This is a genomic window from Paenibacillus sp. PAMC 26794 (assembly GCF_000316035.1).
Classification (GTDB): domain Bacteria; phylum Bacillota; class Bacilli; order Paenibacillales; family Paenibacillaceae; genus Paenibacillus.
On record NZ_ANHX01000004.1, the window covers coordinates 1 to 57,671 of the forward strand.

Genomic DNA, 57,671 nt, shown 5'->3' on the forward strand with positions numbered 1-57,671 from the left:
AGGTACAACCGGGGCTACGGGTGCAACAGGCACAGCAGGGACAACCGGAGTAACGGGAGCAACAGGCACAACAGGTGCAACCGGAGTAACGGGAGCGACAGGCGCATCAGGTACAACCGGGGCTACGGGTGCAACAGGTTCTGGAACAATTATTCCTTATGCATCAGGACTTCCAGTTGCGTTGACTACAGTTTTGGGTGGACTTTTGAATACTTCCAGTTTAGTTGGTTTTGGCAACAGTGCTACCGGAGTAAGTGTTACCGGAGGAGTTATTGATCTCACAGGCGCTGCAGGCACATTGCTTAACTTTGCTTTCTCGGCATCGCGTGCTGGAACGATTACTTCACTGGCCGCTTATTTCAGCACGACAGCCGGACTTAGCTTGGTTGGATCTACAGTAACCCTAACTGCACAATTATTCCGTTCCACTACACCTGATAACTCCTTTACAGCTGTACCGGGTGCATTGGTAACCTTGGCTCCTCCACTGACCGGCATTTTGGCACTGGGCACAATATCCAGCGGATTGACTACAGGACTGAGTATTCCGGTTGCCGCAGGTGACCGCCTGCTTATGGTGTTCTCAGCATCAGTAACAGCTGGAATTGATGTGGCTACAACCGTAGCCGGATATGCAAGCGGCGGCCTTACCATCACTTAACGGAAATTTGGCTATATAACAAGTTTAAAGACAGGGACCCTTGCCAACATGGTGAGAGGTCCCTGTTTATGTGTGTGCACAACTAGTAGAGCATAGCGATATTGGATGAGATCCAAAGTTTCGTCTGGTACACAGGTGTGTATTCTGTCCATGCTACTTCACATGCAGCAATGCTATATATAAGTAGCGTTTTTGTTTTCAAACTCTCTTCAAATGAAAGATAAGAACTATACAAAAACATAAAAAGACGAGGATTGCTCCTCGCCTCGTACATACCGTGGTCTACTAAATTTCACTCCGTTTTGGTTAGGCTGTCTACGACAAATTTAAGTTGGGCTTCCAACGAAATTGGGTCACTAAACACGAAGCCACAGCTTTCCTCTCGATAAACGTGATTGTTCTGGACAGCAGGGAGGTTATCCCAAATAGGACCTTCAAAAACGGAATCCCCACTCTCATCACCAGTTCCTACAGGCTTAAGGCCAAGAGCTAGCAAATGACCGGTAAAGGCTCCTGCAACCATTACGACCCTTTGAGGTTTTTTGGGGATTTGTACTTCACCGTTTCCTTTATAGTCTTCCAAAGGCTACAATCAACGCAAGAACTATAAAAAAGATATTTACGCCGAGCTCCCGGTACTCTTTACGCCGAATATGAAACAGCATTCCAAGCAGTGTGACAACAGCCAAAGCGATTGCGGCGATAGGCGTAAGCACCGGAGTGATGTTCAGCGCCCAAGGCAAAACTAGGCCCAGCGCTCCGAGTAGCTCCGCTATTCCGATCAAAATAACTAGACTTTTTGGCACATCATTGACCCAGGCACAGGTCTTTTTTGACGACTCGATACGAATGGTTTTCATCCATCCTGAATATACGAAACCTAGCGCCAATATAAGTTGTACCATCCATAACGTTACATTCATCTTTTCTTATCCCCTCACTTGCTCGATTTTAATATCTGCCTCTATACTAAAGTGAGAAGGCCCAATCTGGAAGCAGGCACTTAAACCTAACCAGGTAACCAAAAGTATACCTGGGTATGGTCAGAAAGTGAGGAATAAGAATGACGGTATATTGCAAATTCGGAACGGCCTTGGATATCCTTACGGGTAAATGGAAATCTTTGATTCTTCTACGACTGCTGAGCAACGGTACAATGCGGTTCAGCGAATTACAAAAAGCCATTCCGGATATTTCAAAAAAATGCTGACCCAGCAGTTGAAAGAACTGGAGTATCACTATATTGTGCATCGCGAAGTATATGCTCAAATTCCCCCTAAGGTCGAATACTCGATTACGGAGTACGGACAGCTGATGAAACCTGTGCTCCAGACAATGAGCGACTGGGGAGCCGGCCATATGCAGCATATGGAGAAGCTGTACAGCGAAGAAGACGAAAAAGGAGCACACCCATCCGAACCTCGGAAAATCGATTCCTTGGGGTGATAGGGTGACAAGGGAGAGTTAGTTTTGAATAAACAAAAAATTGTGATTATTGGTGCAGGGATTGTTGGGGCGTGTATGGCCTATCATCTAGCCAAACGAAATCAAGATGTAACTGTTATTGAACGGCACTCAGCCGCGGCGCGTGAAGTCACAGAAAAATCATTTGCCTGGATACATACGACGCATAGAGTGGCTCCTGAATACTGGCATTTGTACGATGCAGCTGTGGAAGAATATCACACACTTCAGCAAGAGTTGTCCGAACTGAAAATTCATTGGCATGGCGCGCTAACTTGGGACACTCCGCCTCTAAGGGAGCAACACTTTCAAAAATTAAACCGGGAGCAGCTTGAGGCATTGGAGCCCAATCTGAAGGAATATCCGGATGAAGCCATGTTTGTCAGCGAAGAAGGTGCGGTGGACCCTATAGCGGTAACGGAGCTGTTGTTGAGCAAAGCGCAAGAGTACGGAGCAAAGATTCAGTTCGACACCAACGTTACACAGCTGATGCAAGAGGGTTCCCGTCTGGTTGGTGTTCATACATCCAAGGGTTTTGTGGAGTCGGATGTTGTGGTATTAGCTGCAGGAACAGGTACACCCGAACTTTGTAACCTGTTAGGTTGTCACGTGCCGGTAACTTCGTCACCTTCGATTCTGATTCGGATGAAAACTGCTAATAAACTGATACACACATTAATCTCCAATGCGCAATTTGAAGCGCGTCAACTGACAGATTATACGCTGCTGGCTGCGGAAGACTATATCGACGAGTCGGAGGCAAATGGACCACAGGCGGTCGGTAAGCGAGCTTACGACACATTGCGTCGCAGTCTCAAGCACGGTAATCAACTGGAACTGGAGAGCATAAAAGTTGGATGGAGACCCATGCCTGAAGACGGTTATCCGATTGTGGGCTTCCATGATCACATGAATGGACTTTATCTGACGGTAATGCATTCTGCAATTACGCTGGCGCCGCTGATTGCGAATCTGGCTGCAAGTGAAATTATTGATGGCAAATCAAGAAATGAATTAGACCCTTGTCGCCTCTCACGGTTTTAGAATCACCACACAACGAAAAGTACATCGCTCAAGTGGCGATGTACTTTTCGTTGCGTATATTTGTTGGAGTCTTCTACACTTCCCCAGTAGCCACCGGATTCTCCTATAAACTAAGTCGCTGGCGATTGGCAATTCCATGCTAGCCATTCATCTACATGTGAATCTCGCTAGCGGATTTGGCACCTTGACTTTCAAGCCACGGGATCAGTTCAGCTGAAAAATTACGTTTTGCTGTGTCCAGTGGAGTCATTCCATCCCAGCTTGCTATCCAGTTCAGTTCGGCGCCTTGGTCAAGCAGGTATTCGGCTGATTCTCTTTGACCTCCATGGCAAGCACACCAGAAGGCAACGGTTACTGCATCGGGAGGAGAAGGGGAGGTGCTTGTTCCCCAAGGATAACGTTCCGGGAGTTGGGCTCCTTTAAAATGTTCTTGTATGGCGTGAATATCTCCAAGGGCGGCCGCATGCCAAAGGGCAAAGATCGCGCCGCGCTCAACCAAGCGCCGTGCTGCATTCCATTGTGCAAAAGCAATAGCATCGTCCAGCGGCGTGCCACCGGCGATCACCGCGCCAGGCGCTTCAATGTCTGCGCCAGCATCAAGAAGGGCATCAAGCACTTGAACATCATTGGAGCTTGCAGCCCAATGCAAAGGTGTCTCAATGTTTGAGCCGACAAAAGGAGCGTTCACTTCCGCACCGAACTTGGTCAATACTCGCACGGCATCCGCTCCATTAGGGAAGTGCCCCGGCCAATCCGTCACCACGTGCAGCAGCGTTCGAGAGATACTGGAGTCTGCATCTACGTTGTCAGGCTTTCTTTCCAATATTCTTATGTTTGCCAATCCCGGATTCTCTGCCAGCAGTTGCTCTAACGTTGGAATATCTCCAGTGTGAATGGCTTGAATAATGCTCACTGCAAGTTTTTCATCTTCGTAAATAAATTCCATGATCAAATCTCCTTCCATGCTTATATCCATATTCAGGTAAGCATCTGAACTGCACATCTGGCATGATACTCCGCGAGCCCCCTAGCGAATTGCTGATCGGGGAATTGTCTGTGAAGCAGTTTCAGTCCTCCTGATATCAAGGACAAATGATGGCAAAATCGATAAAATGTCATCCGCTCCGGGTCGAGATCGTTATTTTTAAAGTAGTGATAAAAGTCTCCAAATCGAAACTCCAGAAAGCTATGCTCATGTTCGAGATCGAAGAATCCTGCGCCCTCAATATCAATAAGGCATGGTTGCATAGCATGATCTATCCATATATGATCCGGACCTAGTTCTCCATGAATGAAACTATAGAGATCTCTGGGTTGAATTGCTGCTTCCAATTCGTAAAGTTTCTCAAGCAACCTTTCGTCATTTTTCCTTATATCTGTCATGTGCTTGGATGCATAGGATAAGGCTGTTTCGGCATCCAACCGCTGAACTTGGTAGCAAGGCCCAGCCTTTTTACTGTTATCGTTGGCGTTTCCATAAACGTTTCTTTGGATGTTATGCATATTAGACAACATATCCCTGATCCGTTGAAACAACTCATCCCGATCTTTGTAACAATTATGCTGGAAATACGCTTCGGCTTTCTGTCCATCCACATACTCAACAAGAGCAAAATCATAAGAGTGCCGGTCTCTATCGTTATTTAGATCATACAAGATTGGTGTTCGAATTCCATGTTGAGCGAGAAAGCGAGTATTCAAAGAGAAAAGTTCGCTGCCATAGGAACTGTGGAAAGTGGGTTCATTCAAGATCTCTTCCTGAAAATAGTTGCTGGAAATATCCCAAACGTACAGCATACAAGTGAAACCATTTGTGCAGTCAATTTTGTAAATGACTTTTTGTGCACCGCCATGAATTCTTGCGCACTGCGTTATGTGGTAACTGGCACCAAATACATTGTGCACATAATCCTGTAATTCTTCACGAGTAAGATGGTTGTTGGACATCATCGACTTATGCTCCGTTTCAACTGTATTTTGCCGGCCAGCAACCTAAATATATAGAACATTTTCCCAAAAATATAGACTGTTTCTTTTCGATCTGTTAGAGTGTTGATTAAGGTCTGTATATTCATATGTATATCAAAGCAAGGGGTCGGGTACTCACGTTAGTGGGTGATCCGGCCCCTATTTTGCATGCAAGTTGACTCTCTGTTGACTATATATGACCAATGATTTTAAGGAGCTGGAAAGCCATCTTACATTTCAATGAACATCTTTTATTATGGAACAAGGCATCTATTAAAATAATGGATATTCGCCATATAACTATGCAAAGGAAGGAGGTACTTCACTCCTACCGATTCCCTGTGAGCTGTTTCTTATACACGGTGCGTGGCAATGCTGTTATACGGTTGGATGCAAAAGATCATCAGGTCTCACGATTCCATGTTTTGCATGGTGGGAAGGGCTGTTGCCTGAACATTTTGCCTGTTGAAGAGGTCCTTGAATATTATATGATTTATTACAAAGCCATCATTCCGCTACCTGAGCGTCAGGATATTCTGGCTTTGATGGAGCACCGTAATCCCTTCAAGCTTCAATACGGCTTTGCACCTGATCAGCCTGTTTCCTTGTTAAGCAAAGTACAATACATGATGACAGCTTGGGAAGAGCATGAGGCACTGGAACAGTTCAATGTGAAGTCATTATTTTATCAATTTGTATACGAGTTGTTATGGCAAATCCACAATGGGCGCGTGCCAACAATAAAGCCAGACCTGGTAGCACAAATGAAATACTATATGCAGGAACACTATGCTGAACCCATTACAATGGAATTGTTAGCAGAGCTTATGGATAGCAGTCCACGTCACTTATCAAGGCTATTCAAACGCCAGACTGGTTATAGTCCGATTGATTTTGTCATTCAAATCCGGATGAACAAAGCGAAGGAACTGCTGCTTGCTACAGATGCTACTTTACAGGAAATTGCCAAGGCTGTTGGTTATCCGGATGGTTATTATCTTGCTAAAATATTTAAAAAATATATGGGGATTGCACCTATTCGCTATCGAAAGCAGCATGAAAGTCCTAATGTACCATCCACTGTGGCACGATTAGGCATTGTACAGGATCTAACTTCCTTATATATTGATAATGATTATCATAATCAGCATATATTTGAGGAGGAATTATTGATGTACAGAAGTAGAAAGACACCCTTGGCTATCACATTATTACTTTGTTTAACCCTATTGCTTAGTGCTTGTTCAACTGGTGGGGCAGGAAGTCCTGCAGCCAATGAAGGTTCTCAGAAGCCAACGAATCAGGTAGCGGCCAACAACGCTAACCATACAGATACACAATTTCAAATGAAGACCGTAACCACATTAAAAGGGGATATTGAAGTACCGGTTAACCCACAACGAGTAGTTGTCCTGTATTTAATGGGTGATTTGCTTGCTTTAGGCGTAAATCCTGTTGGGATCTCTTCTGTAGAAGAAGGAGCGGCTTTTGCGAGTGAACTGGAAGGTGCCACCTCATTAGGAGCATTTAATCCGGACCCAGAAGCAGTAACTGCGCTTAATCCCGATCTCATTATTGTTACCAATGAAGAAATATATGAAGGACTTAAAATGATTGCCCCTACAGTATATATTCCTTATGACCTGCCAGTAGAAGAACGTATGAATTTGCTTGGAGAAATTCTGGGTAAAGAGGGACAAGCTCAGGAGATGTTAGATAACCTTCACAAAAAGGTTGAGCAAAGCAAGGAAAAACTTGAACAAGCAGGTATCTTGGATAAAACCGTCACAATTATGGAAAGTAACAAAGGTTCCATGGCTGTAATGACAGGCCTGGGTTATGGCCGGGGGTCGCAGATTATTTATCAATATTTAGGAATGAAAGCACCTGAAGTCTTGCAACGTGAAATTGAAAACGCAAGAAACGATGCGACAAGCAAGGACGTTTCTTATGAAGTATTACCTGAATATGTGGGTGATTATATATTCCGTTCTTCCTTTGAAGGAATGGTTGATCTGTCAGACAATTCAATTTGGAATAACATCCCCGCAGTCAAAGAAGGACGTCTGATTGATATGAGCTTTGGTTTATTTTTCTACAATGATATTTATTCGTTAGACAAACAGCTTGATTTTATTGTGGATAACTTGCTTAAAACCGCGGAGTAATTGGAGGGGCCGCTTAACCTGTATAATTGATTGAAAAGGCACTTTATTTGGAAAGGAGACATCATTCTTTTGAACTATTATTTTCTGGAATCTCAATATCCACGTAGAGGGTTTATTAGTGGCGGAACAACCTTCACTCCCCAATTAGATATGAATTATTTGGCGATAGAGAATCCGTTGCCCGAGGGAACAACAGCAGAGGTTGAGTTACTGTCTACAGTGCGCAACCTGAACGTAGATTACTTTGAGACGATCACAGGAACGAGACACGTATCAGATCGTTTTAAAAAGCTGTTGGAGGAAACGAAAACAAATACACAGTTTATTCCGACAACGGTGTGTTACCACGACGGTCGTGCGGTTGAAAAAACCTATTGGACTGCACATCAGCTTGATCGTTTGGATGTTTTCGATTATGAATGTTCGGAATATGGGCGCAAAGCAGTCATTGCTGCATCTGTACAACAGCCTCCACGTAAGATCGTCAAAGTTGTATCTCGAATCTGCCTTCATGAAGAGCGAATTGGCGAGCATGAATTTTTTATGCTGAATTATATAAATATCTTCAAACCGATTGTTTCAAAAGATTTTTACGAATTATGCCGAAAACATAAGCTGAATCTGAACGTTACAGAAGTTGGGAATTTAAGCATCTAAAATGCTACATGGATATAATGAAAGCACAAAGAAGCCCGCGCAGGACGTGGGCTCTTAGTCTTTATTTCTCCACAGTTCCCACCCGGATTCTCCTCATAACTATTCCGATCGCTCCGGCTACCCGGATAGATCTGCACATTTTTTGGTCATGACGATTTCGCCTGAAGCGAGGGATATGTTGTTAGAAGCATCTACCGCGTATACGACATAATGATCCAAACTGGGCTAGTCGTTCCAGATTCAGGTGCAGAGCCTTATAATTATTGGAGCTTGCATCGTTCGTGCAACGTGGGCTTATATATATTTCTGAATATCATGATAATTCTTTAAACTTACGGTTTCGTGGTTCTTATCGGCTACTTAGTTTTCGATGATAATTCTGTCCAACTTGAGATTAACCGGATGTACAAGCGTATCTCCAACGGGGCATTTGCTCTCCAGGAATTGTACAAATGCTTCAACCTGCTCTTGGGGAGAATCTGTTTTGATTCGGAATGTATACCGAATATCGGAATAGCCCGGACGCACCTCTGATTTGTTGAAAAAGCCATCCAGGTCAAGATCGCCTTCTACATCTACAAAGAAATCCTTGAGGTTCACGCCGAATTTAGGCGCATACACTCTGGCCACGATAGACTGGCATGCTCCCAGCGAGGCCAGCAAAGCTTCGACCGGATTCATGCCGGTATCGGTTCCACCCAAGCTTTTGGGCTCGTCGATAATAAACTCAAAGTTTCGGGATGATACTTTCACTTGGACTCCGTCTTGCAGATGTGCAGATGCTTTAAAGGTTTGGAGCGCTGCCATTGTTTAGTCTCCTTTAGTAGGTTTTGTTTATATCTAATATAATCATACTTTTCCGCTATGATTATATTAGATTAGATTAGGCCAGCCATACTGTCAATCCTCAATTTTCCAAATCGTTGATCTCAGGAACAGCGCAAAGACGCATGCTTTCTTTCTTCAGATCTTTTTTTGCAGGCTGCTAAGCGAAAATGTCAAAAAAGGGCCGTGACCAGCCTGCCTTCCGGCAGCCTGTCACAACCCTAGAATCCACGTCTCACAATGCTATTCTGTTCTTATTTTTCCCCGGTAGCCACCGGATTCTCCTCATAACTAATCCAGTCGCTCCAGCTTCCGGAATACATCTTCACATTCGGGCAAGCGGAGACACCGGAACCGCAGTACACAATAATCGCGCCTTCCTTGTCCATCTTACTGAAACGTTCTTCCAACGCTTCGGCACAAGACCAGCGCCCCTCTGAATCCAACACATCTTTCCAAACGTAGTTCACCGCACCCGGAATATATCCTTCTTTGGCATCAATGGGGTTCCTCCAGACCGGCGTATCGAAGAGCGTCGCGGGAGTCAAAATTGACACTTCAATATATCTATAAATTTTGTGCCGTATAATCAGCTTGAAAATATACCCTAGTTAATGAAAGTGATATTATGATGAGATTTCTATATCCACGGATGAATCTTTTTGTCCCTGATTATGATCGAGATAAGCGCTCATCTCGCATGATGCAAAGATTTGCAATCTATAACGGATACTTAATGATAGAATAAGATAAAAATATAGAATCATTGAATGATCGAGTAGTTTGAAGGACGAGATGGAGGAATGGAAGACTTGGCGCAGTCAGACAGAATTATGCTAAAAGCATGGCTTAATGAGAGCCCGGTTGTTTTTCAGACGTTTTTATATATGGCTATATCTATTACGGAACAGGTTCATGCGGTACATAAGCAAGGCTCGGTCTTGGGTAATTTGAATCCCGCTCATATTTGGATTGACTTGAAAACTCATTTGGCTGTGATCGAGGAAATGCATGAGACGGATTATGTATATATCTCACCAGAGCAAACGGGAAGACTGAATCATCGGCCTGATGAGCGAAGCGATTTATATGTGTTAGGCTTGATCTATTATGAAATGCTCACAGGAAAAGCACCGTTTCAGGCCGAGAGTGCTGAAGAGTACGGACATGCCCATCTAGCTATGGTTCCCATAGGGCTGAGAGAGCTGCGTCCAGAGCTTTCCGAATCACTGGAAGCGATTATTATGAAGCTGTTGTCCAAGTCGCCAGATGAGCGTTATCAGAGCACATATGGACTGTTAATGGATCTGAAGATATGTCTTTCTTCATTCATCGAAGAAGGTTATATCTCACCCTTTGATATTTCGCGTGCAGATGAAGCAAGCCGTTTTCGACTGCCCAGAACCCTTTTTGGTTGTGAGAGGGAAGAAGATAAGCTTCGCGAGGGATATGAACAGGTTCGTTCCGGCGAATCGGTGTTAATGTTGGTTAGCGGTCAGGCAGGGAGTGGGAAAACGGCACTCATCCGGCAATTTCAAATGCAACATATAAAAGAATGCGGTCTGTTCTTGGAGGCGAAATGTGAACCGAAGAATCACGATGTTCCCTTCTCACCCATACTTCAGGTGCTTCGAAAGATGATTAAGCACACGTTGGGTGAAGCAACAGAGCGAGTGGACATGGTGAAGACCAGATTAGCAAAAGGATTAGGGCAGGGCGCAGGTGTTCTTGCAGCACTCCTTCCGGAAGTACAAGCCCTAATTGGCGAAATTCCTGCTGTGGAAGCTCTTCCACCTGCTGAGGCAACGATTCGACTCCACCGTCTGGTTCCTATATTTATAAAAGCATTTATTGACAGAGAACATTCACTTGTTCTATTCCTGGATGATCTCCAATGGGCCGATTCAGCTACTTTGGAAGTTCTGCGTACCATTGTACATGATAAGGTTTTGCAGGGTTTATTCATCATAGGGACTTTCCGTGAGGAAGTCATGCCCGAAGGAATAAGTAGCTCTAATCCCGAAGCTGCAGCAACCGTATGGGTTGAGAACGCTCTTTCCTTGAATGGAAGTCATACTCCGATTTCGTTCCAGCATATTACATTATCCCCCCTGTCGTATAATGATATTAGACGATTTGTATCACAGACCTTGAATGAAAACACGGTTAGGATTCGCTTGCTTGCGGAGTCGCTATATCATCGAACGGGTGGGAACCCTTTATTTTTACATCGTCTTTTAGATAGCCTGTATAGGGAAAGAAAGATCTATTTCGATGAGGAATCATCCATGTGGACTTGGGAAGAAGCTATAGTAACAGAGATGCCTTCAGACCCGGGTGTTCTTCATTTCATTGGTGAACGTATACGGAAGCTACCGACAGACCAGATGGAGCTGCTTGTTATTGCAGCGGCTATTGGTCATCGCTTTCCTCCTTCAACGCTTGCTCTGGCAATTGGCCGTTCCTTGCCCTATACACGACAATTATTACAATTTTACGAGGAAAAGGGTTTATTGTACCGAGAGTATGATGCCCATGAAACGGAAGACACTTATTATAGATTTCTACATGACAGGGTACAGCAGGCTGCTTATATGTCCGTTCCTGAATCAGCGAAAGCAGCCCTGCATCTGAAGATTGGACGCGTGCTGCGTGCTAATTCATCGTCCCAACAGGAAGAAGCTATTTTCGACATGGTGTACCACTTGAATCTAGGTATGGACGAGATGGTGGAGGAGTCAGAGAGAAAAGGATTGGCTGAATACAATCTTCAGGCAGGTCTGAAATCGAAGGCTGCGACTGCATATGCAGCGGCCCTGCACTATTTCGAAGTGGGATTACGACTTGTGAAGGATGACGAAAAGAGAACAGATTCACTGGTCTATCGTTTGCTGCTGGAGATGCCAGAATGTGAATATATGTGCGGTCGCCAGGCTGCTGCGGAAGAATTGCTCAACCGGTTAATGAGCTGTACAACAGAATTGGTTGAACGCTCGCAGATCTATCTGATACGGATTGGTATGTATAGTTATCTGAAGAAAAATGATATGGCCGTACAGATCGGGTGGCAAGCGCTGGAGGAATTCGGTTGGAAACTAGCGCTCAAACCTCATAAAGCAGTAATCGTCAAAGAAGTTATGCTGACGCAAATAGCGTTGCATAACAACCGTAAAAATCTTGCGCACTTACCCATAAATCGTGACCCGCATTATAAAGCGTTATCTGATCTTATCATGGCGATATCAACGTCCGTCTTTACTATAAGCCTGGAGTTAGCTGCGATGTTATTCTCAAGATTTATTCGGTATGGCCTGAAGCATGGGAACAACGAAGCTTTTGCGTTTATACTGGCTGGATATGGCCTGGTCATTCTTAGAAATAAAATCTCTCTGTCTCGTACCGGACTTCATTATATTGATACGGCTATCCTTCTATCTGCCTCATTCGATAGTATGGACTTGCAGTGTCGGCTGAACTACATCGGAGGGCTTGCGAGGCTTCAACAGAATCCGAAAGAAGGCTTCGAGCATTTAGAGAAATCGATGCACTATGGGATGGAATCTGCCAATCTGACTTATGTAAGTATTTCGATGTTGACGAGTGTGACAACGCATATTGGTGATTTGTATGCATTGACTGCACGGATTTCAGCGTATGAAGAAATTTCTCAGATGCTTGTAGATGAGGAAACTCACAGCATATTCCGGATCGCAAGGTGGTATATCGCGAAATTACAGGGGGAGGTTGAAGAAAGCGATCAAATCGTTTTGCCTTTAAAGAATAGTCGTTCAGAGGAGACACTGAATAATGACGTGTATTATCTCTGTACCTGCCAGATTGAAATTGCTTATTTGGAAGGACAGTATCGTGACGCGCTTGACTGGGTAGAGGAAGGGCGGTTCAACACGTTTAGGCAGACACGGATGCAAGTTCGCAAGCAGCACATCTATCACTCGTTAACTCTTGCTGCTATGTATGATGATTCGCCGGAAGAGGAGCGTGAACACATCCGTTCCAGGCTTACTAGACTGTTGCATTCAATGAAGAATTGGACGGGTTATTATGGGAATCAATCTTCAGCTTATTTACTCGTCACTGCCGAACTCAAGCGGATTAATGGGCATCGGGCAGCCGCGACGAAAGGCTATGATGAAGCGATTCGTACTGCGCGATTAGAGAGTCATTCTTTAATGGAGGGTATTTCGTTAGAACGGGCTGCGATTTTTTATAGAGAAGCGGGCAGTTCAATTGGAGCAAATACCCTCATGGCAGATGCTTGTGCTGCTTATTCAAGCTGGGGGGCTATGGCCAAGGTCAGAGAACTGAAAGAGACGTACCTCGAGTTGGGATCAGTATCAAATGTACCGGTAACACCTTACAGGATGATGGTGAAAGAGGTTGGCGTTACATTGAAGAGGGAAAGGACATCCATAATCGCAAGCGAGAGGACGCTATTGCAGCAAATCTCCGAATGGTCCAGTACAGAGATCAACGAAACGGTACTCCGTCGTTTCCTCGAAACTGTAATTAGACATTCAGGCGCGGTGAAAGGGTATATACTGAACAGCAATGAAGGACGCTTTTCCATTACGGATCAGGCAGGTGGGTCGCTGCATGCTCAAGAAGCTATTGTCTACGCGGAGTCTATTGCTCGATATGTGATCAAAACGGGCGAAGCGGTTATGCTTGCAGATGCTTCGCGCAGCTTCTATGCAGCGGATTCTTATATTCGTCGGGTTGAGTCAAAATCGGCTCTATGTATGCCTATTCTTGTTCCAGGTAAACCCTTGCTATCGGTTCTTTATTTGGAAAATAACTTCATTTCCGGTGTGTTTACCAAGGAGGTAATGGACATGCTGGATCTAATGATCACTCGGATGGTATACCTCAAATCACTGGAGGAATCCCATATGCTTACAATCGCTTCCAGTGATGCAGAGCTTCCTCTTGCAGTCCCATCGACGGAGGAACAGACGAAGTTGCTTGAGCAGTTTTCCAAACGAGAAAAAGAGATCTTGCACGCTCTGGTGGATGGTTCTTCCAATAAGGAAATTGCTAATCATCTGGGATTAACTGAAGGAACGGTTAAAAGTTATGTTTATCGTATCTATGGAAAATTAGGAGTGAACCGTCGTGCTCATGCGATTGCACGAGCAAGAGAACTGCTTTAAAAAGGTGCAATGTATGGAATAGAGTGAAGTAGAAGCCAATCATTAACGTCGTAAGGGGCGCTGATATTGGCTTTTTCGACTTTTTTTGCGTCTTACTCACTTTAGTGAGTATTCTTTTTCAAACCTCTAAGAATATGATAGGTCTGTACAAAATGCTATGACTAATATCATGAAGTGGGAGTGGAAGAGAATCTATGGTACAGAGAGCAAGAACAGGTAGAGCAAGGAGCAAGACTGGTTTAATAGGAATGCTGTGTTTGGTCATGATGATTTCATTATTTGGACCTATGGTGAATCCTTCGCAGGTATTTGCGGCGACAGGCTTTAGTGGTGGAACGGGGACTGCAGGTGACCCTTATATCATTACAACACCTGAGCAGTTAAATAGCATTCGCAGTTATGGTAGTAGCTATTTTAAGCTTGGCAATAATATTGATTTAACGGACTACCTCTCTCAAACGGGTGCAGGATATAATGGTGGTAATTACTGGACGCCTATTTCTTATTTTTCCGGCACTTTGGATGGTGATGGTTACACGATCAAGGGACTGAAAATAATTAATAACAATAATTTTATCGGTCTCTTTGGAGACTTGGCTTCGCGTTCTACTATAAAAAATATTGGATTGGAAAATGTAGAGATCATTGGTAGTGGGATGTTTGTAGGCGGTATAGCAGGTGCCCAAAGGAGTCAGTCAACAATATCAAACAGTTATGTGACTGGTGACGTTAAAGGAAGTAACTATGTAGGGGGCCTGATCGGATATCAAGATACAGGTTCGGTTGTAAACAGCTATTCTACAGCTAAAGTTCATGCTTCATCTCAGAATGCAGGTGGTTTAATAGGGCTTGAATATCAAAGTTCGACCAGAAATAGTTATGCTGCAGGAAGCATTACTGGCAACAATACTACCGGTGGATTAGTGGGTGGTACTTATTCAACCCCTAATGCTAGCGTACATGTGGACACCTATTATGATCGAGAAGTTTCAGGGCAATCGGATAATTCAGGGAAAGGTGTACCTAAGACCACTGCGGAGATGAAAACGATTTCCACATTTTCGACTTGGGATTTTGACAATGAGTGGTTTATCAAAGAGGGGTATTATCCTCAACTGCAAGTGTTCCTGGCTGACACGCCTAGAGTAGATATTGAAGGTGGGCTTGTTACGTGGAAATCACAGATCGCGCTTAGCAGTGGAACGACGAACGCATCTATCTATTATACAACGAACGGCGATGAACCGACGCTGAACAGTACACTATATTTTTCACCGATCGTGGTGACGGAAGATATGACCATTAAGGCGATTGCTGTTAAAGGAACGACATATAATGAAGTGATGACCGAAAGCTATACGGTTATAGGGAAAGCAGCAGCACCCACAACGGGAAGTTTGTTGCCAGGGACAGACGTCGACACCACGCAATTAAATGGTGTTACGGATGAAATGGAGTACAAAGTAAATAACGGGAATTACACTGCAGTTACAACGGATGATACTTCGGTTGATAACATTAGTGTACAAGCAGGAGATACAATCTCTGTCCGTATAGCGGCAGAACCAAGTGTTCCAGCATCTGAAGCTCAAGTATTGACGGTTGGTATCGCAGATATTTATACCAGAAGCACAGAGTCCGCGTTAACCTCAACCATTGGAACGGTGAGCACAGGTGGCACATTGAATGAAACGATTACCAACATTCCATACGGAACAACGTTAACTGCGTTGAAGGCAGCGATTACACCAGCAATCAATGCGATTTTTGAAGTCTATGAGGCGAATGGAATAGACCTAGCTACCACATTAGAGACGGGCAACAAAGTCATTGTTACAGCACAGGATACAACTACGAAGACTACGTACACCGTAACGATGCAAGCAGGTGCTCCAGCGGTATATTTGTCACCTGGGACAAACGGTGGCACAACGCTTTTGGATGGTGTTACTAATGCGATGGAATACAAAGTGAATAGCGAGAATTACGTTACCATTGCAACAGGTGATACCTCAGTGGATAACATTAGCGTACAAGCAGGAGATACGATCACTGTACGTACAGCAGCTACACTGGATACACTGCCATCCGTGGAGCAAGTGTTGACTGTTGATTTGACAGACATCAAGCCGAAAAGCACAGAGTCCACGTTAACTTCGACCATTGGACTGGTGAGCACAGGTGGCACACCGAATGAAACGATCACGAATGTTACTTACGGAACAACTTTAGCCACGTTTAAGGGAGCGATCACACTCGCAGCTGGTGCAACATTTGAAGTCTATGAGGCGGACGGAATCAATCCAGCGGTCACCTTAGCGACAGGGGATAAGGTCATTGTTACAGCACAGGATACAACCACGAAGACCACGTACACTGTAACGATGCAAGAAGGTCCACCAGCTTCAGTATATTTATCACCAGGAACCAACGTGGATACAACGCGTTTGAATGGTGTTACGGATGCCATAGAGTACAACGTAAATTTCGAGAGTTATGTTGCCATTGCAACGGGTGATACTTCAGTAGATAACATTAGTGTACAAGCAGGGGATGAGATATTTGTACGTACAGCGGCTACACTGGATACACCGGCATCCGTGGAGCAAGTATTGACGGTTGGTCCAGCGGACATAAAGGCCAAGAGCAGCGTGTCCACGTTGACTTCGACCATCGGAACAGTGAGCACAGGTGGCACATCGAATGAAACGATCACGAACATTCCATACGGAACAACGTTAGCTGCGTTGAAGGTAGCGATTACACCAGCAGCCGATGCGACATTTGAAGTCTATGAGGCGGATGGAATCAATCCAGCGGTTACATTAGCAACGGGGAACAAGGTTATTGTTACGGCACAGGATACAACCACGAAGACTATTTATGTCGTGAGAGTGGAATCAGCAACAACACCAACAACACCAACAACACCAACAACACCGGCACCAGCACCAGCACCAACACCAGCACCAACACCAGCACCAACGCCAGTACCAACAGAACCAGCGCCAACACCTGTCGTAAGTAAACCTGTTTACAGTGACAAAGTGGATAAAAAGGTAGTAGCTGAAATTAAACTAAAGGCCGAATTAGCAAGTCCAACAACCTTTAGCGATGTGAAAATGACTTCTTGGAGTTATGCTGACATTGATTACGCTACACGAGCAGGAATCATAAAAGGGTATAAAGACGGTTCATTCCGAGGTGAGAGCAAAGTAACACGTGGGGAATTTGCCCAAATGCTCGTGAAAGCACTGGGACTCACAGCTACAGGCAATGAAGTGGTTACAGATGCAACGGGTCATTTTGCTGAAAATGCTATTCGAGCCCTGCTAGAAAAAGGAATCATGACAGGCTATCCAGACGGAAGTTTCGAGCCTAATCGTGAAATTAAACGAGCAGAAATAGCAGCATTACTGGCTAGAGTACTTGATGTAACCCTGCTAGATATCAACTCTAAATTTGAAGATATCGAGGGTAACTGGGCAAAAGATCAAATTAACGCATTAGGTAATGCTGGAATTATTAATGGCAAGAAGGCACAGGAATTCACGCCGAACGCCAATGCTACCCGAGCAGAATCAGTCGCGTTGATCGTGCGACTTCTTAAGCTGGTCCCTACGGAATAAACAATAAAGAAATACGATCGTTTTTTAGGGCGTGTCTCAAAACTCGCTGAAGTGTATCTTTTACCACCTTTTCGCCCCCTGCTGCGTCACTTTCCCTTGACGTGCCCCGGCACTCCTGCGGAAAACTTCCTGGCTTGGAACGAAAATTCGGCAGCATCTGCTTCCTTCGGAGTTTTCAGACACGCCCTAGCAAAAAGAACTTAAAAAGAACGCAGCCCGTTTAATAAGGCTGCGTTCTTTTAATGTACGGCTGGCAGGGTCACCATTTCTACAGTGATAGCTTGACCCAGCTCTGGCCGCTATCGATGGCTTCCCTTTTGAGTAATCGGTGGTGCTTTCAAACCAAACTTGCCATAAATAATGTCTCCATCCCTACCCAAGCTGCCGTAGGCATAAAATTCTTTGGTACTTCCCGAATCAAAGATCGAAACAGTGCGATCAACTATCGCTTGTTCTTTTTGTCACTTTCCTATACGTTATACCTCTCCAGTCGCCACCGGATTCTCCTCATAACTAATCCAGTCGCTCCAGCTCCCGGAATACAGCTTCACATTCGAGAATCCCACTTCTTCCAGTGCAATCACGTTCGGGCAAGCCGACACGCCTGATCCGCAGTACACGATAATCGCGCCATCCTTGTCCAGCTTACTGAAACGCTCTTCTAACACCTCAGTATCTGTCCAACGTCCATCCCAATCCAACACATCTTTCCAAAAATAATTCACCGCACCCGGAATATGTCCAGCCTTGGCATCAATGGGTTCCTCCAGACCCGCATAGCGGCGAGCATCACGGGAGTCGATTAACACGGAACTGCCACTTGCCGAAGCCTGCTGAACATCCTGGGCACTTGCCAGCATCGCTGGCTGCACATTCACATCAAAGGAAGATGGGATCTGAACCGGCACATCCGTGGTCACCGGGAAATTGGCGTTTTTCCAAGCGGAGAAACCTTCGTCCATGATATACACCTGTTCATGGCCGATATAGCGAAGCAACCACCAAAGCCGAGATGCATTCATGCCGCCCTGATCGTCATAAGCAACAATACGACTATTGGAGCCGATGCCAGCTTTAGAGAGACGACTTGCGAGCACAGCCGGATCGGGAAGCGGGTGACGCCCTCCGTGTGCAGACACAGGAGAAGACAGATCTTTTTCCAAATCGAGATAGACAGCTCCTGGAATATGCCCAGCTTCATAGGCTTGTCTTCCAGCCTCCGGTTGACCGAGCAAGAATCGGCAATCTGCAATGACCATATCCGGTTCATACATTCTGGCGAGCAGCCAGCGCATGGATACAATATTTTTCATCAAAATACACCGCCTTATGAGAGTGGTAGAGTCGTATATAACTATGCATTACGAATGAATTCGTTATACCGTAGTAGGTTCAACAGGCCCTTTGCCAGCGATAGGAGCATCAGCAGGAATGGGTTGAGGTTTAGTTTTGCCATATCGAATGAAAATCCATACCCCGAATATGATGACGACCCCGGCAGACATCTGTAATGCACTGAGGGATTCGCCGAGCAGCATCCAGGCCAGCAATGAAGAGAATACGGGTTCCCCAAGTACGCCCATGGATACCGTTGTGGCATTCATATATTGAAGCAGCCAGTTGAAAAGGTAATGTCCAAAGATCGTTGGCACAATGGCGAGCAGCAGGAAGATTCCCCACTCTGACGCAGCGTAACCTCCGAACGGATGGCCCATGATCAGATTATATACCGCCAGCGTGCAAGCAGCTACGAAGAACACCCAAAAGTTATACGAGAATGCACTAAGTCCCGCTCGCAAAAATTGACCCAGCAACATATGGACAGCGACTGCAATTGTGCCAAGCAAAGACAGGATATCACCTTGCAGGGCAGTACCTGCCAACTGGAAATCTCCTGCGCCAATGACGATTGATCCAAGCAGGGCGATGCCCATGCCGATGATCATCATGCGGTTAATTTTGGCTTTGAACAGCCATACCGAACCGGCCAGAATCAGTATAGGCTCCAGCGCGAGAATAACTGTGGAACTGGCAACACTGGTGAGCCGCAGTGAACCCATCCAGAGCAGGAAATGAAGGGCCAGCATCACACCGGACGCAAGCAGTAAGCCCCACTGCCGTAGGCTCAGCCGCATCATCTCATGTCTGTATTTCCAGACAAACGGCAGCATCAGCAGATTGGTCAGAAAAAGACGGTACATGGCAATGACCGCAACATCTGCGGTAGACCAGCGTACAAAGATTGAAGAAAAAGAAATGGCGATAATGCCGACAAAGAATAACAGATAGATGGATCTGCCGGCACGGTTCAAGCTTGTCATGGGTGTAGCTCCTTCTTGAAGTCTGATGGCGTAAATCACTTCATTATACAGGAGAAGACAACCGCAGGAAAGATAAAGAGAACGAAGAGATAAGTAGATTGTAACCGGGCTTGTAACTATTCTGTCATTCTCCCGATCCATTTTTCTATTAATCTTCTATATAGAGACATGAAACGAGATAATATACCAATAATCGGGAAAAAATGAAAGTAAGGAAGTGGCATGACAGTGAGAGTTCAACAAGAGAGAGCGGGAGAACGTGGCAGTATTCCGCCTAGCACAAGTCGCACGAAAACACATAAACGAAGAAAAATCCGGTATGGAAGGGTAAGCATAGCTCTAATGCTCCTGGTACTGTTCGTTACCGGTATTACATATGTATTCCTTGGCATGACGCATTGGATCAAAAGCGTTGTGGCGCCGCCTCCGATTACTGTAATCGAACAGCCGGCCAAGCTTGGCATGATACAAGTTACTCCGGATGCGAAAGAGGAGCCGGCCCGGTTCCAGGGTCAGGTTCGCAAATTGGCATACATAACGTTTGATGATGGGCCAACTGAATATACGGAACAACTGCTGGATATATTGAAGCAGCATGAGGCAAAGGCTACCTTTTTTATGATCGGACGTCAGTTGAATCAACATCCGGAAGCAGTCAAACGGCTGTTGAAGGAAGGCAGTTATCCTGGACTCCACAGCATGACGCATAACTATAAAAAGCTGTATAAGAGCGGCAGTTCTGCAAACTTTGTGAAAGAGTTCAAGAAAGAGCAGAAGATGGTGCAGGACCTGATTGGTTTTACGCCTCATCTGATTCGTGCACCTTATGGCAGCAGTCCACAGATCGGTGAAAAGTTCAGAGGTGACATTGCGGCGGCCGGGTTCAAAATGTGGGACTGGACGACAGATTCACTCGATTGGAATCTTCCAGGTCAGCCGGACAAGATTGTGGCCCGGGTGAGCAAAAGTGTACATCGGGATAAGGAAGTGATTCTGATGCATGAGCGCGAGCAGACGGTTCAGGCTTTACCACGCATTCTGAAGTTACTCGAAGATCGGGGTTACGAGTTCGAAGTATACGATCCGGATGCACACTGGGTAGCCAATTTTAGCGGAGATACCCGCTTGTAATATAACAACAAGATGATGCAAGAGAGGAAGGACTTGGGTGCTAACGAGTAAAAAAGTGGCGCTTGCGGCAGTTAGTGTATTGCTAATTCTGCTGGTGAGTGGTTGTGGAGATCCGCAGGAGCCTGCGGCAAATCAGATAAACCAATTGGTGCTCAGCGGTCAGGAGATCGATCAGAGTTTGAAGACGCTGACCAGTCATGAGCAGGAAGATATGAAGTTATACAAGTCTATTTTAGACAAAGGCAAGAACAAAAACAGTGATCTCGAAGCACTCCTGGATCAGGCAGCAGAGCATATTCATGAACGAAGAACGTTGTTGAAGCAGGCGGAAGAGGCCATGAAACAGACTAACGAGAAGACAGTGGCCCTGCGCAGCTCTCTTAAGGAACTATCGTTTGAAAATGAAGAAACGTTGGCCCAGGCTGAGAAGGTGTTGGATCAGTATGAAGCAAGAGCACGTGCATTTGAAAATTTCGTTGCTTCGTATCAGCAGAGTATGAATGCAGATGAGCAGTTATATGGTCTGATGAGAGAAAGTGTGGAACCTAATCTGGTTAAGATTAAGCGAGCCATTCGGGTACGGAATAGCGAATATGCGCAGCTTGCTGAATTCCGAAAGCAATTCAACCTGCAGACCAAAGCATTTAACGGAGCCAATGCGAAACTGGTACAGATGGATCAGGCCAGCTGAGTAGAGGATCTGAGCAACCATTCAGACATTTTGCATGATTGAGCCGCCTGTCTCCCGTGTAAGTACTAGTATACAGCCAAGCCAATGGATGAGAAGCAACATGGACAAGCATCATTGCGTATAAGCTAACGGAGGTGTTCATATGCGAAAAGGAAATACAATGAAAGTCAGTACATCACTACTGGTTTTACTTATGGGATTCTCGCTTGTGGCCTGTGGGAACAGCAGTCCTGCTGCACAGCCGCCAGTGAATAATACGGAAGAACAGTCACCCGCACCGGAGCGACAACCGAATGAAAGTGCTGCAATAGAAGCAGAAGGTATTCTGACCGGATGGGCTGATCCGCACACCGTCGAGATTCGAGTGAATGAAGAGCCGATGTCATTCCAGGTAGGCGAAAATCTGCAGAAATCACTGGATGATATCGATGACGAAGATTCCGTTCGTTTCAAATATGTAGAGAAAACCATTGATGCAACAACGAAACAGCTGGTACTCACAGCGATTGCAAAAATCGAATCAAGTGATGACAATAACGGTTCCAATGCAGACGGTACTGTAACGTCCGATCGTCCGAAGACGTCAGAGTTGGAAGTAACGGTAGAAGGAATGACCGAGAAGCGTCCAGTGACACTGGCACAAGCGAAAGGCTATTCACTTTATGTGTTTGAACCGATGGCTTTTGACGCGGAAGACCATGAATTAACAATGAAGATTGATTCCGATTATGAGATAGAGATTGAGAAGCTACCGGCGGATTACAATCTGGATGCGCTGAAGATGGATGCCAAGGAAGAGTTGTCCGAGACCGGAGAAGTGAAGCAATTAACGGCTGAACAACTCAGCAATGGGCCAATGAAGGATGCAAAACTGTACATGATGTCCCAGAATGATAAGAAAACAGAGTACTTTATTGTCAAAGAGCTGGACGGTAATGGTTTCGTTTTCCGCATCCATGCACCTATTGATGAACCCTCTGATGGTTTCCTGCCCATGGCATATGCATCCCTTAATTCCATCATGAATGAGTAGAAAATGAACGAGCAACACGGTTAAACCAAACGATGATGTAAGTTAAAACGACCCCATTAAACAGCGTGTTTCCTTGAGAGAGGAGATACGCTGTTTTGTTGATGTTACTATACTATAGAATGTACCGTGCCGCGCAAAGACAAAGAGCCGGAAGGAACGATGCTGATGCATAGGTTCCTCCCGGCTTCTTGGCCGTGCTTCTATTCAGTTTGCGGGTAACCCTAATAGGTCTAATCAGGTTAGTATAGTCGATTCCTTGCGCCCTCTGAGTTCTTGATAGCGGGCGATCACATTCTGATGAACGGGATGTTCGTCGGGAATTCCCATGCGTTCACGGATGAAGGTGGGGACACCCTCTTCGCGAATCATGTGTTGGAGCTTCATGGCTTCTTCGTCGCGTTCGTCATTGAACAGCATTGCGGCCGCCATAGCAGAAGTCAAATGAGGAATTTCAATTCCGAATTCACTGGCCTGCATCGCTGGGCGAACAAGCCGATCATGAGGCGAAAGCTTGCGAAGGGGGGAACGTCCGACCCGGGTAACCTGATCTGTCAGGTTGGGATTGGCGAAGCGTTCCAGTATGGTGTCGATATATTTGTTATGCTTCTGAGCGTTGAATCCGTGCTTCTGGATGAGCATCTGACCGGTCTCTTCCATAACATGACGCACCTTGGCCCGCAGGGTGGAATTACTCATCACCTGGCGGATCGTCTTGAATCCTTCGAGATAGCCGAAGTACGCGGCGACACAGTGGCCTGTATTGACCGTAAACATTTTACGCTCAATATAAGGTTCAAGCGAATCCACATAGTGCACGCCATCTATTTTCTTAAAACCATCCAGAAGTGCTGGACGATGAACGACCCATTCGTAAAAAGGTTCAACAGTGACCTGCAGCGGGTCCTTGTGGTTTTGAGCCGGAACAATCCGGTCCACAGCTGCATTGGGGAAAGAAACATAACGTTCGGCTTTTTTACGGGTTGGTTCATCCAGGAATGGATAGATGCGTTTCTTCAGTCGGGTGCTGCCACCGATGGCATTCTCGCAAGCAATAATATGCAATGGAGCTTGATTATTGTTCTTCATGCGAAGTTGAATGCCTTTGGCGATCGGTTCGGCGATATCTCCGAGTGCAGATACACCCACGGCGGTTGTGATCAGATCGGCTGAAGCGATCTCTTCCGCAACACGATCCTGTTCATTCACGTTGATCGCAGTCACGTTGTTGACAATCGTTGTATCCCGATCCTTATTTGCCAGGGTAATCGGGTATTCCTGTCTCTGTTGAAGCATGGAGATTTTCCTCGGGTTACGTGCGACAAAGCAGACTTCATAGTCGGAAGCGGACAACATATGACCGATAAAACCGCGGCCTATATTGCCCGCACCAAAATGTACAGCTTTCATGTGTGAACTCCCCCTTTAAGGATTGGATCGCGAAATTCGTGCAGACCTTAGACGGTAGTGACGAGTGGCTTCGAAATCAAATCGTTAAATGTAAGGTCAGTCAAGCAAGACAGCCGTTGGTGAGGCATATCGAATTCCAATGTTCCTGTGATGGTATTCGAGATGACTACGCAGTGCATACCAGCCGCAGCAGCTGCACGCGCGCCGTTAGGTGAATCCTCAATCGCTACGGCTTCGTCTGCAGTTACTCCAAGGGCTTCAAGTGCTTGATTGTAAAGTTCCGGGTCAGGCTTCACATTCGCAACATCATCTGCCGTACGGATGACTTCAAAATAATCTTTCAGTTTCAGTTGTTCCAGATGCTGTTCAACCCACTCCCGTTTGGAGCTGGAAGCTACAGCTAGTTTTAGTCCGGCTTTGCGGGCTTCATCAAGGTAATTCTGAATACCCGGACGAACAACCTCTTTGTTCATCAATGCAGCGTGCTGCAACTGAACGGACTCCCTGAACGCTTCCCGATCGATCGGAAGATTCAAATCTGTGATGAGGTACTCATACGGATTAAATGTTTTCAGACTGGTACCGATGCATTGTGAATACATCTCCAGGGTTAAATCCACGCCGTGTTCCTTGTAAGCATCACGAAAAGCAATATACCATGCTGTCTCTGTATCAATAATCGTTCCGTCGAAATCAAACACCAGTGCCTTAATCATAAATTTGTTCCTCCTGTTTCAGAATTAGTTCGGGGATAAAAAAAATGAAAATTTTCTGCAAATTCATTCCCTGTATTCATTAACCTGCGGGATATTAGTTGACGCAATAAACCGAAAATGAATATTAATTTGGGGAAAAATATGCGTTTGAAGCTAATAAAACCGTAACATAGGACAAACAGAGGGGTCAAGTGCGTCATGATTGTTTACATTGAAAATTTTCACATGTGTGATTTGTTTTCAGAAAATGATGAACGTTGCAAACCGTTAACCCTTTTGCATGTAAGCGGTGTACTGAATAAACTGTATTTTCAGCTCAAAAAAATAAAAATTTTTTTATGAAAATTTGATAATCTGGCCGTTCAACAGCTTTCGACACTTTTATAATAGAAGAAATGGAACTCAAGTTATTGGATTTATTAGCTTTACGCCGGATGAAGCCATGTGGGAAAATGAAAGAAAGAACTTGAAAGTATATGGAGTAAGGGAGGAACACAAAGATGCTGCAAAAGGACCGTTTCAATGGTTGCTTCATCGGGCTTGCAGCGGGTGATGCGTTGGGAACTACGGTGGAATTCAGTAGTCCGGGTACGTTCGAACCTGTTACCGATATCGTTGGAGGCGGCGTATTCGGGCTGGAGGCCGGGCAGTGGACAGATGATACATCCATGGCTTTGTGTCTGGCAGAAAGTCTGGTACGCAATGAAAACTTTGATCCTGCGGATCAGATGCGCAGATATACCAATTGGTACAAGGTCGGGTATATGAGCAGTACAGGCGATTGCTTTGATATCGGCGGGGCCACACGAAGTGCCTTGGAGAGGTTTGAGATAACAGAAGAAGCCTACAGCGGATCAACTGACCCGATGACGGCGGGCAATGGCTCTATCATGAGGCTTGCACCTGTCGCGATGGCTTATGTTAATCAACCAAACGAGGCGGTCCGTTATGCCGGGCTGAGCTCCCGGACAACACATGCTGCAACGGAAAGCGTGGAAGCATGTGAAGTGCTGGCCGCCATAATTGTTGCCGGTCTGCGAGGAGCGGACAAGAGCGTCATGCTGATGTCGGAGACATGCAGACAGTGGAGGGAAGAACCTACTTTTTCGCCCGCTATTGAAGAGGTTGTTATGGGTTCCTATCTGAGCAAAGAACCGCCGGAAATTAAGGGCAGTGGTTATGTGGTTCGTTCATTTGAAGCAGCACTATGGGCGTTTCATAAGTCGTCAAGCTTTGAAGAAGGTGCGTTGTTAGCTGTTAATCTGGGTGATGATGCGGATACCACGGGTGCAGTGTACGGACAAATCGCAGGTGCTTATTACGGGCTCAGCGGCATTCCGGCACACTGGCGGGGCAAGCTGGCCATGCGTGAAACGTTCGAACAGCTAACAGATGCCTTGTGGTTGAAGGCGACAGAAAATCGTTGATTAAGAGACAGGAGAAGAGAACATCTATGAGCACGACTGGACACACAGTACAACCACAGGTTTCACAGTCAGGTAAACGAGGGGCGTTTCCAGTATCCCTGTTATGCCTGACGATAGGGGCTTTTGCGATTGGTATGACTGAATTTATTATTATGGGCCTGCTGCCTAATGTAGCGACAGACCTGAATGTAAGTATTCCGCAGGCAGGACAACTCATTACGGGATATGCGCTTGGTGTAGCGGTAGGTGCACCGATATTGACCGTATTTACACACAAGATTCCACAGAAGAAACTGCTGGTGCTGCTCATGTGCATTTTCATTATCGGGAACGCATTGTCTGTCATTGCTCCCACCTATGGGTTGTTAATCTCGGCACGGATATTAACGGCATTTGCCCATGGTACGTTCCTTGGTGTAGGTTCAATCATGGCGACGCGGCTTGTTGCGCCCGAGAGAAGGGCAGGAGCGGTATCGGTTGTTCTCGCGGGGCTAACGATTGCCAACATTATTGGCGTTCCGTTTGGTACATTTATCGGGCAACAGCTCGGATGGCGGTCATCTTTCGGGGCGATTACGATCTTGGGCATCATTTCGTTGATTGGTATCATTCGTTTCATCCCCGTCCTCCCGCATGGAGCACCAGCAAACCTCGGACAGCAATTTCGGAATCTGGTTCGTCCACAAGTGTTGCTGGTTCTGCTTATTGGGGCGTTGGGGTGCGGAAGTTTGTTTACAGTCTTCACCTATATTACGCCGATGCTTGTGGATATTAGCGGCTTTGCAGAGCAAAGTGTGACCTGGATTCTGGTGTTGTTTGGCTTCGGTGTAACCTTGGGCAATTTGGTTGGCGACCGTCTGGCAGACTGGAAGCTGATGCCTTCGTTAATCGTCAACTTTGGGATCTTAGCTGTTCTGTTAGCTGCACTTACGATTACACTAGAGAATCCTTATCTCGCGGTAATCACCATATTCTTCTGGGGTGTAGCCGCGTTTGGTATTATGCCGGGACTTCAGATTCGGATTATGAATATGACCCGCGAAGCGCCGCTGCTGGCGACAACCTCAAGTCATTCGGCATTTAACCTGGGAAATGCCGCTGGTGCCTATATGGGTGGGTATGCAATTACGCATACAGGACTTATCTCAGTACCTTTGTATGCCGCAGTTATTGCCGGATTAGGCTTGCTAGGACTGCTCTTCAGTCTGTTCATGGAGCGTAAACATCATGGTCCAGAGGTTGCAGAGGCAGCGTCGGCAAGTTGAAAATGAAATCCGTTTGCCTCAATTCTTCCGTCGAACACGGAGAGTTGAGGCTTTTTTATATCATGATGAGATCCGGAGTAGGGGAGCGAATAGACGGTCTGGTGGTGTGAAGAAGTATACTTTTTAAACTATAAGATATAGTTATTTAAGTTTTTTGATGATGTACAAGTCTTGTGAGGTGATATAATAAAGATGTAATTGGAATTGATTGTAAATTATGGATCGCTGATCTTTGCTGCCGTATTGGGAAAGGTGAAGGACTTCGGTCCATATTCATGCGTGGAAAGGAGGAACTTCGTTTTAAAATGTAAGGGCTTTCAATTGCGATTTGTGTGTATCTGAAAGACCTGTTATGAGGTTCGTACACGGTTTAAAATCATATTCCAAAGGAGATTGATATTAATGAAAAAACGTCTGTCTAAGATTCTGAGTCTCTCCATCACAGCAGCACTCCTTGTACCAACGATGGCATCTGCAGCGGATATGCAGGAAACTCCAGCTCCAGCCCCCATTCAGTCTGTGATAGATCAGGGAGCGACCGGCACCATGGATAATACCGGGCAAAATGCGCTGGCTAACACTCCGGTGGTGCCGGCACCACCGGGTTATGATGGCTATCGAAACAATATTCCGCACGGAAATACCAATCTGATATCCTATTACTCCACAACGGTAGGCAATACACGGAAAGCGACGGTGTATACACCGCCAGGATATTCTCCGAATAAAAAGTATAACGTCCTGTATCTCCTGCACGGCATCGGCGGAGATGAGTATGAGTGGGTTAATGCAATGAAACCAAAGAACATTCTGGACAACCTGTATTCTGAAGGTAAGCTGTCCCAGATGATCGTTGTTATGCCAAATGGCCGTGCCATGAAGGACGATCGTCCAGTCGGTGACATTTATGCCCCGGATAAAGTGGCTGCGTTTGAACGGTTTGAGCAAGACCTGATCAAGGATCTGATTCCTCATATCGAGGCCAATTATCCGGTGTACAAAGACAAGAATAGTCGTGCGCTAGCCGGACTGTCCATGGGTGGTGGGCAGTCGCTTAACTTCGGATTGAAAAATCTGAATACTTTCGCTTGGGTAGGGGCCTTCTCGGCTGCACCGAATACGCAATCTGTATCGCAGCTGGTTTCCAACCCGGGACAAGTCGCTAGCCAACTCAAATTGTTGTGGATCTCCTGTGGATCGAGTGATGGTCTGTTATGGGTCAGCCAGAATTTCAAAAACGGCTTGAGCAGCATGAACATTCCGCATACCTTTTATCTGGATGTAGGTGGACACGAACCATCTGTCTGGAACAGCGGCCTGTATCAGTTCTCACAACGAATCTTCAAGTGATTAACCGGTATTCCTAGTGATTCTCAGATATTTAATGGGATTCATATTGGATATGCCGCAGCCTCAGTTCTGTTTCCTACAGAGCTGGGGTTTTTGTTATGAATCAAGTCATCTGAAAGGAGCACATGGGTATTTTTAATTTTGGGGATGGGGTTAATGAGAGTGTAAGTAATGGTTTAATTGATTACATAGGTAGTGTTATGAAGGAGAGGGATCTGATGTTTTATTACAAAGGTGCGTTTCGGGAAACAGACAATGTGATCTATTTTAAAAGCGCTGTTTCATTAGTCCAGAATGATGTTATCCTATTTGGTGAAAAGAAGTATTTTATCGAAAGTGTGGAAAAAGAATTTCTCCTGCTTCAGCGGGTGGGCTCCATTGTTTCTGTGAGTCTGTGAAATCTTCGCAAGATCTTATGAAAATTTATTTAGTGTGAGGTGGCCCTAGGGTGTCGCTTTTTTTAGTTTTCTTGAAAATAGACATTTAGATTGAAGGGGGATAGAGATGAAAAATAAATTTATTCGCGAAAACAACAAGTCTTATTTATGTAACCAAAAGAGTAGATAAAAGTAAAATCCCAAAAGAAGTATAATCAGATGTGACTTAAGGAATCTAACACCACTTATAATGGTGTACTGGGATCTAGCCACTTGACAATAGTACTGATGAAATAAATATAAGCCCAGTGAGGGCTTAGTTCATTAAAAGCATCGCAAGTAATGTAGCTATTATTAATAGAAGCATAAGAGCCAGTGGAATTGCGCTTATAGTAATTGCCGCAATAGCCAACCCTCTTCCCGATGTTGAGCGTCTAGCACTCATGCCAAGAAAAAAACTAGTTGCGTTAATTAATAAAACCAATGCCATTGTGATCATTATTCCGTTTCCATTTGTATTGTAGCTTTTATTTGCTTCCATTGCCATATGGAATAAAGCTAGGGAGGCTAATCCAATAAAACTAAATATAAAGGATACTACTGCTCTGCCAAGTCTGTCTACTTTCTTGATTTCCTTTTTCGCTTTCTGTTGTGATACGGTTCCCATAACAACCTCCTGAGTCTTATGTACTATTTTACTAGTCAAAAAGTAGCGCTTTATTATGTTAGCATGTTTACATCTTTAATGGAATAAATTTCTTTTATCGTATCTTAATAAAATTGATAATTCATTAAGAAAGGAGAATGACAATATTAAAAGGTTGGATATGCTACCCACTTCATTTACATAAAATAATATTTTTTAAAGCTTTATAGCCCGTACCTATTTCCCCGTACATGCACTTCTGGGCCTCTGCCTACATACAATAGATCGACCCTGTTCCCACACGTGCTCAGGCCAGATCGTTGTAAAACTGCAGGAGGTGTCATCTGTGCCCGGATTGTTTACCGCAATTGCTCTATTCATTAAAGAGTTAACGTTACTCGTCTCGTATGTCAAAAATAATGCGTTCCCCCAGCCACTGGCTGAGGGTGATGAAGCCAAACATTTACGCCTTATGGCTGAAGGCAATGCCCACTCTCGTAATCTGCTCATTGAACACAATCTGCGTCTCGTCGCGCATATCGTCAAGAAGTTCGACAATACGGGTGAAGATCAGGAAGACCTGATTTCCATTGGAACCATTGGTTTGATCAAAGCGATCGAAAGTTTTCAACAAGGCAAAGGCACGAAGCTTGCCACATTTGCGGCGAGATGTATTGAAAACGAAATTTTGATGCATCTCCGCTCCCTGAAGAAAACACGCAAAGATGTATCCTTGCATGACCCCATTGGTACGGACAAAGAAGGCAATGAAATTACATTAATCGATATCCTTGGCACAGAAGCTGATGATGTCGTAGATCGGGTACAGCTCAAGATTGAAAAAAGCAAAATTTATCGCAATCTAGACATCCTGGATGATCGGGAGAAGGAAGTTGTAATCGGTCGATTTGGCCTGGAAGCCGGCGGGGAGGAACGAACTCAACGCGAAATTGCGAAGGAACTGGGCATCTCACGTTCTTATGTATCACGGATTGAGAAGCGGGCGTTAATGAAGCTGTACCACGAGTTTTATAAGCAAAAGTAGTTGTTGAACAGACCAGAGGGCGCCTTTATCGGGAGCCCTTTTTACTGTGAAGATACTTAAAATGGGATCTAAATAGTATTAATTATTTGGGATTATAACCTAAATAAAGGAATTTTCATCCCTGTTGAAGAATATCTTGTACACATACCAATTTAATATATAAGGAGTAAATCATAATGAAGCAGCTTTTTCGGAAAACTCCACTGTGGTTTTTGTTAATCTGGATCGTAGGATTTATGATGATCGTTTTCAACACGTTTCAATCGTATTCGAGTGTTATTAACTTTATTGCGTTATTGATGATTAGTGTTGCTAATGCTATTCGAATTTGGAAAAACGAACGTTCATTAGCGATTACCTTTTTAGTTGTTGCCGCTCTATGCTTGGCTTATATTTTAGTATACTTCAATAGATATGTATAATCAGCATGACGTGGCATGAGAATAACAAAGGAATGTACATAGGCTGATGATAGTATGGATCGAATGCAACTCAAGATTATAAAAGCAAAGGGCATGAAATACGAGCATATCAAGAGGTCACCTCTTACAAAGGTGGCCTTTTTGCTGTGCAAAAAAATATAAATGAGGGATATGTATTCTGAGCAGATTATTATATGATGAGTAATAATATTTTGCATCGTAGAGAGCATTTGCAGAAAGAGAGTGGTGGTTGATCATGCAGCAAGAAACGTTAACAAGGGGATTAAAGAACAGGCACGTGCAGTTGATGGCGATTGGAGGTGCGATCGGTACAGGTCTGTTTCTCGGAGCAGGCAAAACGATCCAGCTGACAGGGCCATCCATCTTGCTGGCCTACATTATTACGGGTGTTGTGTTGTTCCTGATCATGCGTGCATTGGGGGAGCTGCTGTTAAGCAACTTGCAGTATCATTCCTTTGTCGATTTTGTGCGTGATTACCTGGGAAATATGGCGGCATTTATTACAGGCTGGACCTATTGGTTCTGCTGGATCTCCATTGCCATGGCTGATATTACGGCAGTTGGATTGTATACACAGTTTTGGTTTCCAAATGTACCTCAGTGGATGCCAGGGTTAATTGCGTTAGTCATTTTGCTAATCATGAACTTGGCAACGGTCAAGTTGTTTGGGGAGATGGAATTCTGGTTTGCCCTGATTAAAGTCGTGGCTATTCTGGCACTCATTATTGTTGGTTTATATATGATATTCAAAGGTTTTACGACGGATCAGGGTCCAGCAAGTTTCACCAATCTGTGGAGTCATGGGGGATGGTTTCCGAATGGACTGCATGGGTTCATCATATCGTTCCAGATGGTGGTGTTCGCCTTTGTAGGCATGGAACTGGTGGGACTTACAGCTGGGGAAACGGAGAACCCGGAGAAGGTTATTCCGAGAGCAATTAACCAGATTCCGATCCGGGTACTGCTCTTCTATGTTGGCGCACTGCTGATTATTATGAGTATTTATCCGTGGGTTGCCATTGTGCCTACTGAAAGTCCGTTTGTACAAGTGTTTGCCGCTGTAGGTATTGCAGCCGCAGCAGGCATTGTGAACTTCGTGGTACTGACTTCCGCAGCGTCAGCGTGTAACAGTGCCATTTTCAGTACAAGCCGTATGGTGTTCTCCATGGCAAAGGATCACAACGCACCTGAATCATTTGCAAGACTGAACAAGAGGAAAGTCCCCTCCAATGCGCTGTTTTTCTCCACGATTGTTATTCTGATCGCGATTGTGCTGAACTATATCATGCCAGAAGGCGTATTTACGCTGATCACGAGCGTGTCGACCGTGTGTTTCATTTTTGTCTGGGGCATCATGGTGATCTGTCATCTCAGATATCGTCGTACTCAGCCGGAACTGGCGAGTAGTAGCCGCTTCAAACTGCCACTTTATCCGTTCTCGAACTACTTGATCCTAGCGTTTTTGGCATTTGTGCTGGTGGTGTTGGCGTTGGCAGAGGACACGCGTGTGGCACTGTTTGTCACGCCAGTGTGGTTTATCCTGGTTGCTGGGATCTACCTTCTCAAAAAGAAAAATTTGAGTAATAACAGACAGTAGTCTTACCCTCGTTGCCAAATAAAGCCGCCCAATGATATTGGGCGGTTATTCGTATTTATATTCTTGCAGCCTCTTTGCCTTCACGAATGCCTGCGTAGACGGCATCACAGATATCGATGCTATACTGGCCCGACATCCCTTCAAGTGCCGTGTTGGTAAATGCTGCAACACTAAGTTCTTCTTTTGGATCAACAAACCAGGAATGACCGTAAGTTCCACCCATCCGCCACGTACCCGGGGATTCCGGTGTACCGGCTGCGACAGGATCTTTAAGTACGGTAAAACCAAGGCAAAACCCTCTGCCTGGCCAGTATGGCATCACGAGATCACCGATTTGATTGGTAGACATCTCAGCCGCAACGGCTTCTGTAAGGAGAGGCTGTCCTCCTTGTCGCAACGCTTCAAGTAAAGTAAGAAAATCTCCGGTACTTCCAACCATACCCGCTCCGCCCGATAAGTAAGCAGAAGTACAGTTGGTACGATTGGGTGACAGTCGGAAGCCAGCAGTACCCTCCATAAAAGGAATCTGCTCCAACTCCTTATGAAGGAGACGCGGTTCTTCAGAACCATTAGCGTATGCGGCTGTCAATCGATCCAAATCCACCGCAACAAAGTCAGTGTCGGTCATGTGGAGTGGATGAGTAACCAGCGTTTGGACAGCTTCTCGTAGTGACATCCCAGTTACCTTTTCGATAACGGCACCAAGTACATCTGTCGCAATGGAATATCTCCACATGTTGCCTGGCTCATACAAAAGAGGAGCAAAAGCCAGCCTTTGCAGATTCTCCTCCAGACTCATTTCAGACCAATCCATTCCGTCCGATACTCCTGCAAGCTCATAGGTTCCCTGATCTTCTTGGAAGAAACGGTATGTCAAGCCTGCGGTGTGCGTCATCAACTGATGTACTGATATTAAAGCGTCTTGACCATTGGCAAGTTTGGGCCGGAATGCAGGAAGCCAGCGTGTCACAGGATCATGCAGACTCAGCTTTCCTTGTGAGATTAATGCCAGAGCTGCTGTCGAGACAATAGGTTTGGTTACGGAAGCAAGTCGAAACAGAGCGTTTTCCGACATGGTACGCTTTTGCTCCCTGTCTGCGAAACCAGCAGCCCGGCTATATACCAGTTCCCCTCCTAATGCAACCTGTACAACTGTTCCTACGATTCTTTTTTCGCTTAGAGCGCGGTCAATGGCTTCATCCACATAATTATGCAATGCCGTCATGTCTTCTTTTCTCATGCTTATCTTCCTCTCACCAACTGATGTATTTGATTTCTCGTGATAACTGTGTTTATTATATAAATGATTGATCTTGTATTACATGGTTTGTTAAAGGCATTATAATGAATTGGCGATTATACTTAAGGTAATTTCTGAATATATCTTATGTATTTAAAGGAGTGGATCACTTGGACGAAATAGATCAGCATATTCTGTATCACTTGGAGAATCAGGCGAGATTATCCATGACCGAACTCGGCAAACTGGTGGGGTTATCTCAGCCCGCCGTTACTGAACGAGTCAAACGAATGGAAGAAAAGGGAATTATCGAGGAATATCGAACCGTAATCTCCCCATCCAAATTGGGCAAGCAGAGCACAGCCTATGTTCTTTTTCGTACGCGGGATTGTTATCCTTTCCTGGATTTCTGTCGTGCGTCACCTGAAGTTGTGGAATGTTATCGGATAAGCGGAGAGTACAATTACTTGCTGAAAATCCTCACAGATACCATTCAGGGACTCGAGGAGTTTCAGAACAAGTGTGATCCGTACGGTACTTACATGACCTTGATTACGATGTCTTCTCCGATTGCACATAAGAATCTCGTGGAAGGACCAAATTTGCTGGCACAGGCAGAATAAGACTCAGTCTATAAAACTTTGAAATGTAATGCAGAAGAGGAGTCCACATCAAGTGAACTCCTCTTTCCTCCTGCGTGTAACTCATGCAAAATGTTTTCCTGTTAATTTGCTCTGGTAAATCCATATTTATAAGCACGCATAGCTACAAGCAACGCAGGAATGAGCAAGATAAACAGCGCCCCAGAAAGGTATCCTGCTCCAAATACTTCAAGAAGGATGCCCCCGATGATGCCTCCTCCGCCAATCGCCAGATTCCATGCTGTAACCAGCATCGATTGGGCGACATCTGTGCTTTTGCCTCCGGCTTGAGCGATGGCAGTCTGTAACAGTGTCGCGGCCCCGCCAAACGTAAGTCCCCAGATCATGACGCCAAGGATAATAATCACAGGTTGATGAGTAGCGATTCCCATCACGACAGAGGCCAGAGCGAATGATGCCAAGCTAATGATAACCAATCTCCTCAAAAATCGGTCAATGAGCATGCCGGTTAACCAAATTCCAACAATGGAAGTAAAACCGAAAATGAGCAAAATCAAGTCGACTCTGTTAGCAAATACGGTCTGGGCAAGGTAGGGAGAAATATAGGTATATAGAATGTTATGGGCAAGCATCCAGGCCAGAACAACAAACAGAATAGGCCTAACTCCCGGAATTAAAAACACCTTATGCAGCGGAAGACGTTCACCAGCTGGCTCTCCAGCAAAATCCGGCATTTTCCAGAGAACCCATACGATTAAAGCTACGGTCAGAAGAGATACCATCCCGAAGATGAGGCGCCAGCCGATATAAGAACTGAGAAAACTACCGATTGGAACACCAAGGGCTAGTGCCACGGGTGTGCCGACCATAGCCACAGCCATCGCTTTACCTTTTAACGAATCCGGGACCATCCGACGAGCATAACCTGCTGTCATTCCCCATAACACACCCGCAGAGACTCCCGCCATGAAACGAGCAGCAAGTGTCAGGATATAATCCGAAGATAAGGCGGTAACGGTGTTAAAGACAAGAAAACCACTAATGCATACTAACAGTAGAGGTCGGCGTCTCCATCCGCGTGTAGCAGCAGTCAAGGGAATGGCAGCAACAAGTGATCCAATGGCATAAAGAGTCACCAACTGTCCGGTGAGGGCTTCTGTGATCCCCAAGTCTTTTGCGATTTGAGGCAGCAGTCCCGCAGGCAGGCTTTCAGTGAGGATGCAAATAAATCCCGCCATGGCTAATGCAAGAAGCCCAGCCCACGGAAGGCGTTTTGAAGATATGGAAGGTATCTCCCTTTGGTTTGGGAGGGATGTGTGAGCGGTCATGAATAAAACCTCATTTCTTATATTTTAATCCTATCCAGAACTATGCATTTAAGCTTATCTGAAAAAATCAAACTTTTGCATACAGGATTAAAGGTAAGAAGGAGGTTTTAACATGATATTTAATTTAATTTGTGAGTTTATCCGTTAATTTAGTATGTTCTAAAGTGAACTGAAAAATGAGCAGTGAGAATGTCTTCTCCTGCTCATTGGCTCAAGTCATTACTTGATTGGATTAGCTTTCATTTCCTGTCCCATTTTCTCAATACCATCCAGAATTTGATATCCATAACCCCAGAACTGGCTGAAATCTGTGACATAGATCTGTTTGTTTTTAATTGCGTTCATACTTTGCAGGGCAGGGTTGGCATACAGGTTCTCAATTAGCTTATCGATATCCGGTGAACCAGCATACGCGGACAAGAGCAGGTAGTCCGGATTTGCTGTGATCAGTTGCTCAACACTTACCTCACCTTGCACACCATCAAACGTATTTTTCAGTTTCAGCAGGCCAAGTGCATCAAGCTGATACGTATCGTTCTGCATGCTGCTTACCGTAATGGTGTCTTCTGTAGAGGGTACGATATAGGCAAAAGTATGATCAGGCTGATCGGCTACACTTGCCTTAATGGCTGCAACACGAGTCTTCAGATTTTCCGTGAATGTTGTGGCATTTTCTTGAACATCGAAGATCTTCCCAAGTTGTGCAATATCGCTATACAGGCTATCGAGTGAACCTTTGTGGTTGGTTGTTTGCAGGAACGTGCGGATATTCATGTCATTCAATCCATCGACGGTACCCACGCCCCAGTCTGCATCAGCGAATAGGTCGCCCCGTCCGAGTACCAGATCTGGGCTTGCACCTACAACCAGCTCTTTACCGACATAATCCTTGGACAATACCGGAATTTGGGCGAAATCATCAGCCACATCCGGTGTAACGGAACCATATAGAGCAGCAACACCGACCATTTTATCGGTCAGACCTAATTTGATGAGCATCTCAGCCGCAGATTGGGTATTCGCAACAACACGTTCAGGTGCTTTATCGAATACTTGCACTTTGGGTTTCCACTCGCCGCCTTCACCCGAGATCGTGAAGTTCTCAATGGTGAGCGGGTATGTCGTTTTATTAGTATTCTCAGCAGAAGCTGAAGTTTCTGTCGTGTTAGTTGTTGAAGTTGTTTCTTCGGCAGGGGAAGAAGTTGATGCATTTGAACAGGCTGCAAGCAGCAGTAACAGGAGACTTAGAGCAGCGAAGCCAATAGTTCTGGATGTGAATTTCATTAAACGATGAACCCCTTTTCTATGTGTTTTGAATTGACAAAGATAATCATTCTCAATTATAATCCGAGAAAACACGTTGTAAATAGCTAAATTTAATTTGTTCTACATTTTACGCGAATTGATGGGGGAAGAGATGGCACAGACGGTTCAGGTTCAGACACAGCGTAGGGGGAAAAGAGAGTCTCTGATTCATAGTAAATCCGGGTTTGCTTTACTGATCGCAGCTTTAATCATGATTACGCTTATATCCGTAGGTATTGCAGTTTCCATTGGACAGGTACACATTCCACTGGCGGAGTCATATCGTATTCTTTTATACAAATTAACGGGATTTCAGTGGGGGACAACACCAATTGAGGCAGGTTCCTTTACCGATATCATTTGGCAGATTCGTTTCCCGCGTGTGCTGATGGCGATGTTTATCGGTGCAGGCTTGGCCTTGTGCGGTGCTGTTATGCAGGCGGCTGTGCAGAATCCACTGGCTGATCCTTACATACTGGGCATATCCTCAGGTGCTTCACTCGGAGCAACTTTTGCGATTCTCATTGGATTCGGTGCGATTGGCTGGCTCGGTCAAACCGGTGTAGCTTTCTGGGCATTTGCCGGAGCGATGGGAGCTTCTTTGTTGGTGCTGACCCTCGCAGGTATTCGAGGTAAAATGACGTCAGTCAAGCTGGTGCTTGCCGGAATGGTCATTAATGCGTTGTGCAGCGCTTTTTCGAACTTTATTATTTATTTTGCCAACAATGCGGAGGGCATCAAGACGGTGACGTTCTGGACCATGGGCAGCCTGGCGGCTTCCGATTGGAACAAGCTTCCGCTGGTAAGTATTGTCGTGCTTGTAGCGATTCTATTTTTCCTGTTGCAGTCCAGAGTTCTCAATACGATGTTATTGGGGGATGAAGCAGCCGTTACGCTGGGCATTAATCTGAGTGTGTACCGCAGGCTGTATATGCTGTTAACCGCTTTGGTGACAGGAGTGATGGTGGCGAGCTGTGGCATGATTGGTTTTGTCGGACTCATTATTCCGCATATTGTGAGAGGTCTGGTGGGTTCCGACCATCGTAAAGTGATGCCTGTATCCGTGTTGTTCGGAGCCATTTTCCTCATCTGGACGGATGTTATTGCACGATCCCTCATATCCAGCGTGGAGTTGCCAATCGGTATTATTACAGCCATGATTGGTGCACCAATGTTTATGTATATGCTGGTCAAAAAAGGCTACGGTTTTGGAGGAAATCAAACATGAAACTCAACGTAGAAAATGTATCCATCTCTGTGCTGAACACGGACATCATCAAGGATATTTCATTACAGGTGAACGGTAAACAGTTCGTTGGACTGATCGGACCCAATGGTTGTGGCAAGTCAACGCTGCTCAAGAGCATTTATAAAGTGATCAAACCGCAGCAAGGTAAGGTTTTTCTAGACAATACCGATATTCTCAAATCCAGTCCAAAGCTTGTTTCCAGACACATGGGCGTTGTTGGCCAGTTTAATGAATTGAGTTTTGATTTTACGGTGCGTGAGATGGTCATGATGGGCCGTACCCCGCACAAAAAAATGCTGGAGACGGATAATGAACGGGATCACGAAATCGTCGAGCAGGCTTTGGGAAAAGTACATCTGACTGGACATGCAGACCGCAATTACGTGTCTCTGTCCGGTGGAGAGAAACAGCGTGTCGTATTGGCGCGTGTCTTGGCACAGCAACCCCAATTCCTGATCCTGGACGAGCCGACGAACCATCTGGACATCAAATACCAGCTTCAAATTCTAAATATTGTCCGCGGACTTGGCATTGGCATATTGGCAGCGCTGCATGATCTCGAACTCGCCGCAGAATATTGCGATTATCTCTATGTAGTGAAAAAGGGCCAGATTGTGGTCCACGGCAAACCGGCTGATATTCTGACTCGCGAGATGATTGGTGAGGTATTTGATGTCGATTGTGAAATCTATACAAATCCGGTTACGGGCGGCCTGGGCATCGCTTACCTGAGTACACGGTGATTGGGACTATATCTTTGTTTGGATGACGTGGAATAATCTTCGAAATAATCAATTAAAGTGAAAATAGACTGTGCCTGTTGGAGCGATGTTGTTGATTGCTCGCAGGGCCGGTCTTTTATTTTTGATGGGGCTAGGCGCGTCTATTGAAGCTTAGGATCAACGGGATGAGCATTAGCACCTTTGCTGACTTCTTGGAAAATATCTGAGGAGTTATCGCTATGCCAAGCTCATGATTCGCGATGGGCTGTACAATCGTTGTTCCGATGGAGATCATGAAGACCGTTGTGGCGACACTCATCTGTGAGATCGACTTGCGTCCTGCAATTCGCAGCAGAATCATGCCGATAAGTACAAGTAAAACAGATTTCCATATCCAGTCCATACGTATATTCCTTTCTATTCCAGTATGCGCTTTGCTTCTTAGGCTGTTCTGGAGTTGGAGGAATTATGCAGTTGGCTAAATCCATAGCTTTCATTCCGCCCACCGGATCGTTTACAATAGGGTATTGATGAAGTGAACAAAGGAGCGGGTCACAGTGGCTAAACAGAAATATTATGTTGTCTGGGAAGGCAAGAAGCCTGGTGTGTATAACACATGGGCAGATTGCAAAGCGCAGACGGATCATTATACTGGAGCAAAATATAAATCCTATGAGTCCAAAGCGACCGCAGAAGAAGCGTATCGTGCTGGATGGAAAGGGAACTGGGGTTCAAGTGCAGGCGGAGCGTCGAAGACAAAGTCGGCTGGTAGCGGAAGAAGTGCTGGCATGGAAACGTCAGAGGAAGTGGATTACGACAGCGTCTCTGTTGATGTGGGCACACGTGGTAACCCCGGACCTGTAGAATACAAAGGCGTAGACACCCGCACCGGTGAGATTATTTTCTCCGTCGGACCGATCTCCAAAGGCACGAACAATCTGGGCGAATTTTTAGCCATTGTACATGCCCTCGCACATCTGAAGAAAGAAGGCAGTACCAAAACGGTGTATACCGACTCGGTCAATGCCATGAAATGGCTAAAACAGAAAAAAGTAGCCACGACCTTACAAAGAGACAACTCCACGGAAGAGATCTGGTTGATGATTGATCGTGCGGAGCAGTGGCTCCAGACGAATACGTACAGCAATAAAGTGCTAAAATGGCAGACCAAACAGTGGGGCGAAATCAAGGCAGATTACGGCCGGAAGTAAGTATTTTTCCAAAGGATGCCTCCTTTATTTCTTGTCTATTAGAATCGATATTTACAATTTCCAGTTTCCGCTCTATAATCATCTGAATATGATTAGTTAAACATATGGAGGAGCCTGTCATCTGCAGGCCCTCTTTATATTTTTGGTCCATTGATTAGCAAGTCCATTCACTAGAATGGGTTATTTGAGTATATTTTGCAGGAGGCAGACATGAGTCCCATATATAGAAGTGAAGAAGGAAGAAGCAGCATACTTGAGGAGTACGAAGCCTATCTTAATGAACTGGGCGAGGGATTTACACGAGAGTATGTGGAGACACGGTTTGGACAGACGCATGTTTTATTGACAGGTCCTGAGGACGGTAAGCCTTTATTTATTCTCCAAGGCGGAAATTGTGTGAATCCCATGACATTGTCCTGGTTCTCTTCCTTGTTCAAAGAATACCGGATTATCGCCCCCGATACGATCGGTCATCCCGGCTACAGTGAGGAGACACGGATATCGGCACGATTTGATAGTTTTGCGTTGTGGATTTCCGACTTGCTTGATTATTATGAGATCGAAAAAAGTGCGTTTATCGGACCTTCTTTTGGTGGAGGAATTATTCTTAGACTGGCAACCTACATTCCAGAACGAATTGCATGTGCTGTATTGGTCGCTCCGGCAGGCCTGGCTGTTGGTTCCAAAATCAAAACCGTTCAGGATATCGTTCTTCCACTTGTTAAGTACCGGATGACTTCTTCACCATCTTCTTTACAAAAAATTACGGACAGCATGTCGTGCAACTGCATGAAAGAAATGGATAAAAACATCATTGGTAAAATTTTTAAGCATGTCAGTTTGGAGCATGATCTGCCCAAGCTCACGGAGCGGGAAGAACTGGTGAACTATACGTCTCCAACCTTGTTATTAGTGGGGGAGAAGGATGTCTTTTTCCCAGCGGATAAGTGTATTGAACGGGCTCAAAAGATTATTACGAATGTGCAAGCCATCAAGTATGATACAGGACATTTTCCTTCACAGGACGTATTGGTGCAGATGAACGAGGAAATCGGGCGTTTTTTACAGAATAATTATTAATAAAAGCTGTAAATGAAGGATGGGAAATGTTTTTCTCCAGTTTAATAAAGTAATTACATCCATCTGTCGATACTCTATATAAGAGAATGCTTTTCTTCTATAGAATAGTGTGGATAGGGATTAGCAGTAGATCGTAGAAGGCCTGATATCATTAATATTTAAATATTTCGCGTTAAGGTGTTTCAAATTGCATCATTTGGTTTATATGTATAGTTGGCGATGAATTGCTGACTGGTTGAACCAAATGATGCATTTACGCGGAAAGTCTTCCGATCGACAAGGTTGAAAAGAGGTCTGTTATGAGAAAAGACAATTGTAAAATGGCATTGCAGCGCAATGTGATTATAAATGATACATATCAGGTAAGACAGGTATTAGCCAGCAGTGAGTTGGCTATTGTATATGCAGGGCGAGATCGTAACACAGGTGCCAAAGTAGCCATTAAGGAATTTTTCCCACAGAGAATGGCTGAACGGCAGGCAGATAAGCGAGGGGTGTTCTGCTCTTCACGAGGGTACGGTGGGCAATATCAGGAGTTACTGGCTGCATTTCTACTCGAAGGTGAACTCTTATCGAAACTGGATCATCCTCATATTGTTTCGTATTTGGATCATTTTGAAGCGAATGATACGGGGTATCTGGTTATGGAATACTGCACGGGAATCACATTGACCGAGTATTTGAATGAACACAACCATGCTCTTGATGCTGCCTTTATAACGGAGACGCTGCTTCCACTGGTGGATACATTGGATTACATACATAAGCAAGGCATTCTTCACCGGGATGTGAAACCTTCCAACATTATGGTTATGGAGGATGGTACACCCAAACTTCTGGACTTCGGCTCAGCTACCCGTTGGCCTATGCAATCCGGAGAGAAACAGGTGATATTTACATCGGCAGGTTATTCTCCGCTGGAGTTCTATTCGGAGAAATCCAGTCAGGGACCGATGTCGGATATCTATAGTTTGGCAGCTCTGCTCCATTATTGGACATGTGGGCAACCCCCTATGGACGTGAAACAGCGGTTGTTCCAGGATGAATTGCCATCTGTTCGCTCACATAATGAGTATGTGAATCCTTGGCTCGCTCGTGTTATACATTGGGGGTTGACGGTTCGGTCTGAGAAACGCTGTGCTTCCTTAGCTTGGGTCAGAAGCTCGCTGCGAGTTCAAGCCTGGGTGTGGAAAGTGCGTAAACCTGGTACAGTGGAATGGTCTTTGGCCGAGAATGAACATACGCAGGTCTATGAAGTGGAGTCGAAAAAGCAACATGAGATGGCTTGAGTTATAACACCTCTTTTATAAAATGGTATGTTAGATGAGCATATTCGTACAACAAATTAAACCAAGTCGACTTGTAAAAGAGGAGATTTGGTTTTTTATTATTTATTAGTGTATTTTATGGAGTTCGTCTCGGAGTGAGCCAAACGATGAATCATGCCGGGATTAACAGCTCCACCTATAGATGAATTTGAAACGAATACCCCAACTCCGATACAATGTTCTCATAGAGTCTGAGAGAATGGATCAAATACGGTGCAGAAATGGAAAAAACCAATATGACTGAATTTATCAACGCTGACGATATTAATGACGTAATTCTGGCTGCGGCAGCAAACGAGTTGGAGCAGATGGTGGACAAAATGTGTGAGCTGATTGGCACGCCTTTGGAACAGACGACAGAACTGGAGCGTCAGGTCATGGCTGCTTTTGGTTTTGGCGCGGTGTATGGCATCACTCATCGGGATCAGCTGGCGGAGCCGCAGGCCCATGCCTTGAGCATTCGGATGTTGATTAAACCATTTAATTACAGTGAACAGCAGGCGGTTGATTTTGCCGATGATCTGATTCGGGTGGCTTCCGGTCGTGAGGTTCATCCAGTGATGAATACGATTATTCATCGCGGGATTGATGGACACCGCCAATTCAATCAGGAAGACGATGAAGGATTGGAACGTAACATTCAGGAGATTTTAACAGCGGTTCAATCGCAAAAATAGACGGTTTTATTAGATGTGGGGGATGATTGCATTGGATCTGATGAAATTAAGCAAGGAACTCTCATATGCTCTGCGACATGCACCATGGGAGTATGAACTGGAACTGGACGAAGAGGGTTGGGTGGAAATCTCGCAATTGCTGGTGGCTTTACATGAAAGTCCGCAGTGGAAGGAAGTCACGCAAGCCGATCTGGAGCAGATGATTCAAGCCTCGGAGAAAAAGAGACATGAAATCCGTTCTGGCCGCATCCGGGCATTGTACGGACATTCCACGCCCCATAAGATATCCAAGTCACCTGCTGAGCCACCGGAAACCCTGTACCATGGGACCCCGGCACGCGCAGTGCATTCTATTATGGAACATGGCTTACAGCCGCGGCAAAGGCAATATGTACATCTGTCCGCAGACATCGATACAGCCAATCAGGTGGGACGAAGACGGGATGATCAGCCTGTCATTTTGAGAATCAATGCTGCTCAAGCGGCGACAGATGGAATCCTCTTTTATCACGGAAACGAAAATATCTGGCTGGCCGATCACATTCCTGCACGTTATATTCTTGAGCAGTGAGCATTGACTGGTGAGCAATGAGTGATGAACTGTTGTGGAAAGTATAAATACCTATCTCGAATTGCAACAGTCGCAATGAATGGATTGAATGTGCATTCTTCCGTTCAAGTTGTATACCGTTGTATTGATCGTTAGCTACACAAAAAAAGGGACGCATCCAACATTTGTTGGTGTGTCCCTTTCTCATATCCAAAACTTACTTGCCTACAATTGCTTTAATACCTTCGCTAAGTGGCTGAGCCGGACGGCCAAGCAATTTCTCTAAAGTATCACTTTCTACAGCCAATGCGCCTTCACGGATGGCACTTTGCATATCAACGAGCATCGATACAACAAAATCTGGTAGACCTGCGCCTTTCATGATGTCAGCGTAAGCGGCATCGTCCACGTTTTGCACGTTGATTTCCTGCCCAAGCACTTCACCAACAATGGCAGCCAGTTCAGCTTGTGTGCGTAGTTTGCCAGACAATTCATATACGGTATTCTCATGTCCTTCGCCTGCGAGTACAGCTGCTGCAGCATGGGCGTAGTCACTGCGGGTAGCCCAGCCTACTTGGCTGATGTTGGTGGCATGAACCCAAGGTGCGCCTTGCGTAGCTGCTTGCACACTGCCTGCTTCATTTTCCAGGTACCAGTTGTTGCGCAGGAAGGAATACGGAATGCCGGATTCACGAATAGCTTTTTCTGTAGCGCGGTGAACTTCCGCCAGGGAAAGGGTGTTTTTCTCTGCATTCACAACGCTTGTATACGCGATGAAACCCACGCCTGCGTTCTTGGCAGCGTCAATGGCAGCCTGATGTTGGCGAATACGCGTTTCATTGTCACCATCAGTCGAGATAAGCAACAGACGGTCTACACCGGCAAAAGCCTTCTCCAACGTCTCCGGTTGATCGAAATCACCGTGACGCACGTCAACGCCTTGAGTGCGTAGTGCTTCCGCTTTCTCTGGATTACGTACACTTACTGCCACATCCATGGGCGAATTGTTTTTTAACAATGCCTCTACAACCAGTGAACCCAATTGACCTGTTGCGCCAGTAACCAAAATTTTCATTTTCTTTTCCTCCTATGATATGTGTTGTTGGTTGCATATGGTTGTAATCAAAAATGTTATAACAGGTTTGATTACAACGAAAGGGTTAAAAAAAGCTCGCAATGAGCTTTTTTATTCAGAGACATAAATCTGATCCATCATCTGCTGTATGGTTACACGATTCAAGCGCTGTTCCATGGCTGTCTGAGCCTCAATGAGTTCGGCACGCAAGGTGTGTTCAATCATGTTGCCGACCGGACATTTCGGATTCGGATGTTTGTGAAAGTTAAACAATTCCCCATCCTCCACGACCTCAAGCGCTCGATATACATCAAGAAGGGTAATGTCGGCTGGATCTTTCAACAAGGAAGCACCGCCCACACCGGGTCTGACGTCAATCAGACCAGCCTGTTTCAGCTTGGACATAATCCGCCGAATAATCACGGGATTTGTATTCACACTCTGCGCGATCACATCTCCGGTGCATTCATTGGGCATAACAGCGATCAGGGACAGGGTATGAACCGCAATGGAAAAGCGACTGCTGATTTGTCTCATGGGATAATCACCACCGTTGTAACTATAATAGTTACAAAGAGATCGGATGTCAATTCTTTTATATCATATGTTAATTGATAGTTGCTGTTGTTCTGGAATCGTAGATGATCAAACAGATGATAATTGAACTATCACCTATGTCAAATAAATGAGTTATGGTTCTTTTGAAGCGTTAAAAAAGAAGTAGGTTTCAAACCTTTTAATGTAATAATAGGGCTAAATTCCTATTATTTTCAAGTTAAATGGAACTATATGGTTTTCTTGTTTGCGTACAGAAGAAGAAAAATGACAAAAGCTTCGACATACTAGAAAATTATGTATCAATTGACAAATGTAAAAGCGATTATATAATGTGTTTAACTACAAGATTGTACATTTAGTTACAAATGATTCCAAATAACAAACGGTGGGAGTGGGACAGGCATGTGGTTTTTGGTTCTATGGTTGTTAGGTCTAATTTCAGGGGGAGTACACCTATATGTGTTAGGTTTTCCCGGGGAAATGAGCGAGATTAGCAGAGTATTGCTGCTTCATCAGTTTGTGGTTACGTTTGGATTGGTTGGAGTGATTGGTTATGTTGTCAACATTGCCAGAGCGGATCAGACAGCCAAAATGTTAGGATGGCCTGGTGGACCATTTCAGGTTAAATATGGTTTTTCCCAGGTAGGGCTTGGAGTTATGGGTATTATGGCCATCTGGTTCCAGGGGAACTTTTGGGTTGGTGTATTGGTAACGATGTACATATACGGATTAAGTGGTCTTTGGTCACATACTTATGTCATGATTAAAAATCGCAAGGCAGATGGAGACAGTATCGGGAATCTCATTATGGATGTGGTGTATCAAACGTTTATCACGGTTCTCTCCGTATTGGCTGGCGGAATCTGGGTAATGCACTAAGCTGTAACTGATTTTTTGCCTTACACAGCTTGAATCTCAATTAAACGATGAGGTGTGGTCGTGATGGTACAAAAAACCGTTGAACTTTCCGAAACACAAAAGGGAATCTATTTTGATTGTCAGGTGAATGATCCCGCTTCGTATAACATCTCAGTTTCAATGCAATTTGATCTTCTTCAAATAGAGATATTTCGCCGGGCTATCGAATTGCTTATGTATGAGCAAGTGGTGCTGCGTACTCGGATTGAGATTCAAAATGATGTACCCGTGTTATTCGTTCATGAAGATATGGAGTATTCACTTGCCTTGTGGGACCTAAGTAGCGAGAATCAGGAGAATCCAAAGGAACAACAGTTAGAAGCACTGGTGGATGAATGCATCGGGTCACCTTTTGAGCTGGAGAAAGGTCCTCTGTTCCGTATGATGATTGTTCAGATGGATAAAAGCCGATACATTCTGACCTTATGTATTCATCATTTAATATGTGATGGTATATCGCTTGAACTGATGAAAAACAAACTTATCCAGTCATATACGTGTCTTCTTGAAGATCAGCCTGTGGATGTCAAGTTGGATGAAGGATTCATCTCTTATGTTGAGGCAGAGAACAAGAAACTACACGAAAACAAGTACTCCAAAGAGCGGGAATACTGGTTAAACAAAATGAAGGGAGCGGAACCTCTTTCTCTAAAGCACGACTTTCCAGCAGGTTCTTTACAAGAAGGAATTGGTCATGAACTGCGATTTGATATTTCGGAATCGTTAATGGCTGATATTACACAGATGTCCAAAGATAATGAAGTAACCGTTTTTATGTTCTTTATGGGTGCCTTTGGCATTCTTATGAGTAAATATGTTGGTACAGACGATATCACCTTTGCCTCCCCATATTCTCATCGTCCCGGTATGGACTTGGAAGAAACGATTGGATGTTTTGTCCATATGCTGCCCATGCGATTTCATATTGACCTCGAATCAACTCTAAAACCTCTGCTGCAACAAGTAGCCACAACCTGGATGGATACGTATAGGAACATCGGATATCCCAATAACCTCATTGTCAGAGACAGCATGTTACAGGCTCAACCCGGATCACCATCGTTGTTTGATATCTCCTTTGTTTATGATTCCTATGAGGAAGATATGCTCGGAACTCGTATTCTGGATCAGGATAAGGTTACGTTTCCAGGAGATCTAATGGTGGTGTTGAGTCGTTTACCGCAAGGTGCTCAGTTGAAGCTGCAATATAAACCGAGCTTGTTCCGTGAAGATTCAATGGAGCGAATGGGCCAACGATTTCTATACTTGCTGAATCAACTAGTAACCAATTCTGATCAAAAAATCAGTGAATTCAGCCTCCTGATGCAGGATGAGAAAGAAAACCTACTGTATCAATTCAATCAAACTTCTTATTTTCCCTACACTCCACAACATATTATGGATATATTTCACGATAAAGTAGCACGTTTCCCGGAGCGGGTAGCTCTAATGGAAGGGAAGCAGCATCAGACCTATGCGCAGGTCAACGCAAAAGCGAATGAATTGGCTAGGCAGATCGTTGCGAGTAAAAAAAGTGATAACGCGGCAGTTGGCGTGCAGATGCCACGTTCCTCGGATATGGTCATTGCCCTATTGGCTGTATTAAAAGCCGGATGTGCTTTTGTACCTGTAGACCCTTCCTACCCTTTGTCCAGAAAGGACTATATTATATCGGATGCAGACATATCCATAGTGCTGGCTATGCAGCCCGAAAAAGATGACGAGACTCTGGATGTCCAGTACATCTACGTTGAGGGCGATCAGGCCTATACGGGGGATGTCTCAAATCTCGAAGAGGCGCTGAATCCGCATAGCCTTGCCTATATCATGTACACGTCCGGATCAACAGGCAAGCCAAAAGGAGTCATGGTTGAAAATCATAGCGTAGTCAATACACTGCTTGATCTGGAGCGTCGTTTTCCAATGCAGGCGCAGGATGTTTACTTGCTGAAAACAGCTTATACCTTTGATGTGTCCGCCACGGAACTTTTCGGCTGGTTCATGGGTGAAGGCGCACTAAGTATTCTTGAGCCTGGAGCAGAAAAAGACCCTTCTCGTATTGTGTCTACGGTGGCATCACATAAGGTTACGCACATTAACTTTGTTCCAACGTTATTCCGTCTTTTTCTGGAAACGATGGAGCTTCGCTCCGATCTGTCAGCATTGGACACGCTGAAATGGATGTTTGTTGGCGGAGAGGCAGTCACGCCAGACATCATTGAGAAATTTAACAGGTTAGGCATTAGAGCAAGTCTTGAAAATGTTTATGGTCCAACCGAATGCACCATATGGGTTTCTCATTATCCGTTAAGCCATTACGAAGGCTTGGGCAATGTACCGATTGGCTACCCGCTCAATGAGTCCAGATGGTATGTCGTCGGAAATCATGATGAGCTTCAGCCGTTAGGTATTCCAGGGGAGCTCTGTCTTAGCGGTGTTGGGCTTGCACGTGGATATCTGAATCTGGAACAGATGACCCGAGAGAAATTTGTCCCTAATCCTTTCTTTCAAGAAGGACAGGACGCAGAGCATTTCAGATACATGTACCGCACAGGTGATCTGGTACGATCACTCCCAAGCGGTACGATCGAATATCTGGGACGCATTGATTTTCAGGTTAAAATTCAGGGAGCCAGACTGGAGACAGGCGAAATTGAGAATACCCTGTCATCCTATCCGGGTATCATTCAGACTGTGGCAGTCATGAAATCATTTGAAGGTAGGTCCGGCATGCTGTATGCCTACTATCTGTCAGAGCAGGAACTGCCTTCTATCGAATTGAGAGAGCATCTGTCTCGTTCGTTACCGGCATATATGATACCATCCGTTTTTGTACATAAATCCGAATTTCCATTGAATAGCAGTGGGAAGATTGACCGGAAGGCACTCATGGCAGATATCACGCATGCTCATGCTTCCAGTACGTTCTATACCGCTCCGTCTTCTGAGCTTGAGAAGGTTATAGCCGAAGTGTGGGCCGAAGTGCTCGGTGTTGAGAGAGTAGGGCGCGATGACCATTTCTTCGAATTGGGCGGAAATTCATTTTCTGTCATTCAGGCTCACAATAAACTTAAGCATTATACCGATGTGGAGTTCCCTGTTCCTCGTTTTTTCGAATGCCCGACATTGCGTCAATTTGCCGCGCTGGGACCAAAAGATGAGGGAGTTCGGATACCGACTGAAAGGGAACAATTGTTTCAACGAAAAGACGGCATTATGCGTGAGGACATTGCAATTGTAGGCATGGCGGTGAATGTGCCGGGCGCTGAGGATATAAGGGAGTTCTGGAGTAACCTTGTTGAACGGCGGGAAAGCATTCACTTTTATAGTGATGATGAATTGAGGGAGCTTGGCGTGGAGGAAGCGCTGCTGCGTTCACCTCGTTACGTCAAAGCAAAAGGACGTGCCAACGGCATCGATGAGTTTGACGCAGGGTTCTTTGACTATACTCCCGGTGAAGCCAAAATGATGTCTCCCCAATTCAGACTTTTGTATCAGGGAATATGGGAAGCGCTGGAGGATGCAGGCTGCAGACCCGATGAAGCGGGTAAGGTGGGGGTATTCCTTGGCGGGTCCGATGACTTCGAATGGTACCGTCAAGTGCTTTTTAACGATGCTAACTATAGCAGTAAATACGAAGCATTTACCCTCAGCACCAATCATTTTCTCGCTACCCGAATGGCTTATAAGCTGAACTTAAAAGGGCCGGCCTATACCGCTCTGACGGGATGTTCTACTTCATTGGTTACACCTCATCTGGCATGTCAATCCTTGATCGTTGGAGAATGTGATGTGGCCGTGGCTGGTGGGATTACCGTGGAGTTGCCCAATGAAGGGGGTTACATATTTGAAGATGGCATGATGTTCTCCACAGATGGACACTGTCGTCCATTTGATGCGGCAGCCAGTGGAACCGTCTTCTCCAATGGTATGGGAATTGTGGTGTTGAAGCGGGTAACGGATGCTCTGCGGGATGGGGATCATATCTACGGGGTCATCAAAGGCTCAGCAATTAACAATGACGGACAAGAGAAACTCAGTTTTCTTGCTCCAAGCGTAAGCGGACAGGCTGAAGTCATTCAGGATGCTTATAAGGTAGCCGGAGTAGACCCGGAAACGGTGAGTTATATCGAAGCACATGGTACGGGAACGTTGCTTGGTGATCCAATTGAAGTAAACTCGTTAACTCGGGCCTTTGCTTCCGACCAAAAGCAATTTTGCTATCTGGGTTCGGTCAAGGGCAATGTGGGACATATGGATACAGCCGCAGGTGTGGTTGGTCTAATCAAGGTAGCGCTCAGTCTTGGACAAGGTTATATCCCTGGAACAGCGAATTATGAGCAGCCTAATCCCAAAATTGATTTTTTGAATACGCCTTTTAAAGTTAATGCACAAGGGGTGGACTGGAAACAGGGCAAAGTTGGAGTCATGCGCGCAGGAATCAATTCATTTGGTGTGGGGGGCACGAATGCTCACATGGTATTGGAGGAGGCTCCCGAGATGGAGAAGTGCAGTCCGGATGATGACGTAAATATATTGCTCTTTTCCGCCAAAACGGAGTACTCGCTGAACCGCACCGCTGAACGGATTATGGAACATCTGACTCAGCAGCCGGATCAATCTGTATCGAACGCAGCGTGGACCTTGCAATCAGGTAGATCTGTTTTTGCGTATCGTAAGGCACTCATTCTGGATAAGACATGGAAGGATAATCCGGACAAGCTGATACAGCAGCTGGGGAAAGCACGCGTATACCATTCAGCTCAAGGCACCCGTCCCGTATACTTTATGTTCCCCGGACAGGGCAGTCAGTATCAGGGAATGGGTGCAGAACTATACAGATCTACAGAGCAAGCAGGCTTGGCTCCAATCTTCAGAAGTTATATTCAGGACATATTGGACCTTCTGCCTGCGGAAGAACGAGAAGATATGCTGTCTGTTGTATACGGGGATCAGCACCCTGAGCGAATAAACCAGACAGAGTACAGCCAATTCGCACTGTTCATGACAAGTTATGCGCTGGCCAAGTCGCTGCTGGATCTGGGCATCAAGCCAGATGGCATGATCGGGCATAGCATTGGTGAATTGGCTGCCGCAGCGGTAGCGGGTGTGTTCGAACTTGGAGATGCTGTCAAGTTAGTTCGACTTCGCGGACGTCTGATGCAACAACAACAACCCGGGGTCATGCTTGCCATTATGGCGGATGCACAGCAGGTGAAGTCACAACTGGAGGAAGACATGTGGCTTGCCCTGGTGAATACTACAGGTTCCAGTGTGATTGGTGGGACAGCTGAAGCCATTTCACGGATGGAAGCCAAGGCTGAAGGACTGGGCTGGAAGTGCATTCGTGTGAAGACTTCCCATGCATTCCATACGCCGATGATGAATCAGGCCGCCGAGGAATTTAGACGTTATTTAGCAGAGCATTCACTTCATACGCCACAGATCCCATTACTGTCTAACACCAGTGGAACATGGGCGCTTGGAGATGAAATCACACAACCTGACTATTGGTCCCGTCATATTTTACAGCCGGTGTTGTTTGAATCAAACCTGGCTGAAGTGTTAAAGGATGAACGGGCTGTATTAATTGAAGTAGGTGCAGGACGAACGCTAAGCTCCTTTGCCAGACAGCACAGTCTATCAAGAGATTCCCAGACGGTACTGAATATGCTGCGTCACGTAAGGGAAACAGAGCAGGATAGTATCTATGTGAACCGCAGACTTGCGGAGTTATGGTGCGAAGGCATTGAACCGGACTGGAAGGTGCTCAAAGGGCAGACGGTACGACGCAAATGCTCTCTGCCTACTTATGTTTTCAACAAACAATCCTATCCTGTCAGTGTTTCTCTTTCTCATTCATCAGCAGTGGAAGGAATGGGTACCGGGGATGATAGGCAGCATGCAGAGCAGGGTAAGGGAAGTGGCTCTACTCTAGTAAAAGGGACAGTTTATACTGGTGGTTCAGACCAACTGAAACAGATTGTCCTGAACGCATATCGAACGATTTTTGGCATCGATGATCTAGATGAAGAGGTTAATTTCTTTGCGGTCGGAGGAGATTCTCTCAAAGCAGTCAGCTTGTCTGCATGGATCCGGTCTCATTTAGGAATTCAGCCTGAGGTAGCAGATGTTTTCAATCATTCAACGCCTATTCAACTGGCGGAGCATCTCTATGTCATGGCGAAACCAAAAGTAGACCAACAGACAATTCAATCTGCACCCACTATGGATGCGTATCCAATCTCTTCTGCACAGATGCGTATGTTCACACAAGCGATGCTTGATCCAGGCAATACGGCATACAACCTACCGTCTGCAACCATTATTGAGGGTGAATTGGACCGTATAAGAGTTGAGGCTGCTTTGCAGAAGTTGATGCAGCATCATGAGGCGCTCAGAACATCGTTTGAGATACGGGGCGGACAGATTGTTCAGATCATCCAACCTTCGGTTCGCTTAAGTATGGGCTATGCAGAGCAGCATGTGGCAGATGACCAAGAGTTGCCTGCGATGATCGAGACATTGATTCGTCCTTTTGATCTGGGGAGTGCTCCGCTTATGCGGGTTGAACTGATTAAGATAGGCGAGCGCAAGCATCTGCTATTCTTTGATATTCACCATATTATCGCAGATGGTACATCTGTCGAAATCATCACCCGTGACTTCAATGATTTATATTTTGGCAAAGAGCAAGCAGCCCGATTGCAGTACAAAGATTACGCGGTATGGCAGCAGCAACGTCTCGCTTCAAATGAATACAATTCACATCAAACGTACTGGCTAGACCATCTTGGCCCTTCTTTACCTGTGCTGGAGCTCCCACTTGACCATGAGCGTCCATCACAGCGATCCATGCAAGGGGGACGTCTCCATTTCACGTTGAGTCGTTCGTTAACACAACACTTGCACGAGCTGGCTTCCTCATCGGAAGCATCCATGTATATGGTAATGCTAAGTGTGTGGAATCTTCTTCTTGCACACCGCTCAGGTCAGCAGGACATTGTGGTAGGAACGCCTGTTGCAGGAAGGATGCAAGAGGAGTGGAAAGAGACGGTAGGCATGTTTGTCAATATGATTGCGATGCGGAATTTTCCAACGTTTGATCGTACGTACACTGATTTTTTAAGCGAACTCAAACAACATACACTGGATGCTTTTGCGTATCAGGAGTATCCGTTTAATGAGCTTGTGGCACAACTGGGCGTGACACGTGAGTTGAACCGAAATCCGGTATTTGATGTTTGTTTTGATTATCAGAACATGGATTTGCATGGACTTGAACTTCATGGTTTGCAATTCAGTTCTTTTCCGGTGGAGACGGGTACGTCTACTTATGATCTGTTAATGACCTGTCAAGAAAACAGGGAGAAGCAGGTGATTGAAGGATATATCGAATACTCGCTGGATCTGTTCCACCGGGACACAGTGGAAGGTATGATGCAGGAGTTTATCGGACTCTGCCAAGAGGTTGTACAACAGCCCAAACTGTCTCTGAGCGAACTGTTTGAGAGAAACGAACGTTCTCATGAGCACCCAGTCCATCGTCTTGCTGGTCCACGTCTGGATTACACTCCTGCGGTAGGTCTGCATCGGCTGTTCGAGCTGCAGGCAGAACACACGCCAGACAAGAAAGCTCTCCTTGTATCATCCGGAGCCTCTTTTACCTACAAGGAGCTTAATGAAAAAGCTAATACGCTGGCTTGGAAGCTGATTGATCAAGGTGTGCGCCGGGATGAACCTGTAGGCATATTATCCAGACGAGATGAATCGTTGATCATTATGCTATTGGCGGTGCTGAAAGCTGGGGCGGCTTATGTGCCTCTGGACCCTGCTTTTCCGCCGCAGCGCATCGTGAATATGATCGAAGATAGCCGAATGAACGTATTGCTGTGTACGCCTGATGAAGAAGGCACAGTGACTTTTAACGGAGAGCGATTCGTGTATGATCCAACTGCCCAGGATGTGCGCTCATCCGTTAACCCGGACGTAAACTTCCTGTCTTCGGACCTGTCCTGTGTGATTTTTACCTCAGGATCGACGGGGCGTCCTAAAGGGGTCATGATTACTCATGAGGCGATGGTCAATTTTGTTGAGGACATCAGGCACCGACATATTTTTGCACATGAGACAGATCGCATCATCAGTGTAACGACCATATCTTTTGATATTTTCGGATTTGAAGTGTGGACACCATTATGCACCGGATATTCGCTGTATCTGGCCAATGAGCAGGAGCAGCTTGACCCGGCTCTTGCTTCACGTCGAATACGTGAACATGGTATTACGCACATTCTTAGCACGGTCTCACGCATTAAGGCATTTGTCGAAAATCCGGAATTCGCTCAGGCGTTGGGCAATCTGCGATGTGTTCTTACCGGAGGGGAAAATGTCCCTGTGGGACTCCTCACCGATCTGAAGCGGCTTACGCCCGCTCGAGTTTTTAACATGTATGGACCAACGGAAACTACGATCTGGTCAACGACCAAAGAATTGAATGATACAGCCGCGATTACCATTGGCAAGCCCATTACCAATACAGAGATTTATATTCTGAATGATGAAGGTGAAATACTACCACCTGGCAGCTATGGAGAGCTGTGCATTGCAGGAAAAGGATTATCCCGCGGTTATCTGCACAATGCTGCTGAGACCGATGCCCGATTCATTGCAAACTCCAATGTTTTGGGAGGCCGTTTGTACCGAACTGGCGATCTGGCCCGTATACTGCCGGATGGGGATGTTGAGTTAATGGGACGGTTAGATCAGCAGGTGAAGATTCGGGGCTACCGGATTGAACTGAACGAGATTGAGCAGGCAGCGATGAATTATGAACGTGTAAGAGAAGCTGTCGTTAAGGTAGAAGGGGCCGAGCAACATTCATTGCAATTAATCCTTTTCTACAGTCTGAAGCCTGGGATTGGGCCGTCCGTTATGGAAGATGAAGACGTACAGCTTCGGGCCTGGTTAAAGCAGCGGCTTCCACAGTACATGATGCCTTCTCGCTTGATTCGTCTGGAAAATCTGCCTGTGCTGCCTAATGGAAAACTGAATCGCAATGCTCTTCGTCTGGCTGATTTTGAAACGGGAGAGAAGGCTAATCCGACTCTGGTTTATGGTTCATCGATTCAAGGAACGGAGCGGGCAAAAGTTGATCTGGAGCAGATGCTCATTGCAACGTGGAAGGAAATATTGAATCTGGATACAGTTAATATCCATGATCACTTTTTTGACATCGGAGGCAACTCGCTGGGGCTTATTCTGATCAATAATCGGCTGAATGCCTATCTGGATAAAAACGTTCCGCTGGTGCAATTGTTTGAGCATTCCTCTATTGCATCACTGGTCAATCATCTGGTGGCTGAGCAGATGCTGCCGACAGTTACACAACATGTACAAGAGGAGAGCGGGCATATCGCTTCGGCTGGATATCCTGTTACGAACCCGGAGCCGACAACAGCTCCAAAAGAGTATGTGAGGAGCACAGTTGAACACAGCAAAGTGGAGCAGGGCAGACCGGAACAGAGTATCCAGTTTGCTTCAGAACACAGTAGCAGAATTTCTTCTTCCTCGGATATCGCAGTCATTGGTATGGCAGGGCATTTTCCCGGTTCAAGAAATATCGAGGAGTTCTGGGATAACCTAATGGCAGGTAAGGACGGTATCACCCGTCTGAATGAGGAGGATCTAACCGCTGCGGGTGTACGACCGGAAGACTTCAAACATCCCGATTATGTACGTGCCAAAGGTGTACTGCAAGATACTGAGTATTTTGACTCCGGATTTTTCGAATATCCGCATCAGGAATCCAACATGATGGATCCGCAAATACGGCTGCTGCATCAGTGCTCATGGGAGGCACTTGAGCATGCCGGATGTGATCCTTACAGTTATGAGGGATCTATAGGATTGTTTGCCGGAAGTGGACTGAGCTTACCATGGATGGTGCAATTTCTCGGTCGCTCCGGTAATTTGTTACAGGCTTTTGAAGCCATGACTTTAAATGAAAAGGACTATATTACAACCCGAGTATCTCACAAATTAAATCTGAGAGGGCCGAGTATGGCCGTACAGACCGCATGTTCGACTTCTTTGGTCGCTATCCACCAAGCTGCTGAATCGTTGATTCGGGGAGAGTGTGATGTGGCACTTGCGGGAGGTGTCTCTATCTCCTATCCGCTCAAAGAAGGTTATCACTGGCATGAAGGCATGATTTATTCAAAGGATGGTCATTGCAGACCGTTCGATGAGCAGGCATCTGGTACTGTGTCTGGTAATGGATGCGGAATGGTTGTGCTCAAGTCACTCCGCGACGCGCAGAGAGATGGAGATCATATCTATGCAGTCATTAAAGGTTCAGCGATTAATAATGATGGCATGGACAAAATTGGATATACGGCACCGAGTGTGGCCGGGCAGGTCAAGGTTATTCAATCAGCCCTGCATCGTTCGGGAGTGTCTCCAAAAGAGATCTCCTATCTGGAGGCGCATGGAACAGGAACCAAACTGGGGGACCCGATTGAAATTGAAGCGCTCAGGCAGTCATGGGGAACAGATCGTAGAAATTATTGTGCTCTAGGTTCTGTGAAAGCCAATATTGGGCATCTTGATGCGGCAGCAGGTGTCGCCGGTTTTATTAAAACCGTACTGACGCTTTATCACCGGGTGGTTCCGCCACAGATTCACATGAATCGGACGAATCAGATGTTGAAGCTGGAGCATAGTCCCTTCTATATCAACAGGGAGCCACAGCCATTAGAAGACGCGAAGCGTATCCTGCGAGCAGGTGTCA

General features: G+C 45.6%; 40 protein-coding genes and 3 pseudogenes (1 of these 43 running past the window's edge). 26 read left to right on the forward strand and 17 right to left on the reverse strand.

Annotated features, from left to right (window positions below):
* The coding region (locus D829_RS0101720) for an exosporium glycoprotein BclB-related protein (protein ID WP_017687106.1) at positions 1–661 on the forward strand (661 nt) is incomplete at its 5' end.
* A gap of 292 nt (positions 662–953) precedes the next feature.
* Here D829_RS0101720 and D829_RS33960 read toward each other — a convergent pair.
* Both D829_RS33960 and D829_RS0101730 read right to left on the reverse strand, forming a co-directional pair.
* Positions 954–1,130: pseudogene (locus tag D829_RS33960) on the reverse strand (iron(3+)-hydroxamate-binding protein fhuD); the annotation flags it as partial.
* Positions 1,131–1,230: 100 nt separating this feature from the next.
* Positions 1,231–1,584, reverse strand: coding sequence for a DoxX family protein (locus D829_RS0101730; protein WP_017687108.1), 354 nt, complete (start codon positions 1,582–1,584; stop codon positions 1,231–1,233).
* Positions 1,585–1,774: 190 nt separating this feature from the next.
* On the opposite strand from D829_RS0101730, the gene D829_RS30240 reads away from it, so the two are divergent.
* Entirely contained in the window at positions 1,775–2,107 is a 333-nt protein-coding gene (locus D829_RS30240) for a winged helix-turn-helix transcriptional regulator (RefSeq protein ID WP_241230724.1), read from the forward strand.
* Between the two features lie 24 nt (positions 2,108–2,131).
* A complete protein-coding gene (locus tag D829_RS0101740) occupies positions 2,132–3,169 on the forward strand; it encodes an FAD-dependent oxidoreductase (protein WP_017687109.1) in 1,038 nt (345 codons plus the stop codon).
* 151 nt (positions 3,170–3,320) lie between these two features.
* On the opposite strand, the gene D829_RS0101745 is transcribed toward D829_RS0101740, so the two are convergent.
* Both D829_RS0101745 and D829_RS0101750 read right to left on the reverse strand, forming a co-directional pair.
* Complete coding sequence (locus D829_RS0101745) at positions 3,321–4,172, reverse strand: ankyrin repeat domain-containing protein (RefSeq protein ID WP_017687110.1); 852 nt, start codon at positions 4,170–4,172, stop codon at positions 3,321–3,323.
* Entirely contained in the window at positions 4,148–5,119 is a 972-nt protein-coding gene (locus D829_RS0101750) for a phosphotransferase (RefSeq protein WP_017687111.1), read from the reverse strand. Before D829_RS0101750 ends, D829_RS0101745 begins: the two co-directional genes overlap by 25 nt.
* A gap of 404 nt (positions 5,120–5,523) precedes the next feature.
* On the opposite strand from D829_RS0101750, the gene D829_RS0101755 reads away from it, so the two are divergent.
* Positions 5,524–7,305, forward strand: a complete 1,782-nt coding sequence (locus D829_RS0101755; RefSeq protein ID WP_241230725.1) for an AraC family transcriptional regulator — start codon at positions 5,524–5,526, stop codon at positions 7,303–7,305.
* A 69-nt stretch (positions 7,306–7,374) separates the two neighbouring features.
* Positions 7,375–7,962 carry a DUF1629 domain-containing protein gene (locus tag D829_RS0101760; RefSeq protein ID WP_017687113.1) on the forward strand — a complete coding sequence of 196 codons (588 nt, stop codon included), beginning with the start codon at positions 7,375–7,377 and terminating at the stop codon, positions 7,960–7,962.
* Between the two features lie 360 nt (positions 7,963–8,322).
* Here the strand turns inward: D829_RS0101760 and D829_RS0101765 are convergent, their stop codons facing one another.
* On the reverse strand, positions 8,323–8,769 hold the full coding sequence (locus tag D829_RS0101765; RefSeq protein WP_017687114.1) for an OsmC family protein: 447 nt from the start codon (positions 8,767–8,769) through the stop codon (positions 8,323–8,325).
* 272 nt (positions 8,770–9,041) lie between these two features.
* A pseudogene (locus D829_RS0101770) lies at positions 9,042–9,333 on the reverse strand (rhodanese-like domain-containing protein); the annotation flags it as partial.
* 257 nt (positions 9,334–9,590) lie between these two features.
* Between D829_RS0101770 and D829_RS0101775 the strand changes: the two are divergent.
* Positions 9,591–13,958, forward strand: a complete 4,368-nt coding sequence (locus tag D829_RS0101775) for an AAA family ATPase (protein ID WP_017687115.1) — start codon at positions 9,591–9,593, stop codon at positions 13,956–13,958.
* 263 nt (positions 13,959–14,221) lie between these two features.
* Positions 14,222–17,587 carry an S-layer homology domain-containing protein gene (locus tag D829_RS0101780; RefSeq protein WP_036660057.1) on the forward strand — a complete coding sequence of 1,122 codons (3,366 nt, stop codon included), beginning with the start codon at positions 14,222–14,224 and terminating at the stop codon, positions 17,585–17,587.
* 476 nt (positions 17,588–18,063) lie between these two features.
* Here D829_RS0101780 and D829_RS0101785 read toward each other — a convergent pair whose 3' ends face one another.
* On the reverse strand, positions 18,064–18,900 hold the full coding sequence (locus D829_RS0101785) for a sulfurtransferase (RefSeq protein WP_017687117.1): 837 nt from the start codon (positions 18,898–18,900) through the stop codon (positions 18,064–18,066).
* 63 nt (positions 18,901–18,963) lie between these two features.
* Positions 18,964–19,908, reverse strand: a complete 945-nt coding sequence (locus tag D829_RS0101790; protein WP_017687118.1) for a DMT family transporter — start codon at positions 19,906–19,908, stop codon at positions 18,964–18,966.
* A gap of 228 nt (positions 19,909–20,136) precedes the next feature.
* Here D829_RS0101790 and D829_RS0101795 point away from each other — a divergent pair, with 228 nt between their 5' ends.
* From D829_RS0101795 to D829_RS0101805, 3 genes are all read left to right on the forward strand, one after another.
* On the forward strand, positions 20,137–21,039 hold the full coding sequence (locus D829_RS0101795; RefSeq protein ID WP_241230726.1) for a polysaccharide deacetylase family protein: 903 nt from the start codon (positions 20,137–20,139) through the stop codon (positions 21,037–21,039).
* 37 nt (positions 21,040–21,076) lie between these two features.
* Positions 21,077–21,730: a YkyA family protein gene (locus tag D829_RS0101800; protein WP_017687120.1), complete on the forward strand. Its 654-nt coding sequence runs from the start codon at positions 21,077–21,079 to the stop codon at positions 21,728–21,730.
* Positions 21,731–21,872: 142 nt separating this feature from the next.
* On the forward strand, positions 21,873–22,763 hold the full coding sequence (locus tag D829_RS0101805; protein WP_017687121.1) for a hypothetical protein: 891 nt from the start codon (positions 21,873–21,875) through the stop codon (positions 22,761–22,763).
* 234 nt (positions 22,764–22,997) lie between these two features.
* Here the strand turns inward: D829_RS0101805 and D829_RS0101810 are convergent, their stop codons facing one another.
* Complete coding sequence (locus D829_RS0101810; protein ID WP_017687122.1) at positions 22,998–24,170, reverse strand: mannitol-1-phosphate 5-dehydrogenase; 1,173 nt, start codon at positions 24,168–24,170, stop codon at positions 22,998–23,000.
* Between the two features lie 47 nt (positions 24,171–24,217).
* A complete protein-coding gene (locus D829_RS0101815; RefSeq protein WP_017687123.1) occupies positions 24,218–24,886 on the reverse strand; it encodes an HAD-IA family hydrolase in 669 nt (222 codons plus the stop codon).
* Between the two features lie 500 nt (positions 24,887–25,386).
* Here D829_RS0101815 and D829_RS0101825 point away from each other — a divergent pair, with 500 nt between their 5' ends.
* From D829_RS0101825 to D829_RS0101840, 4 genes are all read left to right on the forward strand, one after another.
* Complete coding sequence (locus D829_RS0101825) at positions 25,387–26,313, forward strand: ADP-ribosylglycohydrolase family protein (RefSeq protein ID WP_017687125.1); 927 nt, start codon at positions 25,387–25,389, stop codon at positions 26,311–26,313.
* Between the two features lie 26 nt (positions 26,314–26,339).
* Positions 26,340–27,578 carry an MFS transporter gene (locus D829_RS0101830; protein WP_017687126.1) on the forward strand — a complete coding sequence of 413 codons (1,239 nt, stop codon included), beginning with the start codon at positions 26,340–26,342 and terminating at the stop codon, positions 27,576–27,578.
* 402 nt (positions 27,579–27,980) lie between these two features.
* Positions 27,981–28,928 (forward strand): alpha/beta hydrolase-fold protein, encoded by a 948-nt coding sequence (locus tag D829_RS0101835; RefSeq protein WP_017687127.1) that lies wholly within the window; start codon positions 27,981–27,983, stop codon positions 28,926–28,928.
* A gap of 125 nt (positions 28,929–29,053) precedes the next feature.
* Positions 29,054–29,326: a hypothetical protein gene (locus D829_RS0101840; RefSeq protein ID WP_241230727.1), complete on the forward strand. Its 273-nt coding sequence runs from the start codon at positions 29,054–29,056 to the stop codon at positions 29,324–29,326.
* A 295-nt stretch (positions 29,327–29,621) separates the two neighbouring features.
* On the opposite strand, the gene D829_RS0101845 is transcribed toward D829_RS0101840, so the two are convergent.
* The gene (locus D829_RS0101845; RefSeq protein ID WP_017687129.1) at positions 29,622–29,972 is read right to left on the reverse strand and encodes a hypothetical protein; all 351 of its coding nucleotides are present in this window, start codon (positions 29,970–29,972) and stop codon (positions 29,622–29,624) included.
* A 325-nt stretch (positions 29,973–30,297) separates the two neighbouring features.
* On the opposite strand from D829_RS0101845, the gene sigK reads away from it, so the two are divergent.
* Positions 30,298–30,996, forward strand: a complete 699-nt coding sequence (gene sigK / locus D829_RS0101850) for an RNA polymerase sporulation sigma factor SigK (RefSeq protein WP_017687130.1) — start codon at positions 30,298–30,300, stop codon at positions 30,994–30,996.
* A 678-nt stretch (positions 30,997–31,674) separates the two neighbouring features.
* A complete protein-coding gene (locus D829_RS0101860; protein ID WP_017687132.1) occupies positions 31,675–33,036 on the forward strand; it encodes an amino acid permease in 1,362 nt (453 codons plus the stop codon).
* Between the two features lie 55 nt (positions 33,037–33,091).
* Here the strand turns inward: D829_RS0101860 and D829_RS0101865 are convergent, their stop codons facing one another.
* Positions 33,092–34,276, reverse strand: coding sequence for a serine hydrolase domain-containing protein (locus D829_RS0101865; protein ID WP_017687133.1), 1,185 nt, complete (start codon positions 34,274–34,276; stop codon positions 33,092–33,094).
* 170 nt (positions 34,277–34,446) lie between these two features.
* Between D829_RS0101865 and D829_RS0101870 the strand changes: the two genes are divergently transcribed.
* The gene (locus D829_RS0101870) at positions 34,447–34,899 is read left to right on the forward strand and encodes an Lrp/AsnC family transcriptional regulator (protein WP_017687134.1); all 453 of its coding nucleotides are present in this window, start codon (positions 34,447–34,449) and stop codon (positions 34,897–34,899) included.
* Positions 34,900–35,000: 101 nt separating this feature from the next.
* Here the strand turns inward: D829_RS0101870 and D829_RS0101875 are convergent, their stop codons facing one another.
* Both D829_RS0101875 and D829_RS0101880 read right to left on the reverse strand, forming a co-directional pair.
* Entirely contained in the window at positions 35,001–36,206 is a 1,206-nt protein-coding gene (locus D829_RS0101875) for an MFS transporter (RefSeq protein ID WP_017687135.1), read from the reverse strand.
* 219 nt (positions 36,207–36,425) lie between these two features.
* Positions 36,426–37,490 carry an ABC transporter substrate-binding protein gene (locus tag D829_RS0101880; protein ID WP_017687136.1) on the reverse strand — a complete coding sequence of 355 codons (1,065 nt, stop codon included), beginning with the start codon at positions 37,488–37,490 and terminating at the stop codon, positions 36,426–36,428.
* Between the two features lie 232 nt (positions 37,491–37,722).
* Here D829_RS0101880 and D829_RS0101885 point away from each other — a divergent pair, with 232 nt between their 5' ends.
* A complete protein-coding gene (locus tag D829_RS0101885) occupies positions 37,723–38,739 on the forward strand; it encodes an iron ABC transporter permease (RefSeq protein ID WP_241230731.1) in 1,017 nt (338 codons plus the stop codon).
* Positions 38,736–39,503 carry an ABC transporter ATP-binding protein gene (locus tag D829_RS0101890; protein ID WP_017687138.1) on the forward strand — a complete coding sequence of 256 codons (768 nt, stop codon included), beginning with the start codon at positions 38,736–38,738 and terminating at the stop codon, positions 39,501–39,503. The genes D829_RS0101885 and D829_RS0101890 overlap by 4 nt, the downstream gene beginning before the upstream one ends.
* A gap of 235 nt (positions 39,504–39,738) precedes the next feature.
* Here the strand turns inward: D829_RS0101890 and D829_RS33185 are convergent.
* Positions 39,739–39,885 (reverse strand): annotated as a pseudogene (locus tag D829_RS33185) (DUF421 domain-containing protein); the annotation flags it as partial.
* Between the two features lie 154 nt (positions 39,886–40,039).
* Here D829_RS33185 and D829_RS0101900 point away from each other — a divergent pair.
* The 5 genes from D829_RS0101900 to D829_RS0101920 all read left to right on the forward strand — a co-directional run bounded on the left by D829_RS0101900 (position 40,040) and on the right by D829_RS0101920 (position 44,349).
* Positions 40,040–40,693: a ribonuclease H family protein gene (locus tag D829_RS0101900; RefSeq protein WP_017687140.1), complete on the forward strand. Its 654-nt coding sequence runs from the start codon at positions 40,040–40,042 to the stop codon at positions 40,691–40,693.
* Between the two features lie 210 nt (positions 40,694–40,903).
* The gene (locus tag D829_RS0101905) at positions 40,904–41,773 is read left to right on the forward strand and encodes an alpha/beta hydrolase (RefSeq protein ID WP_017687141.1); all 870 of its coding nucleotides are present in this window, start codon (positions 40,904–40,906) and stop codon (positions 41,771–41,773) included.
* Positions 41,774–42,072: 299 nt separating this feature from the next.
* Positions 42,073–43,062, forward strand: coding sequence for a serine/threonine-protein kinase (locus D829_RS30245; RefSeq protein WP_017687142.1), 990 nt, complete (start codon positions 42,073–42,075; stop codon positions 43,060–43,062).
* Positions 43,063–43,337: 275 nt separating this feature from the next.
* Positions 43,338–43,778, forward strand: coding sequence for an Imm48 family immunity protein (imm48, locus tag D829_RS0101915; RefSeq protein ID WP_017687143.1), 441 nt, complete (start codon positions 43,338–43,340; stop codon positions 43,776–43,778).
* A 31-nt stretch (positions 43,779–43,809) separates the two neighbouring features.
* Positions 43,810–44,349: an RNA 2'-phosphotransferase gene (locus D829_RS0101920; RefSeq protein ID WP_026080958.1), complete on the forward strand. Its 540-nt coding sequence runs from the start codon at positions 43,810–43,812 to the stop codon at positions 44,347–44,349.
* A 196-nt stretch (positions 44,350–44,545) separates the two neighbouring features.
* Here the strand turns inward: D829_RS0101920 and D829_RS0101925 are convergent, their stop codons facing one another.
* Entirely contained in the window at positions 44,546–45,403 is an 858-nt protein-coding gene (locus D829_RS0101925) for an SDR family oxidoreductase (protein WP_017687145.1), read from the reverse strand.
* A gap of 111 nt (positions 45,404–45,514) precedes the next feature.
* Positions 45,515–45,940 (reverse strand): Rrf2 family transcriptional regulator, encoded by a 426-nt coding sequence (locus D829_RS0101930; RefSeq protein ID WP_017687146.1) that lies wholly within the window; start codon positions 45,938–45,940, stop codon positions 45,515–45,517.
* A gap of 423 nt (positions 45,941–46,363) precedes the next feature.
* Here D829_RS0101930 and D829_RS0101935 point away from each other — a divergent pair, with 423 nt between their 5' ends.
* Both D829_RS0101935 and D829_RS0101940 read left to right on the forward strand, forming a co-directional pair.
* A complete protein-coding gene (locus tag D829_RS0101935) occupies positions 46,364–46,840 on the forward strand; it encodes a DUF6790 family protein (RefSeq protein ID WP_026080959.1) in 477 nt (158 codons plus the stop codon).
* 63 nt (positions 46,841–46,903) lie between these two features.
* Positions 46,904–57,671 carry the 5' portion of a hybrid non-ribosomal peptide synthetase/type I polyketide synthase gene (locus D829_RS0101940; protein WP_017687148.1) on the forward strand. 6,011 nt of this gene lie beyond the right edge of the window, so only the first 10,768 of its 16,779 coding nucleotides appear in the window; it begins with the start codon at positions 46,904–46,906; its stop codon lies beyond the right edge, outside the window.

Excerpts from the sequence above, each read along its gene's own strand:
- D829_RS0101825 (WP_017687125.1), top strand. The coding sequence starts at position 25,387 with ATGCTGCAAAAGGACCGTTTCAATGGTTGCTTCATCGGGCTTGCAGCG.
- D829_RS0101775 (WP_017687115.1), top strand. The coding sequence starts at position 9,591 with ATGGAAGACTTGGCGCAGTCAGACAGAATTATGCTAAAAGCATGGCTT.
- D829_RS0101860 (WP_017687132.1), top strand. The coding sequence starts at position 31,675 with ATGCAGCAAGAAACGTTAACAAGGGGATTAAAGAACAGGCACGTGCAG.
- D829_RS0101730 (WP_017687108.1), bottom strand. The coding sequence starts at position 1,584 with ATGAATGTAACGTTATGGATGGTACAACTTATATTGGCGCTAGGTTTC.
- D829_RS30245 (WP_017687142.1), top strand. The coding sequence starts at position 42,073 with ATGAGAAAAGACAATTGTAAAATGGCATTGCAGCGCAATGTGATTATA.
- D829_RS0101890 (WP_017687138.1), top strand. The coding sequence starts at position 38,736 with ATGAAACTCAACGTAGAAAATGTATCCATCTCTGTGCTGAACACGGAC.
- D829_RS0101790 (WP_017687118.1), bottom strand. The coding sequence starts at position 19,908 with ATGACAAGCTTGAACCGTGCCGGCAGATCCATCTATCTGTTATTCTTT.
- D829_RS0101765 (WP_017687114.1), bottom strand. The coding sequence starts at position 8,769 with ATGGCAGCGCTCCAAACCTTTAAAGCATCTGCACATCTGCAAGACGGA.
- D829_RS30240 (WP_241230724.1), top strand. The coding sequence starts at position 1,775 with ATGGAAATCTTTGATTCTTCTACGACTGCTGAGCAACGGTACAATGCG.
- D829_RS0101930 (WP_017687146.1), bottom strand. The coding sequence starts at position 45,940 with ATGAGACAAATCAGCAGTCGCTTTTCCATTGCGGTTCATACCCTGTCC.
- D829_RS0101875 (WP_017687135.1), bottom strand. The coding sequence starts at position 36,206 with ATGACCGCTCACACATCCCTCCCAAACCAAAGGGAGATACCTTCCATA.
- D829_RS0101745 (WP_017687110.1), bottom strand. The coding sequence starts at position 4,172 with ATGTGCAGTTCAGATGCTTACCTGAATATGGATATAAGCATGGAAGGA.
- D829_RS0101935 (WP_026080959.1), top strand. The coding sequence starts at position 46,364 with ATGTGGTTTTTGGTTCTATGGTTGTTAGGTCTAATTTCAGGGGGAGTA.
- D829_RS0101815 (WP_017687123.1), bottom strand. The coding sequence starts at position 24,886 with ATGATTAAGGCACTGGTGTTTGATTTCGACGGAACGATTATTGATACA.
- imm48 (WP_017687143.1), top strand. The coding sequence starts at position 43,338 with ATGACTGAATTTATCAACGCTGACGATATTAATGACGTAATTCTGGCT.
- D829_RS0101810 (WP_017687122.1), bottom strand. The coding sequence starts at position 24,170 with ATGAAAGCTGTACATTTTGGTGCGGGCAATATAGGCCGCGGTTTTATC.
- D829_RS0101835 (WP_017687127.1), top strand. The coding sequence starts at position 27,981 with ATGAAAAAACGTCTGTCTAAGATTCTGAGTCTCTCCATCACAGCAGCA.
- D829_RS0101845 (WP_017687129.1), bottom strand. The coding sequence starts at position 29,972 with ATGGGAACCGTATCACAACAGAAAGCGAAAAAGGAAATCAAGAAAGTA.
- D829_RS0101925 (WP_017687145.1), bottom strand. The coding sequence starts at position 45,403 with ATGAAAATTTTGGTTACTGGCGCAACAGGTCAATTGGGTTCACTGGTT.
- D829_RS0101805 (WP_017687121.1), top strand. The coding sequence starts at position 21,873 with ATGCGAAAAGGAAATACAATGAAAGTCAGTACATCACTACTGGTTTTA.
- D829_RS0101830 (WP_017687126.1), top strand. The coding sequence starts at position 26,340 with ATGAGCACGACTGGACACACAGTACAACCACAGGTTTCACAGTCAGGT.
- D829_RS0101880 (WP_017687136.1), bottom strand. The coding sequence starts at position 37,490 with ATGAAATTCACATCCAGAACTATTGGCTTCGCTGCTCTAAGTCTCCTG.
- D829_RS0101750 (WP_017687111.1), bottom strand. The coding sequence starts at position 5,119 with ATGATGTCCAACAACCATCTTACTCGTGAAGAATTACAGGATTATGTG.
- D829_RS0101885 (WP_241230731.1), top strand. The coding sequence starts at position 37,723 with ATGATTACGCTTATATCCGTAGGTATTGCAGTTTCCATTGGACAGGTA.
- D829_RS0101905 (WP_017687141.1), top strand. The coding sequence starts at position 40,904 with ATGAGTCCCATATATAGAAGTGAAGAAGGAAGAAGCAGCATACTTGAG.
- D829_RS0101785 (WP_017687117.1), bottom strand. The coding sequence starts at position 18,900 with ATGAAAAATATTGTATCCATGCGCTGGCTGCTCGCCAGAATGTATGAA.
- D829_RS0101840 (WP_241230727.1), top strand. The coding sequence starts at position 29,054 with ATGGGTATTTTTAATTTTGGGGATGGGGTTAATGAGAGTGTAAGTAAT.
- D829_RS0101865 (WP_017687133.1), bottom strand. The coding sequence starts at position 34,276 with ATGAGAAAAGAAGACATGACGGCATTGCATAATTATGTGGATGAAGCC.
- D829_RS0101780 (WP_036660057.1), top strand. The coding sequence starts at position 14,222 with ATGATGATTTCATTATTTGGACCTATGGTGAATCCTTCGCAGGTATTT.